The sequence below is a fragment of the Mediterraneibacter butyricigenes genome (assembly GCF_003574295.1).
Lineage (GTDB): Bacteria > Bacillota > Clostridia > Lachnospirales > Lachnospiraceae > Mediterraneibacter_A > Mediterraneibacter_A butyricigenes.
Window position 1 is genome coordinate 2,017,570 of record NZ_BHGK01000001.1, and the last position, 57,671, is coordinate 2,075,240.

Consider the following 57,671-nt stretch of genomic DNA (forward strand, 5'->3'; position numbering starts at 1 on the left):
CGTGTTATGAACGGCCAGAGCTGCAGCATGGACCCGGCCGCAAAAGAAATCATTGTCCGGCAGGGAAGGCTCTACACGGAGAAAATACTGTCTGCAATTATGGAAGCCGGGTTCGATCTGAAGGCAATTCCGTCCGTGATCATGGGCGGCGGAGCCAGCATTCTGAAACGGCACGTGACACCGCAGGACGGGCTGTGTCGGCAGGTTTACCTGACAGACGTACACGCCAACGCTTCCGGCTATGAGCGGATTGTGGGGCAGATGTGCGCGAAGTAAAGAGACCCGTTTTCTCGTTCCGCCTGAACCTTGATAACCCGGACCACAAAAAGGCATGGGAGATCCTGCAAAGTGTTCCGGATGGGCAGAAGAGCAGCTATCTGGTTCAAGTGATCTTAAAAGATCAGGAAAACAACCAGCTGGAGAAAAGTATCCGGCAGGCAATCCGGGAAGAACTGGCAGGTGTTTCCATTTCAGGCTCCGGGGAAAGTGTTTCAAAGAAGGAAGAAATCCCGTCCCAGATGCTGGATTTTCTCTCCGGGCTTGAGGATGCATTCTGAAAAAGTCAAGTCTTTCCTGGTGATAAAATAGCCAAATTTCAAGCAGTCAAATTAGTATAAATCACGGATTTTTGAAAGGGGTGATGCCTATTGAATGTTATTAGATCTGCATCCTTTGGGTGCTTTTGAAGGTTTCATATTCGTTGGGTATTGTGAATAGCTTTCTGTCACGTTTTAGGGTATGTTGTATGTAGAAAAAAGAAAGGAGAACGAACACAATGGAGATGAAAAACATATGCGGAAAAATCCCGGTAGAGCTGCATGAAAAGCTAAAACTGGAAGTCGAAGAGTTAGGAATCAGCATACCAAAATACCTTGAAATGGTAATCGAAGAACACATGACAAGAAAAGGAGAAAAGACGAACATGGCAGATTTAAGAACAGTAGCAGTACAGGTAACCGAGGATTTATTTTCCAGACTGAAAGCAGTCCTCGCCAGGAATGGCATGAAACAGAAAGACTTCTTAATCTGGCTTATCGAAGATGCAATCGAAAAAGAAGAAGCCAAATGGAAAGCAGAGTCAGAGGAAGCCGAAGAAACAGAAATGGAAGATCCTGAGACTGCGAAATCAGAACCGGATGAAGAGTCAGCAGAATCTGAAGCAGAAGAGCCTGAGACAGAAGCACTGGAAGCTGAAACAGACGGAGAAATGACAGAACCGGACGAAGCTGAAGCAGATGAAGAGCCGACAGAGCCAGAAAACGAAGAGCCAGCGGAAGCAGAGCCAACAGAACTGGAAACCGAAGAAGCAGAAGAATCTGAGCCAGAGGAAGCGGAATCAGAAGAATAGACATCACAAAACAGAAACCAAGAGACGGAAACGGTGCAGAGAAATCTGCACTGTTTTTTTCGCAGCGAAGGGAGGCTGATAGCCGGAACAATTCGATTTTTTGACCTGTTCAGTGGAATCGGAGGATTCCGAGAAGGGCTGCACAGGGCAGGGGGCTTCACCTGTGTCGGACACTGTGAAGCAGATGCATATGCAGATCACAACTACCGGGTGCTGTTTGATACGGAAGGAGAGTGGTTCTGCAATGACGCAAGAAATATTGAAACAGAACGAATGCCGGACTTTGATCTTTTATGTGCGGGATTTCCTTGCCAGGCATTCTCAATTGCTGGACGAAGGGAAGGATTTGCCGATGCAAGAGGAACCCTTTTCTTTGAAGTTGCCAGACTGGTTGCAGACAAACGACCTGCGTATTTTCTCCTTGAAAACGTACCCGGTCTGCTTTCGCATGACAAAGGGCGGACGTTTCACACCATCCTCAGTACGCTATCTGAACTGGGGTATCATGTCGAATGGAAAGTGCTTAACAGCAAGGATTTCGGAGTCCCCCAGTCAAGGAAGCGGGTGTATATTGTCGGATATCTTGATGGAAGATGTGCCGGAAAAATATTACCTTTCCCAAAAGCAAATGGAACAGCTCTTATACAAGTCCATGCTGGCAAACAGGGAGAAAGAGTCTACGCAGAAGAAGGACTGAGCTGCACGCTGACCAGCGGGGCTGGTGGTATGGGCGGCAAGACCGGATTATACGAAGTCGGTATCCCAATCAAGGAAAACACCCGAAAAGGATACAAGATGGCCTACGAGGGGGACAGCATCGATCTCGGATATCCGGGAATCAACAGCCGCAGGGGAAGAGTCGGGCATGAGATCGCCCATACCCTGACGACCGGAAACCAGCAGGGAACACTGCATTTTGTAGATATCTCCCCTCCGCCGCTGGTGACAGACGTTGCAAGATGTCTGAATACCAGACAGGATTCCAGCATCCATAACCACAGGGGCGAAAGTTCCGGGGTGCTGGTGGAAGAACCGCCAAGGGCAGTGCTGACACCGGCCAGGGAAAAAGTCCGCCAGAATGGAAGAAGGATGAAAGAACCGGAAGAGCCAATGTTCACCATTACGGCAACTGACCGTCATGGAGTGATTTACCACGGCAGAATCCGCAGGCTGACGCCAAGGGAGTGTCTGCGGCTGCAGGGATACCGGGATGGTCAGATTTCCAAGATGGAAAAAGAAACATCGGATAACCAGCTTTACAAGCAGGCCGGTAATGGTGTCACTGTCAATGTCATTGAAGCAATAGGCAGAAATTTGAAAGCAGTAGATGAAGAGATCCAAAGCGGCTCACCTGTTCCAGAAGCGAAGGGTGGGTGAAGCAGATCGACCTAAAAGACCAGTATTTTGGTACAGAGATTGAGATGACAGGTATCAGCCGCTATGATGCGGCTGTTGCGATTGGAAGAATGTTCGGAACAGAGCCATATCATATCCGTTCTTACGATTCCTGGTGTGTAAAAGATTCAGATGGAAAAACGTGGAAATTTTCAAGGGACAGCAGTATCGACTGTGAAAGGCTGGCAAATGGTACTGTAATAGATGCCGATGGAGATTATTCGACAGAAATGGTATCCCCGAAATTGGAATATTCGGAAATGGGGAAACTCCAGGAAGTGGTGCGGTGTGTCAAAAACGCAGGTGCTTTTGTCAATTCATCCTGTGGCATGCATGTCCATGTGGACGCATCCAATCATACACCAAGGAGTCTGAAAAATGCACTGACGATCATGTACTGCAAAGAGGATATTCTGTTCAAAGCCTTAAATGTACAGACGAGAAGGGAAGATGAGTATTGTCAGAAAGTCCGTCCTATGGTAGTGGAGAAGATCCGCCGGATGCCAAACAGCACCATCACGATGGAAAAATTCAAAAGGGCATGGTATGAGGGAAATGACGGAAGCTCCGAGCATTACAACTGGACAAGGTATTATGCCTTAAATCTACATGCTGTTTTTTCCAAGGGAACACTGGAATGGCGTTGTTTTGAAAGCACCCTCCATGCAGGAAAAGTCCGGTCAAACATTACGCTGGCACTTGCCATATCCGCACAGGCGGTCAACCAGTCCTGTACCCATGCCAAAAAGACGGAGATCGGGGATAACCCGGCATTTACATTCCGTACCTTTTTGCTCCGCCTCGGACTAATCGGGGACGAATACAAAAATGTGCGGAAGCATCTGCTTGCTAACCTGGACGGCGATAAAGCATGGCGGTATGACAAAAGCACCTATGCCTGTCTGCAGAAGCCAGGACGGACAGCGGACGCAAGATAACAGAATAACGAGAACAGACAGGCCGGGTGGGAACATCCGGCTGTTCTTATGAGAAATGAAGAAAAATAAGAAAGAGGTAGAAAACATGAAGAGCAAATATCGATTCAGGCGGATCCTTTCAGGGGTGATGGCGGCAGTCACCATCTTATCCACGGTCATTTCACCGTTGACCGTTTATGCTTCGGAAGAGCCGAAAACGGCAGAACCGCCAGCTTATGAATCCGTAAAAGATCTGCTGGATGAAGAGGAAGTGGTAAAAGCCAACAATCTGGAGCTGGAAGTCGGACAGGAGTTTGATGTTTCCAGTGACCGCACGAATCTGGAAATCAAGGACGAAAGCAAAGTCAAAGTGACATTCCAGAAAGCAGAGAGTGACGCCGGGGAGAGTTTCAGCACCAGCCATGCAGACACTTACCATGCCGTTTATTATGTGGAGCCAGTCAACCAGAACCACCCGGTTTATCAGATTGGGAGAAACCTGATCGTAAAAGAGCCTGTGGCAGCGTCTCAGAGTGAACCACAGACAGAACAGGCAGTTACAGAAGAGGATACAGGTTCTGATGATGAGGAAGCTGCCTCGCAGGAAGAAACTGAGACAGAGCCTGTAGAGACAGAAATTGTTGAGCCGGAGACAGCTGAATCTGAAACAGAAGAACCGGAAGAAACAGAACCCGAATTTCAGGACGGACTTTCCGAATCCGAGTTTGATGCTCCATTAGAGGAATCCGAAACGGAAAATACAACCGATGAAGAATCCGGGCTGACACTCAGCGATGTTCTGGAGCAGGCAGGGGAACAGGATATTGACCTGATGGCAATGGAAGATGGGGAAACCGTTTCATTCACTGCAGTCAATACCAGTACAAGAGCAACACAGGACGTAGATGTGACAAGAGGGGCTGCATACTATTATGCAGACTACGGTCTGGGTTCCTACGTAACTTATAAATATACCGTAAAATTTGGAAACGTGTCTGCAACTGCCTACTGTGTGCAGCCGTCCAAGGCAGGACCTGGGGATGGTGTCTATAAGATCACCAAACTGGGTGACAGCAAAGCACTGGCAAAAGTATGCTACTACGGCACAAAAGCATCCGGCGAAAATGGATTTTTCTCAGAGAAACATCCTGATTTTTCCGCTGGAAAACAGTTTATCATTGTCCATCTGGCTGCGTCTTATGCCAATAACAGTAGTGACGCTTTTTCCGGTACGAATGCAAACGGACAGGCTCTGGCAATGGAACTCTACAATTATTGCATGAGCCAGCCGGAGATACCGGAAGTGGACATGAGTTTCTCCAATGCAAATGTTACCGCATATATCAGCGGCAACAGCCAGAGAACAGAAGAGATCACCTTCAAGGCATCCGAACTGCAGACCATCACCATGAAGCTGCCGTCCGGTGTCAAACTGCATAATGTGACAACGGGAAAAACAAGCAGTGCAGGTGCATCCGTGGAGATCTGCGGCGGTACCAAATTCTACTTATCTGCACCGCTGACACAGGCAGTGGATGTCAAAGGGGAATGGTCTGTCACCATGAAGGGAAGCATCATCAAAGATTATTCCGCTTATAAGATCACAACCGGAAGCGAGACACAGGACCTTGCCCTGGTATTTGGCGAGGGTGTGACCGATGAGAAATATGTAGATTTTAAAGTATCATGGGTAAAACAGGCAACTCTGGAGATCGTAAAGAAAGACCGTAAGAGCAACAAAGCCATCGCAGGTGCAGTTTATGGCGTTTACAGTGACAAGGATGGAAAGAACCTGATCACAAAGATGCCGGCCACAGATGCCAACGGAGCTTCCAGCGTTACGATCACCAAAACACAGGATACCGTATACCTGAAAGAAATCTCCGTACCAAACGGATATCTGCTGGATACCAAAGCCTACGATGTGAAACTGGTCATCGGGGATACCGTAAAACAGACCGTTACCGATGCAGAGCAGATGGCAAGCCTGACCGTTTACAAATTAGGCGAAGTCCTGACCGGAGCAAAGGTGACCGATGATGGTGTTTCCTTTGTTTATACAGAGCAGAAACAAAAAGGCGCGGTTTACAACGTTTATGCTGCAGAGGACATTGTATCCGCAGACGGAACAATCATCTACAAAAAAGATGCACTGGTGAAAGCCGGACTCACCACCGGGGATGACGGAAGTGCCACACTGGATAAGCTATATCTGGGGAAATATGTGGTAAAAGAAATGCAGGCACCACAAAATCTGGTATGCACTGGTGAAAGCCAGGAGATCACCCTTTCCTATGCCGGAAGTAATGTGGAAAAGGTCATGGGAAGCGTGACATTCAAAAATGACCGCCAGAAAGCAAGCGTGAGTGTATACAAACAGGATAAAGAAACCAGGAAATATCTTCCGGGCGGCACTTATGGTCTGTATGCCGGAAATGACATCAAAGCAGCGGACGGAACCATTGTGGTCAAGAAAGATACTCTCATTGAGAAAGCAGTGACCGGAACAGACGGAAAAGCCGTATATCAGGCAGACCTGCCAATCGCCAACAGCTACTACATGAAAGAGCTGGGTGCACCAGCTGGATATGTGAGAAACGGCGAGGATGTGTACTCCTTTACCTTCCAGTACACAACAGACAAAGAGGCAACGGTTTCTTTCAACCATACGTTCCAGAATGAGCGGATCAATGCGAAGATCAAACTGGTAAAAGAGGATTCCGAAACCGGAAAGACCGCACAGGGAGATGCAACACTTGAGGGTGCTGTTTACGGATTGTATGCCCGTGAAGATATCGTACATCCAGATGGACAGACAGGTGTTCTTTACCCGGCAGGAACACAGATTGCAACCCTGACTACGGATACAGAGGGAAATGCAGAAGTCGCAGACCTCTATCTCGGAAAGTATTACGTTAAAGAACTGACTCCGCCTGTCGGATATCTGGCAGACACGGAAGAACATGATCTGGAGTGTAATGACGAGGGAGATCTGGTTCAGACGGTAGAACGTACCGCAACTTCTCTGGAAGATGTGATCAAACAGCCGTTCCAGGTCATTAAAGCAGCCAACAATGGTAAGACCGATGCCGATCTGTTAAAAGGTGTGGGATTCAGTGCATATCTGGAGAGCAGCCTGAAGAAAAATAAGGACGGTTCCTATGACTTTGCATCTGCTACTCCGGTCGTGCTGACCGCAGACGGACAGACAGAAATGTTCACGGATGAGCGTGGATATGCATGCTCCATTCCGCTTGCATACGGAACCTACATTGTAAGGGAGACCACCACACCGCACAACTTCAAACTAGTCGATGACTTTAAGGTTGTGATCTCGGAAAACAATCCGGATCAGCCGCAGGTATGGCGTGTGCTTCTGGACGAAGAGTTTGAAGCAAAATTAAAGATCGTCAAAAAAGATGACGAGACAAAGAAATCTGTCCTGGTTCCGAATACCGAGTTTAAAGTATACAATCTGGATAACAAGAAATATGTGGAACAGGTGACCACTTACCCATCTACTACGGTACATAAATCTTATTTTACGGATGAGAATGGATACCTGATCCTGCCACAGAATCTGGCTTGTGGAAATTACCGCATCGAAGAAGTGACTGCACCGGATGGATACACCCACAGTGCCAATACCGTGGAAATCAAGGTAGACAGCGATACCGCATACCAGGAAGATCCGGTCAGCGGTGACCTGATCATCGAGGTGGAATTCGAGAACCACCCGGCAAAAGGCAGACTGACCATCCACAAGGAAGGCGAAGTAGTCAAAGGTTTTGATAAAGATTTTACTTATGAGGAAGCCAGCCTTGCAGGAGCCGTGTTTGAAGTTTACGCCTCCGAGGATATCTATACCGCAGACCATCAGACAGATGAGAACGGCAACCGTTATCTGGAATATGCCAAGGACACACTGGTGGCAACGGTAACGACCGATGAAACCGGAAGTGCCGTAATCGAGAATCTTCCGCTCGGAAAATACCGTGTAGAAGAGAAAAAAGCACCGGAAGGATACACCTGGAATGCCAAAGGAGAAGAGGTAACCTTTACCTATGCCGGACAGGATACCCCGGTTGTAGACGAAGAAGTGACATTTACCAATGAACGCCAGAAGGTAAGCATCACCGTGGAAAAACAGGATGCAGAAACCGGAAGCGTGGTAGCTGGAGCCGTCTTTGGTCTTTATAATAAGAATGAGATCAAATCCGATGACAATGTAATCGTGAAAGCGGACACCTTATTACAGGAGATTACAAGCGATGAAAAGGGACAGGCACACTTCACCCTGGACCTGCCGCTTGGAACTTATTATGTAAAAGAAATTTCTGCACCGGACGGTTTTGTATCCTCTGATGAGGTACTGGAATTTGATGCCACCTATCAGGGACAAGACATCCAGACCATTAAACTGAAATCGATTAAGAAGAACCAGCCGACGACCATCGAGGTGACAAAATCCGATCTGACCACAGGCGTGGAGTTGAACGGAGCATCCCTTTCTGTTCTGGATGAGGATGGAAACGTGATCGACAGCTGGACTTCCGTAAAGGATGAGCCTCATGTGATCAAATATCTGACTGTTGGAAAAACCTATATCCTCCGTGAATCCCTTGCACCGCATGGTTATTTAAAGACTACGGATGTGAAATTCACCATCGAGGATACCGCAGAAATACAGAAAGTGGAAATGCAGGACCATGTACCGAAAGCACTGCTGATCGTAAACAAGAAGGGCGAATTCCTTGATAAGATCACCCTGCTGGATAACGTCAAAGGTGTTGTGGAACATTTCTTTGAGTACATTACAGGAAGCCTGACAGACGTTACCTTCGAAATCCGTGCTGCCGAAGATATCAAAGCAGCTGATGGCGTAAGCCCGGACTATTATTCCAAGGACGAACTGGTAGCAACTGTAACTACCGATGCAAACGGTGTTGCAGAAGTATCTGACCTTCCGGTTGGAAAATATTATGTCAAAGAGGTAGGCACAGCATATGGTTATATCCTGGATGAAGAACCACGATATGTAGATCTTTCCTACCGCGATCAGGATACCCCGGTTGTCGTATACGATGAGGACTGGCAGAACAACCGCCAGAAGGTGAAAGTGAACGTCCTGAAGAAAGAAAAGGATACCGACCGTGTATTAAAAGGCGGCATCTTTGGATTGTACACTAGGAACGACATCCTGTCCGCATCTGGAAAGGTGCTGATGGAAGCAGATACCCTGATCGAGTTAAAAACAACAGATGTAGATGGAAAGATTTCCTTTATTGCAGACCTGCCGATTGACGGAACCTATTATGTGAAGGAGCTGTATGCACCGGATGGATTTGTCACTACCGGAGAAGAACAGGAATTTGTTTTTGAGTACCAGGGAGACAAAGAAGCAGAAGTGTCCTATGAGTTCGTATTTGAAGATGAGCCGACAACCGTGGAACTTTCCAAAACCGATCTGACCACAGGCGAGGAACTGCCGGGAGCCAGATTACAGCTGACGGATGAAAACGGGGCTGTTGTTGAGGAATGGACATCCACCAAGGAGCCGCACATCATCAAAGAATTGGTTGTAGGAAAATCGTACACCCTGACAGAAACCAAGCCGGCCGATGGATATGCCACTGCGGAAAGCATCACATTCACCGTGGAGAATACTGTAGAGATCCAGAAACAGGTAATGGAAGATGATGTGACCAAAGTGGAGATCAGCAAAACGGATATTACCGGAGATAATGAGATCGAAGGAGCCAAACTGACCATCACAGATGAAAATGGCAATATCGTAGAAACCTGGACTTCCGGTAAAGAGCCGCATTATATCGAAAAACTTCCAATCGGTAAATACACCCTGAAAGAAGAGCAGGCTCCAAACGGTTATGTCGTTTCGGAAGAGATCACCTTCGAGGTGGCAGACACCGCAGAGATCCAGAAGGTAGCCATGAAAGATGATACCGCAAAGGGACGTCTGATCATTGAGAAAACGGACAAGGATACCGGAGCTGCACTGAAAGGTGCGGAATTTGAATTGAGGGATGCCGATGGCAAAGTGGTAGAAACCCTGACCACTGATGAAAACGGTCATGCAACCAGCGGACTGCTTGCAATCGGAACTTATAAGGATGGCAAATTTGATAAGGCAGCCACTTATTATCTGGTTGAGACCAAAGCACCGGAAGGATATCAGCTGGATGAGACCAAGCATGAAGTGACATTTACTTATGTAGATGACAAAACCCCAGTGATTGAAGTCATCCAGAAAGTGACGAACGAGAAGTTGCCGGAGGACACCCCGTCTGTAAGTAACCCGAAAACAGGCGATGACACCAACCTCTGGATTCCGGCCCTGTGCCTGATCCTTTCCACCGGCGGTCTGATCGGCATGGGTGTGGCATCCAGAAGAAAGAAGAAAAAAGGGGGCAGATAGGCTGAAACAATTATATTTTGCGTATGGAAGCAACATGGATCTGGACCAGATGGCATATCGGTGCCCAAAGGCGGAGGTGGTAGAAACCGTCCGCCTGGAGGGGTATCGGCTGACCTTTGCAGCCGCAGGAAGCGGTCTTGCCACCATCTTCCCGGAAGAGGGAAGCCATGTGGACGGCGTCCTCTGGTCACTGACCGGGGACTGCGAAAAGAGCCTGGATCTTTATGAAGGCTATCCTGATTTTTACGACAAACAGGAAATCACCGTCAAGAATAAAGGCGGAAGAGAGATCAAAGCCATTGTCTATATCATGACAAAAGATTACATGCAGAACTTTAATCCGCCCGGACGGTCGTACCTGACCGGAATCTTAAAGGGCTGCAGGCAGAATCAGATCCCAACAGAACCAATCCTGAAAGCAGCAAGGAAACCGCCTGTGCCGGGACAGACACAGAAGAGTCAGCCAAAGAAGAGAAAAGCCGGACAGGAACGATGAAAATCGTGAAAAAACTTTTTCAAGCGGTATGTCTTGCTGCTCTTTTCTTAAGTGCCGGATTTCTGATTTACCACATGGTATATCTTCCAATGGAAAACAAAAAGCTGGTGGCAGAGCTGAAAGGGAATTTCCCGGAGCCGGAAGCTCCGGGAGCCTCAGGCTCTGAAAAGAAAGACCAACCAGCTGGAAGAAAATGCCCGGTGGCTACGGTAGACCTTGTTACTCTTCGGAAACAATACCTGGATGTGCAGGGATGGCTGACGATACCAGATACCGGAATCGATTACCCGGTGCTTCAGTCCGAACAGGAGAATGGGGAGTTTTACCTGAAACGGAATTACAAAAAGGAATATGACATCAACGGAAGCCTGTTTTTACAGGCAGACTGCAAAGTGTCTGAAAGTCGGAACCTTATCATTTACGGTCACAACATGAACAGTGGGGCAATGTTCGGAAATCTGGATTTCTATGCAGATGAAACATATTATCAGGAGCATCCCTTTGCTTATCTTCAGACAGAGGATAGCATTCAGGAATATCGAATTGTCACGGTGCTGAAAGCAGACAGGAATTTGTTCCCGTTCCAGCAGAAACTTCCAGATGTGGCGGCAGTGCAGGAGTACTTAAAAGCAGCTAAGCAGAGGGAAGTGTTCGAAACCGGAGATGATTACCTGAAGTGTATATACGATAAGGTTTTGACGCTCGTCACGTGTTCATATGAATGGAGAGGTGCCAGGAACATCGTCCTGGCGGTGCCGGTTTCCGGGGCAGTGTGGAGTCAGAAGTGTTCGTAAGTACCCGAAAAGTGCAGAAAATGAGACAAATAATGACCGCACGGGCAGGGATGTGTTCAAAACAGGGGGATTATGTAAGGGTGTGCATTGGTAGTATTTAGGTTGAAAAAAGTGTCTGAAAGTACCAGAAAAGTGCAGAATGTGAGACAACTTATAACCCAGATCCGGCAGAAAGTGTTCCAGAAAGGAGCGTTTCCTGCCGTTATTATTTACTTGGAAAGGATGGTAACGATTATGAAACGATTTTATACAGCAGAATCCGTAACAGAAGGACATCCGGATAAGCTCTGCGACCTGATCGCAGACAGCATTCTGGATGCGTGTCTGAAAGAGGACGAAAATTCCAGGGTGGCCTGCGAGGTGCTGGCGACCAAAGGGAACATCATTGTGGCAGGAGAGATTACCAGCCGATTTGAGCCACAGGTGTTTGAAATCATCAAAAAGGTGCTGGAGAGTGCAGGCTATGAAGCAGAGGAAATCCACATGGATGCCCTCATCCACAAACAGAGTCCGGATATCGCCGGGGCAGTGGAGAGATCCAGAGAACGCAGAGCAGGGACTGTTTCTGTTCAGAGCGGACTTGCCAGCGGTGCCGGGGATCAGGGCATCATGATTGGCTACGCCTGTGATGAGACGCCGCAGCTCATGCCAATGCCAGTGGTTTTGGCGAACCGCATTGTGAGGGAACTGTCTGCAAGCCGCAGAAGTGGATATATCACGGGAATCCTGTCAGACGGAAAGGCACAGGTGACCGTGGAATACGAAGATGACAGACCTGTCCGTCTGGATACGGTCGTTGTGTCCTGTCAGCATGAAAAGGAAAAATCTCTTCGGAAGCTGGAGCATGAGATCCGGGAGAAAGTGTTACGCCCGGCACTCCGTATGCTGCCACCGGATGAGGATACCAAGATCCTGATTAACCCATCGGGCAGATTTGTGTGCGGAGGTCTGGATGCAGACACCGGACTGACCGGAAGGAAACTAATGGTGGATACCTACGGCAGCCTGGTACCGCATGGCGGCGGTGCATTCTCCGGGAAGGATTGTTCCAAAGTTGACCGTTCCGGGGCGTACATGGCCCGTTACATCGCCAAAAACATGGTAGCTGCCGGACTTGCCAGCCGATGCCAGGTGTCCCTTGCCTATGCCATCGGGGTTGCCCAGCCAGTCATGGTGCAGGTGGATACCTTTGGAACGGGAAAGATCTGTGCGGATGACTGCCTCGCCGCAGCGATCCCTCTGGTGTTCGGGCTTACCCCAAGCCAGATCTGTGACACCCTGCACCTGAAGCGGCCAATCTACCGACAGAGTGCGGTGTTCGGGCATTTTGGAAGAAAGGAATTCCCGTGGGAGAAAACGGATAAGGCAGAGCAGCTCCGGGATACCGTGATGTAATGCCGTGGATTCCGGAAGAAGAGATCAAACGGGCAAGGGAAATCACCGCCATTGAGTACCTGAAGAAATACCAGCCGAACCGCCTGAAAAAATCTTCAGCCAGAAATGAATGGGAGCTGACAGACCACGATAGCTTTAAAATCAACGAGCTCACCAGCCAGTGGCACTGGAAATCCAGAGATATCGGGGGAACCAGTGCCTTAAATTTCCTGATCCATGTAGATGGGTGTTCCTTTCTGGAGGCAGTGCAAATGCTGAAAGATGAGTATCCCACCTACATCCCTCCGCCTGTGGAGACAAAGCCCAAAAAGCTGTTTGTCCTGCCGCCAGCCAGCCCGGACTGCCGCAGGGTGTTCCGATATCTGAAAGAGCGCGGAATCAGTGGAGAGGTCTTACAGCAGTGTGTTCATCTGGGAATCCTCTATGAGAGCCTGCCCTATCACAATGCTGTGTTCGTAGGCCGGGACGAAAATCAGGTGGCAAGATATGCTTTCCTGCGTGGGATTTACGATGCCAGCGGAAAGGCTTTTAAGATGGAACAGGCTGGAAGCGAAAAGGCATACGCTTTTTGTGTTCCGGCACAAACAGGATGCAGACGGGTTGCCGTTTATGAAGCCTGTGTGGATGTGCTGGCTCACATGACACTGGAACAGGGAAGCCGGGATAAGTACCGTCTGGAGCTTGGCGGGATCAGCGCACCAAAAGAAGGGCAGAGCCAGCGGAGCATGAAAAAGCCGCAGGCATTGGAACATTTTCTGTCCCAGCACCCGGAGATCACCGAGATCGAAGTGTGTACCGACAATGACTTTGCCGGACGGTGGGCGTGTGAACATATCCGAAAAGCCTACGAGGGAAGCTATCGGATCATCGAGAACCTGCCGGAAATCGAAGGGGCAGACTGGGCAGACATGGCAAAAATGGCTGCCCGTACACCGGAGAAACGGCAGAATAGGGAAGCGAGGTGATGCTTTGAAAGATAAAATAGAAGTGGAAATGCTGTCACCTCTGATGGCAGAGTTTATTCCGGACTATTCAGATATTGTGGATCTGGATGATGCGGAGCCATTGGAAGGACCTGACCTGGTGCAGTATCAGACATCCATCGCAGAAAAGGTTGACGAGATCAATCGGCTCGGTATGCCTGACAACCAGCCATGCAACCTGATCGATTATTTTGACCAAAACAAGGACATTAAGGAAAAAGTGGAACGCATTACAATGGCGGTAAAGGAACAGGAGGGCGTTTTATATGGCTGTGCAAACCTGACACTCCGGGAGAATCTGACACCAGAGGAATACCGTGTGGTGGGGCAGTATCTGAGAGGGCAGTACAGCGATGGCTGGGGAGAAAGTATGGAACAGCGGGAGATCAAGGTAGACGGTGGTGAATTATACTTACATTTCTATGTTGGTGCCGGCTCGGATTTCCAGATACTGGTGAAAGCACCGGAAAACGGTGTGCAGGAAAAGCAGCCGGAACAAAAGCCGTCCCGTCCAGAACTTAAGCTCTTAGGGCATGACGGAAATATTTTCTCAATCCTTGGGGATGCCGCAAGACTGCTTAGACGTGCCGGGATGTCCGAACAGGCCAACGAAATGGCGGATCGTGTCCACAAGAGCAGCAATTACTATGAAGCGCTGGGAATCATCAGCGAATACGTGGAAACCGAGCTGTCGGACCACCGTGAACAGCCCAGAACGCCAAGAAAAGAAACACTGAAAAAAGAGGATACCTGCCGATGAGCAGTTCCATAAAGAAAAGCACTTCCAGAGAAATCTGGAAAATAAGCGACCGAAAGGATGATGCCTATGGGAAATACCCTGAAACTTGAAGATCTTTTAAAACCGGACTGTGTGCCGGATGAGTCTGCCGGAGGGGAGAACTGGCGTATCCTGCATGGAGATACCTTAAAACTGGTCAAAGGATTCCAGCCGGGGATCTTTGATGCAGTTATAACCGATCCGCCCTATGCGTCCGGGGGAACCAAGCAGAACGAACGCAACCGAACTACCAACCAGAAGTACAGCAGCATGAAAGCAGAAAATGCCCTGCCGGATTTTGATGGGGATAATAAAGACCAGCGTTCCTGGACCCACTGGATGGCAGAATGGCTGTACGATGTGCGGAAAGCCTGCAAGAGAGGGGCTCCGATCTGCCTCTTTATTGACTGGAGACAGTATCCGTCCATCACCGATGCCCTCCAGTGGGCAGGGTGGATCTGGAGAGGGACTGCCGTCTGGGACAAGGGGAACTCCCGTCCGCAGAAAGGCAGATTCCGCCAGCAGGCAGAATATATTGTATGGGGAAGCAACGGACCGATGCCGATCAACCGCCCGGTGTCCTGCCTTCCGGGTGTGTTCCGTTATGGGAATCCCCAGAACCGCATCCATGTGACAGAAAAGCCGCTCCAGCTGATGAAGGATGTCATCCAGATCTGTGAGCCGGGCGGCCTGATCTTAGACCCGTTTGCCGGAGCTGGTACTACCATCCTTGCGGCGGCAGAGTCGGGGTTTCAGGCAGTCGGCATTGAAGTGACCGATGCGTATTATAAGCTGGGAAGCGACCGTGTCCGCATTGCACTGGAAGCTGGGGAAGAAGCGGAAAACAAAGAACCACAGTAGCCGGATGTCTGGCAGACATCTGAAAAAGAGAAGAAAAGAATCCAGATGTCCACAAGACATCCACAGAGCGGAATGCTTTGTGGGTGTTTCTTTTTGGAAAAACGCCGGGCAGAGGAAACCTGTCCGGCCAGGAAAGGAGATGGTCGTATTGGAACAGGCACTTGCTTATGTCTGCTGTTCTGCAGAAGAAGGAAAGACCAAAGTACAGCGGTACTGCCGGAAGATCTACGAACTGGGATATGTGCCGATCTGCTCGCAGTACAGCTTTTCCCCATTCCTTGATGACGGGGATGCAGAGGATATGCAGGCCATGCGGAGAATGTCCCACCAGATCTTAAGGCGGTGCAGGATGGTGGTTGTCTGCGGAAAAGAGACCACCGGGACGATGAACACGGAGATCAGCATGGCTGACAGACTCCATATCATCTGTACCACACTGGATGGGTTGAGCAAAATCAAGGAAAATGAATGATTCAGAAAAACGACTGGTTCAGAGGGGACGAAACCGGATGCGACTGGTTTTGCAAGCATAGCGTTTGGATATCCAAACGCACTTTGGGGAGAACCCCAATCCCCCATACCGAGCCGTAAACAGACGAAAGGAGAACGAAAAAATGTTGGGATTTATACTTGGCACAATGACCGGAGGAGTAATGGGCGTTTTTGCAATGTGTCTTTTCATAGCTGGAAAACGTGAGGATGAGGCACTGGAGCGGTGCCGGATGAAACCAAAGGAGATCATTGACCACGGCGTGTGCATCTGTTTTGTAAACAGCCAGGGAGAGGAACTGTTCCGTCTGGCAGACGGGGAAAGCCTTGTGCAGAATGCCCCAAATGGAGAGCGGAACGTATCCACCTGCCACTATCTGGATGCCGATTCTGCTATGATTGATGGGAAAAAATGGAACCTCCTGGAATTCGCAAAAGAGATGGAAAAGAGAGGGATCATGTTCGCCCCGATGGAGCTGTGCCAGGTATCGGAAAGGGGGTGAGGCCCATATGAAGAAAAAGATCATTGCTGCAGCGGTAGCCATCGGCGTCCTGGCAGGTTTCCTGATCTGGAAAAATCGTGAAATGTAATGACGCAACCAATAACCCGTTGGAAAGCAGGTGAAGAGATGAGAAAAAGGAACCATGTGATACCAGTCCGCCTCAATGCAAAAGAGCTGCGTTTTCTGGAAGAGCAGGTAGAAAAAAGCGGCCTGTCCCGTGAGGAATACATCCGTTCCATTGTCATGGGTGGCGAAGTCCGGGCAAGACCCTGTGAGCATCATACGGAGCTTTTGCGGAAAATATCCGGTCTGTGCAACAACGCCAATCAGCTTGCCCATGTAGCCAACGGCTGTGGGATGGCCGGGGAAGAGAGTATCCGGGAAATGCTCCGCATGACGAAAGAGACATGGAGGCTGGTCAAAGAGGAATGGTAGCCGATGGCATACACCAGTATCATCCCGGTCAGCCGTCTGGACAATTCCATCACGTACATCCGAAACAAGGATAAGACCACCAAGAAAGGGCAGAGTGCCGGCTCTCTGGAAGAAGCCATCGATTACGCCATGAATCGGGACAAGACGGAGCGTTCCGTTTTTGAGGATGCCATCGGCTGCGTCTGTGAGACTGCCTATCAAGATATGGTAGCTACGAAGAAACGATACCACAAGATGGACGGAGTACAGGGGTACCATCTGGTGCAGAGCTTTGTCAAAGGGGAAGTCACCCCGGAGCTTGCTCACCAGATCGGCATGGAAATGGCAGAAAGGCTCCTTCAGGGAAAATACGAAGCAGTCATCACCACCCATCTGAATACGGAGCATTACCACAACCACATCGTGTTTAATTCCGTGAGCATGGAAGATGGGAAAAAGTACCACAGCAACAGCAGGAGTTACTATGAGGATGTAAGGAAAGCTTCGGATGCCTTATGCCTGAAATACGGCTTATCTGTCATCGAACCGAAAAACGGCAAAGGGAAATCCTATGCACAGTGGATGGCAGAACAGGACGGAAAGCCGACCTGGAGAACCTCGATCCGTCTGGACATCCGGGATGCTGTGGCAGAGAGCTTCACATGGAAACAGTTTCTGGAACAGATGAAGCAGAGGGGATACCAGTGGAAGCTGAACCGGAAGTACATTGCATTAAAAGCACCGGGGATGGAACGGTATATCCGTCTGCGGAGCCTTGGGAAGCATTACTCGGAAGAGAGCATCCGGCAGTGGATCTTGCAGCCCAAGAGCAGGATACCTGCTGGAAAAGAAGGAGATTTCAGATCCCCGAAAAAGAAGTTAAAAGGGATACAGGCCCTGTACTATTCCTATCTGTACCAGATGGGTGCCCTAAAGCAGAAGCCGAAAAGGATTTCCCCGGTGCTCCGGGCAGACATCCGAAAACTGGATGCCAGGATCGAGCAGATGGAATTTCTACAGAAGCATCAGATCACTACCCGTGAAGAGCTACTCGCCTACCGCACATCGTTGGAAGAGAGGGTACAGGCACTCACGAAAGAGCGGAAGCGGCTCTACCGGAGCGAACCGGACAGTGTCAGGATCGGTCAGATCACCGAAGAACTGAAGCCACTTCGAAAGGATATCCGCATTTGTATCCGGATCGAACAGCAGTCCCAGGAGATGGAAGAAAAGATGCGTCTGGCAGAGCAGATCCAGAGACAGGAAGAAGAACAGACGGAGAAAAACAGAAAACCGAGAACAGAAAGCAGGTGAACAACATGAATTATGGAGGCGATGCGGCGGACCAGATCGTCCGGTATTCCCTGGACGGCGTGGACCACGGGCTCAGGCTTTCGGGTACGCTGGCAAAGCATCTGGCGGTATTTGTTGCCGCCGTATTAAAAGACCAGAAGAAAACGAGGGGCAAGACCAGAATGGTGCGGATGTTAAAGGAGAACAAGCCATTGAAGTTCTTCACTGTGCCATCTGACCGCCTGCGTGAATTCTGCAGTGAGGGCAGGAAACGAGGACTGCTCTATGTGATCATCCGGGATAAAAAGAACCCGGAGATGAGCGAGGTCATGGTCTTTGCCGATGATGCAGCCAAAGTCAACCGTGTCATGGATAAGATGAACCTTGATTTTGTAAGGAGCGAAGTCGGGGAAGCTGTCCATGAGGTAACCGCCGGAATGGAAGCACCGGAAACCGAAGCAGTACAGGAAACTGTGCAGATGCCAGAGGGCGAGGTGCAGTTTGAAATCAGCGATCTGGACGAAGCATTCCAGGTCGGTGACATGGACTTTTCTGAAGAGGAAAAGAACCAGAATCATCCCGAAAAGGAGTTTTCCGAACCGGAAAATTTTATCCCGGTGCAGGAAGAGGGGGAAGAGAATCTGTCCGGCTCTTCCTTGCACAGCAGAAATATTTCTACCGGGCAGGAAAAAGGGACTGATGCAGGGCAGAGGGAACAGGAGCGTCCCAGTGTCCGCCGGGAGCTGGAGAACATCAAACGGGAGAAAGCAGAGGAATCCCAGAAGCGGAGCCGGGAAAAGAACCGTGGACCAAGGAAAACGCAGAAGAAAGCAAGAAATAAACGAAAGGTGAAAGCGAGGTAGGAGATGGACCTGACAAAATTTTTAGGGCAGGACTCGCAGGAGCAGTCCGCCCAGCGGTTATCGAAAGAAGAATATGCCGCACAGAAAAAGCAGGAGAGGGAAGAAATCTGGGGTATGATCGATGGAAAGGCACAGGAGGTCTTCCAGAATGGGGACTCCTTAAAAGGATTCCTTGATTTTATGGGACGGTGCAAGCCGCAGAGGACAGACAACCTGTTCCTGCTTTATGCACAGAATCCGGAGATCCGGCAGGTCAAGACCTTTGAAAAATGGAAGGAAGAAGGCAAGGTAGTCAAGACCGGAAGCAAGGGATACAACTTCATTGTCGGACAGGAATATGAAAAGGACGGTGTCATCCAGCAGGGGTACTCCATCCAGAAAGCCTATGACATCAGCCAGATCCGTACCAAGCAGCCGGAAGAGGCAGAGCCAAAGCCGATGGACCAGCTGATGGAAGCACTGCTGACCGACAGCGAGGTACGGATTCAGATCGCAGACAATCTGCCGGATAAGGTACAGGCACAGTACATCCCGAACAAGCGGACGATCTATGTCCGAAATGGCATGAGCGAAAATGCAACGTTCCATTCCATCAGCCGGGAGCTGGCCTGTGCATCCCTTGACCATCACGATGGAAGCTACAGCCGGGCAGGGGTATCGGCACAGGCCTATTGTGCGGCGTATGTGACAGCACAGAAATACGGCGTGGATGTCTCCGGTTTTTCCTTTGACAAGGTATGCCAGATGCAGGCATTCGGACAGAAAGATCCGAAAGAACTCCGCTCCTTTATCCAGGATGTAAAGAGTGCAGCCTATTCCATTGGCAAGCAGGTAGACCGCAGCCTTGGCAAAAGCGAGCAGGAATTTATGACCGATGAATTTGCCATCCCGGAGGAAAAAACGGAGAAACCTGCCAAGAGTAAAAAGTCTCCGGAACGCTGATAAAAAGGGGCTTTTCCGGCTCTTTTGCAGTAGCTTTCCGGGAGGAAGTGTGGTATGTTGTGGTTGAGAAAAAGAGGAAAAAAGGAGGCTCGCCTATGACAAGAATGCGATATGTAAAGATGGACCGGATCATGAACCACATGCTGATCCATGCACTCCGGGAAGTGTTCCGGCAGGAAAAAGAACAGGGGCTTCCGGTGGATACCACACGGGATCTGGTTCTGAAGCTGGCAGAGCAGGAAGAGGGAAAGCTCTACCTGACAGAAGCCGAACACAGCAAATCCGTGGAAGCCTTAAACCAGCTCCGGGACACATACCTGAAAAACGGACGCTATTCCGATGGGATCGACAGCGTCCTGTTAAAGATCATGAAATCCAGATACCGCCCATACCGTGGAAGGGGAAGATGAAGAAAGGATGTGGTACAAATATACAGAAATATGACACAAGAAAGAATAGAAGCCATGCGGAGAAGATATCCGCCGGGAACCGAGGTCACGCTTAACAGCATGGAGGGGGAGAGCCACATGCCACCCGGCTTAAAAGGTAAGGTGGATATGGTAGACGATGCAGGGCAGATCCACGTAAACTGGGAGAATGGAAGCAGTCTTGCCCTCGTTCCGGGAGTGGACAGCTTCAACATTACGGACCTGCCAAGAGCAGAGAGGCCCAAACAGCAGCAATCCCGGTAACAAACAGCCGGAAGTCAGACTGGGTGATTTGGCTTGCCGGACTGCCTGTCATCTGGTGGGTAGCAATCCTGCTTGCGGATGCCATCCAGCCGGGCAGGAATCTTTTCGAGCTGATGGAGGTTCTCACAGAAAAGCTGAACCATCCCTTCCAGTTTCATTATACGGAATATACCATCAAGTCGATGCTGGTCTGCACGTTACTTTACGCAGCCGGGATCGGCATTTTTTATTCCAGTCAGAAGAACTACCGCAGAGGGGAAGAACATGGCTCTGCCAGATGGGGCGATGCCCGGCAGATCTGTAAGAAATATAGCCAGAAGCCGTACTCCCAGAACATCCTGCTGACACAGAACTTCCGCATTAGCCTTGACACCCACAAGCACCGCAGATGTCTCAACATTCTCGTAGTGGGAGGCTCCGGTGCAGGAAAATCCAGAGGCTTTGCCCTGCCAAACATCATGCAGTGCTGCTGTTCGATGGTCATCACCGATCCGAAAGCCGAGCTGCTCCGAAAGACAGGCGGTCTGCTGGAAAAGAAAGGATATGAGGTGCGTGTCTTTGACCTCATCAATCCCGACACATCTTTTTGCTACAATCCATTCGAGTATGTCCACGATGACAAAGACGTGCTCCGTCTTATTTCCAATCTGATACAAAACACCACACCCAAAGGTTCCCAGTCCTCTGATCCCTTCTGGGAGAAGAGCGAAACCGCACTACTTCAGGCACTGATGCTGTATCTGCTCCACGAAGCTCCGCCGGAAGAACAGAACTTCGCCATGATCATGGAGATGTTAGGCTCGGCACAGGTAAAAGAAGAGGACGAGGACTACGAGTCCCCTCTGGACATTTTGTTTGACCGTCTGGAGATGCGGGACCCGGACAGCATTGCCGTCAAGCAGTATCACATTTACAAGCAGGCGGCAGGAAAGACCGCCAAGTCCATCCTGATCAGTGTAGGTGTCCGGCTGGCAGCCTTCAATCTGCCGCAGATCGCCAAGCTGACCAATACTGATGAACTGGATCTTTCCAGCATGGGAGAAAGAAAAGTTGCCCTTTTCTGCTGTATCCCGGATGCAGACACCTCTTTGAATTATCTGGTAGGCATGATCTACAGCCAGCTTTTCCAGACGCTTTATTACATGGCAGACCGTGTGCATGGCGGTGCCCTCCCGGTTCCGGTCAACTGCATCATGGATGAGTTTCCAAACGCATCCCTGCCAAATGAGTTTGAGAAGATCCTGGCAACCTGCCGTTCCCGTTCCATTTACTGCAGCATCATCATCCAGAACATGAGCCAACTAAAGGCTCTGTTCAAGGACTCCTGGGAAAGTCTGGTGGGCAACTGCGATGAGTTTTTGTACCTGGGCGGCAATGAAAAAGAGACACACAAATATGTATCAGAATTACTGGGGAAAGAAACCATAGACACCAACACCTACGGGCAGACCAAAGGAAAATCCGGCAGCTACTCCACCAACTTCCAGCAGAGCGGAAGGGAGCTGTTACAGCCGGATGAAGTCCGTATGCTGGATAACCAGAATGCACTTCTGTTTATCCGCGGGGAGCGGCCCATACTGGATGCCAAGTATGACCTGATGAAGCATCCCAACATCCGGTATACCGAGGACGGAGGTGCCGGCCCGTTCAATTATGCGAAAGCACCGCTGGCGCATGACGATTTTACATTTGACGAAACAAGATATGACGATTACGAACTGCTTCTGGATGAGGACATCATCGGGGAGCTTTTTTGATGGGAGGAATGCCAATGAATTTACTGAAAAATAAGAAACACACAGAAATCAGGAAAGAGACCGCACCGCTGAAGATGAAGAGAGGGCAGAAGAAACTGTTTGCTCTGTATGCAGTCATGGTACTGTCGATCTGCATTGGGGCGACCTGCGTTTATGCCGCAGGCGATCCGCTGACCGTAGTCAATAACCTGTCCACGTTTATCTTTTCCCTGATCCGCGCCATTGGCCTGATCCTGCTGGGATTTGGTATCGTGCAGGTCGGTCTGTCCTTAAAGAGCCACGATCCAAGCCAGAGGGCAAACGGATTTCTGACACTGGCAGGCGGTATCATTATTACCTTTGCAAAAGAGATCCTGGACCTGATCATGGGATAGGAGAAGAGTCCAGAAGGGGAGCCATGCGAAATGCCGGCTCCCTGCTCACTTTTGAGGATGGGAGGTGAAACTGTTTGAGTGATAACTGGATCGTACAGAATCTAAATTCTGCCTTGCAGACCTGGAGCGACAAGCTGGCTGAGATCTGGACACTGCTGACGCAAAGCCCGGAGAATTTCAAGGGCGGGGCGATCTGGAGCGTGATGACGAACATCAACGGTGGACTGAAAGCCATCGGGTACGGCCTGCTGGTTCTGTTCTTTGCGGCGGGGCTTGTGAAAACCTGTGGGAGCTTCACGGATATGAAAAAGCCGGAACATGTAGTGAAAGCCTTTATCCGTTTTGCACTGGCACAGGGAGCCGTCATGTCCGGCATGGAGCTTTTGACCGCGATCTTTTCCATTGTGCAGGGCATCGTGACAAACATCATGTCCCACTCTGGGATGGCAGGGGGAACCGTAACGGAACTGCCCTCGGAGATCGTGGACAAGATCGAAGCGGTCGGGATGCTGGAATCCATCCCTTTGTGGATCGTAACCCTGTTAGGCAGTCTGCTAATTACCGTGCTTTCCTTTGTAATGATCCTGACCGTATATGGAAGAATGTTCAAGCTGTACATGTACACGGCCATCGCACCGATTCCGCTGGCAACCTTTGCCGGGGAGCCAACCCAGTCTGTAGGAAAGAACTTTATCCGTTCCTACGCCGGGGTATGTCTGGAAGGAGCCATCATCGCACTGGCCTGCATCATCTTTTCGGTGTTTGCATCAAGTCCGCCGGCCATCGGGGACACCAGCCTGTCCGCCGTGACCATTGTCTGGAATTACGTCGGGGAACTGGTATTTAACCTGCTGGTACTGGTCGGGGCAGTCAAGGCATCCGACCGTATCGTAAAAGAAATCATGGGATTATAGGAGGCGAAAAAAATGGAAGAACCAAAGACACTGAGCTACGACTGGCAGTATGGCCGGGAGGAATTATTTCTCAGGGTAGACAGTTACATGAGCGATGACAATCTCTATATCGGGCTTTACCATATGGAAGATGGATACCCGGAAAGCTTTGCAGACCTTACGGTAAACCTGCCTTTTGCTTCGCTGGGCGGTATCAATGAAGCCTATATCGACCACAATTTCAGCAAAGAAAAGCTTCGTTTTATAAAGCAGCATAAGCTGGGAACGATACAGCCGGATACCGCATCCTCCGGTTACTGCATCTTCCAGAGGGTTGCATTCGACCTGAAAAAACTGGCAGAGCTTGATCCGGAAGGAACAAAAAGATTTATGGAAAGAAATGGCATCCGGCAAAGGGATGTACCAAAACAGAAACAAAAGAAAAAACAGAGATTACAAAGAGAAAGGTAGAAAACAACATGGAAGTGAAAATGAATAAAGAAATCCGAGACTATCAGGAGTCAATGTTCTGGGGCTTAAGCTTCCGGCAGTGCTTATTTTCGGTACTGGCGATCCTGGCAGCCCTTGGAATCTATTTTGTCACCCGGAAATATGCCGGGGAACAGGTAACCGGATGGCTGTGCATCCTTGGGGCGGCTCCCTTTGCAGCCTGCGGCTTTTTTCGTTACCACGGCATGACGGCAGAACAGTTTGCATGGGTAGTCATTAAATCCGAACTGCTGTACCCGAAGCGGCTGGTATTTAAGTCGGAGAACCTGTACTTTTCCTGCATGGAAGAGAGCCTGCGGCTGGGTGAGAAAATGATGGGAAACGGAGCGGAACTTCTGGAAAAGAAGCGGACGAAACAGAAGAAACCAAAGAAGCGAAGAGGAAGGGGTGATGCCTTTGATTAAAACCCTGAGTCAGACACTGAAACAGGACAAGGAAAAATTTAAAGTACCGAAGTCTGTCCAGCAGGCCATCCCGATTCGCAAGATCTGGCCAGATGGTATTTTTCAGGTGGAGAGCAAGTATTCCAGGACATTCCGGTTTACGGATATCAACTATTCCATTGCCAGTAAAGCGGACAAGACGGAAATGTTCCTGGACTACTCTGAACTTTTAAATGCACTGGATTCTGGCTGTACGGCGAAGATCACCCTGAACAATCGTAAGATCAACAAGGAAGAGTTTGAGCAGTCCCTGCTGATCCCGATGAAAGGGGACGGTCTGGACGAGTACCGGAAAGAGTACAATGACATGCTCCTTTCCAAGATCTCCGGTACCAACAACAGTATCTACCAGGAACGCTATCTGACCATCAGCGTCCACAAGAAAAACATCGATGAAGCCAGAACCTATTTCGCACGTGTGGGAACGGACATCATCACCCATCTGGCCAAGCTGTCCTCTATTGGGGAAGAGCTGGATGCAGAGCAGAGGCTACAGATCTTCCGGGACTTTTTCAAGGCAGACGTTCCACAGAGTTTTCCATTTGACATGAAAGCCTTTGCGAAAAAAGGACACAGCTTCAAAGACTGGATCTGCCCGGACACGATGGAATTCCATAACGACCATTTCAAGCTGGGCGAGCAGTACGGCAGAGTCCTTTTTATGGAAGATTACGCCAGCTATGTAAAGGATGAGATGATCTCCGAACTGTGCAGCCTTGGCAGGAACCTGATGCTGTCCATTGATATCATCCCCGTACCGACAGACGAAGCGGTGCGTGAGATCCAGAACCGACTGCTGGGCGTGGAGACAAACGTCACCAACTGGCAGAGACGCCAGAATGCCAACAATAACTTTTCAGCCGTAGTTCCCTATGACATGGAGCTGCAGAGAAAAGAGACCAAGGAAATGCTGGACGATCTGACTACCAGGGACCAGAGGATGATGTTCGGTATCCTGACAATGGTACATATGGCAGAAAGCAAGAAACAACTGGATTCTGATACGGAAACCCTGTATTCCATTGCAAGAAAACACCTCTGCCAGATGGCAACCCTGAAATGGCAACAGGTCGATGGACTGAATACCGTCCTGCCGTATGGCCTGCGGAAAATCGATGCCGTGCGAACCCTTACCACAGAGTCCACTGCCGTATTGATTCCATTCCATACGCAGGAGATCATGCAGCCGGGCGGCATCTATTATGGGCAGAATGCAGTCAGCAAAAATATGCTGGTGGCAGACCGAAGGAAACTGTTAAATGGCAACTCTTTCCGACTGGGTGTCAGCGGTTCGGGAAAGAGCTTCTCAGCAAAAGAAGAGATCGTAGACCTTGCCCTTTCCACGGAAGATGACATCCTCATCCTTGATCCAGAGTCGGAGTTTGCTTCTTTGGTGGAAGCCTTAAACGGAGAGGTTATCCGGATCTCGGCAACCTCGGATACCCATCTGAATGCACTGGACATGGATTCCGCCTATGGCAATGACCGCAACCCGCTCATTGAGAAGTCAGAATTTATCCTGTCCTTGTTTGAGCAGCTTGTCGGAGCCGGAAACCTTTCGGCAAAGGAGAAATCCATCCTCGACCGCTGCACCGCAGATGTGTACCGGGATTATATGAGGGGCGGTTACAAAGGGCAGGTGCCGACTTTGAAAGACCTGTACCGACAGCTCATGCTCCAGCCGGAGGAAGAAGCCAGAGGACTGGCCTTGTCTTCGGAATTGTTTATCAACGGAAGTCTGAACACCTTTGCCCAGGAAACCAATGTCAACACGAAGAGCCGTATCATCGACTATGATATTCGGGAGCTGGGCGAACAGCTGATGCCCCTTGGCATGCTGGTCACACTGGATTCTATTTTCAACCGTGTGATCCAGAACTGGAAGAAGGGAAAAACGACATGGATCTTTGCGGATGAGTTTTATCTGCTGTTCCGCTACGAATACAGTGCGGACTTTTTCTACCGCCTGTACAAGCGTATCCGTAAGTATTCCGGATTTGTCACCGGGCTTACCCAGAACGTAGAGGAACTTCTGAAATCCGATACCGCCCGCCTGATGCTGGCGAACAGTGAGTTCCTGATCCTTTTGAATCAGGCCACCACCGACCGGGACGAGCTGGCGGCACTTCTGAATATTTCAGACAACCAGTTATCCTACATCACCAATGTGGGTGCCGGCCATGGTCTGATCCGCTGTTCCGGAAATCTGGTGCCATTTGAAAATTCGTTTCCAAGAAATACAAAACTGTACCGCCTGATGACGACCAAGCCGGGCGAAGCGTAAGAGCGGGACAAGCCGGGACTGGAGGTGAGAGATGAAGGATATCAAAACCAAAGAAGTTACAACAAAACCAAAGACCAAAAATCCTGCCTCCAGAATCCCCAAGGAGCTGATGCGGACGGCCATACTGGAGAGCAAGGAAAAATCCCAGACCATCGCAAATGCCAGGGACAATGACATGGGAGAACAGTCCCCATCCGAATATGCCAGTGGGAAAGTCACATCCGCAGAGGAATGGGCTGCAAGAAAGACAGGCAGAACTGTAACCAGAGCCGGAAAGACAGCCGCACAGACTTCCTACGAGAAGATCAAACAGAGAGCCGCTAGCAAAAAAGAAGCGGAGAAAGAAACCGCCAGAGGAACAGGGGACACACAGACCGCCAATCCTGCCAGCCGGGAAGCTCAGGAAGCACAGATCCGGGAAGTACAGATCCAGGAAGCCCAGCGGCAAAAGGTGGTTTCAGATGCCGTCAAAACGAAAGAGCAGAAGATCCGGGCTGCCAGGGAGACACCAAGAATCCAGAACAGACAGGAAATAGCAGAAATGAAGCAGCTCTCCATCCGAGAACAGAGCCGGAAGAAGGAAGCAAAAGATACAGTAAGGCAGACCGCCATCCGACAGAAACAGCCGGAAACCATTCGGATTAAAGAAAAACCAAGGAAACAGCCGGAGCCGAAAACCATACAGAAGCGTATCATCAAGACGGCTCCCCAGTCTGCGAAGATCAGCGTCCAGCCAGAGCAGAAGCTCCGTGCGGCCAGCTCCAACGCCCTGACAGCCCGGATGCAGAAGCAGATGGAACGAAGGGCAGCGAAACAGGCGGCGAAGAAAGCAGCCTTGCAGACTTCTGATGGAATCCGTCGGATACAGAAAACGGCAAGGGCAGGGGAGAATACATTCAAGGCAGCTAGGGCCGCCGTGGAAGTGGCAGCGAAAACCGTGCAGTCCATGATGGCTGCACTGGGAGCGGCCGGAGCGGTCATGGTTCTGCTTCTGGTTATCATGGTCGGGATCATTGGCGGTGCGGCATTCTCTGGAAACTCAGAGAGCAACGAAGCGCTCAGCCAGGAAGTACTTTCCTATACGGCAACCATCCAGAAATACGCCAACCAGTATGGAATCCCCGAATACGTTTCCGTGATACAGGCAATCATGATGCAGGAATCTGGCGGCCGGGGGACCGATCCCATGCAGAGCAGTGAGTGCCCATACAACACCAGGTACTCCAACAGTCCCAATGCCATCCAGGACGCAGATTACTCCATACAGGTAGGAATCCAGTATTATGCAGACTGCCTGAAGGAAGCCGGATGCACCAGTCCACAGGATATGGATAAGCTGAAACTGTCCCTGCAAGGATATAACTACGGCAACGGATACATAACGTGGGCGATACGGAAGTATGGCGGTTACAGTGCCGAAAATGCCCTGCAGTTTTCCAACGAGCAGGCGGCTTCGCATGGATGGAGTGCCTATGGCGACCCAGAGTACGTCCCACATGTCCTGCGGTATTATTCCAGCGGCGGATTGTTTGCCGGCCTGTTTGGAGGCAACGGCCAGATCGTATCGGTGGCACTTACCCAGCTTGGAAATGAGGGAGGCCAGAAGTTCTGGTCGTGGTATGGCTTTGACAGCCATGTGGCATGGTGTGCCTGCTTTGCCAGCTGGTGTGGGGATCAGGCAGGACTCATCGAGAGCGGCAAGATGCCAAAATTCTCCCTGTGCGATGATGGAATCGCATGGTTCCAGAGCAAGGGAAAGTGGAAAAGCCGGGGATATTCCCCAGCACCCGGAACCCTGATCTTTTTTGACTGGAACGGGGACGGAACCTCAGACCATGTGGGAATCGTGGAGAAAACCGAAGGCAGTACCGTATACACCGTGGAAGGAAACTCCAGTAATGCCGTGAACCAGAGAAGCTATGATATCAATAACGGAACGATCATGGGATATGGTATACTTTGAAAATTAAAATAGAATATAAGTTATAACCTATGAAAAGAAATTTGATATGTGTAAGTTGATAATGAAAGTCGATGCAAGTATGGATTCTTATGCAAAGATTATTTAAAGAACCATAAAAATACGCTGTATCAGTTTATGCTTGCTGTAAAATATTTTGTATTTTGGAAAAAAGTAAAAAAATAGTATACAGTTGACAACTCATCAACGTAAAGAGTTCATTGTCTAAATGAGTAGGGAACTTCTTTTCTGACTTTAAAAGAATTTTAAATTTTTTGTTACCACCTGGAATTATTTACGATATATAGTATGAATAGATAATAACGGAAATGTAAAAGGGACAGTAGATGTAAAAAATCAGCTTTGTCCCTTTTGTAACCTAAATTTGATATGTATAAGTTAACTTTCTTATTTGATTAAATTTATATGAAATGAAAAGAACCAGTGAGAGAATCGTTAAATTTCACTCACTGGCTCAATTCGTTTCAAATTTTTCGGACAACTCTGTCAGTTCTTTCACCGTTTCCTGGGTGTGATGCAGCAGGGTGTCACGCATTTCTGGCGGACAGCTGGAATAAAGCATTTTCATCTGATTGACACCCTCATCCTCCAGAGAAACATCTGGATTTATAAGTGTATCTAAAGAGATGTGCAGGACCTTTGCCAATGCTCTCAAAATCAAATAGGAAGGATTCATTTTCCCTTTTTCGATATTGGCGATTTGCTTTACAGAAACATGGCTCAGATCAGAAAGTTCCTGTTGTGTCAGTTCTTTATTCTTTCGGGCTTCCCGCATTTTTTGCCCTAAAGCAGTTAAATCATCAATCGGCATAATCGTTCACCTCAATAATATCGTATCGTTCCGGTTTATGTGATGGAATGACCTTATTATGCCGGTTAATGGGCTTGATTATACCGATTATAAAACTGAGAATACAAATTCCATTAAAGAGTAATGAAGGATGCAAACTTACCTGTATCCGTGACAGCATCCGGCGTGGTCTGAAGCAGCTGGCAAAGTATTTTTAGGGTAGAATAACAGAGGGCGCAAGGTCTCAAAGTGCTTCTGCATAAGACCTTGCGCCCTACCTATTGTAGTAGCCTTAGAGGTGTATTTTGTAAAGCTATCTTTGAGTGAAGAAACATGATCTTTATCAAGAAAATTTGTTTCTTTCGGATATGTTTATATAGTTCCACTTGATAGCCAAAATAATTCATAACTATTACCTTGAAGCGGGCAAGCACATCGGATAGAATAAATATAAAGAAAAGCAGCGGCGATCTGGCACAAACGTCACATCGCCGCCCTTTAGCATTTAGCATAGAAACCTTACATCAACTGTAAGTGGTTTATCTTCCTGCCATGCAGTAAAATATAATCAACAACTAATCAAAAAGCGAAAAGGCAAAAGGTGATAATATGAATTGCAAAGAAAAACTTTTGGAAGTCCGAGATATACACAAGGTATATACGAAAGAGGGTGTTCCTACAAAAGCTCTTAATGGCATTACCTTTGATGTTCTTGATGGCGAATTTTTGGGGATCATGGGCGCAAGCGGATCAGGAAAAACGACCCTGCTAAATTGCATTGCTACGGTTATTAAACCGACCTCCGGGCAAGTCCTGCTTTCCGGCGCAAATGTGAGTTCCTTTGATAGCGAAAAACTGGCTGAGTATCGGGGCAATAAAATAGGCTATCTGTTTCAGGATTTTGCTTTGCTTGACAACTTGACTGGCAGAGAAAATATCCTGCTGCCGCTTTCTATCCATAATGTAGATATATCTGCTGCGGAGAAGAAGTTGAATGACATTGCAGGACTTTTTGGAATCACGGATGTGCTCTCCAAATTTCCGGCGCAGATGTCAGGTGGTCAAAAACAGCGCGTCGCTGCCGCCCGCAGTTTGATTTCCGACCCCGATATTATTTTGGCAGATGAGCCAACTGGGGCATTGGATACAAAGGCAGCGCGGTTGCTTATGGAAAAACTGTGCGAGATCAATCACGGTCGCGGACGCACAATTTTGATGGTAACACACGACCCGAACGCTGCAAGTTTTTGTTCCAGAATCCTATTCATACAGGACGGTGTGATTTTCCATGAGCTGCGCCGGAAAATTCCGACTGAAACACGGGAGGAATTTTATGCGCGTATCTTACAGGTAATGGCACAGATGGGAGGAGGGAGTGCAAATGTTCTTTAACCTTGCGTGGCGAAACTCCAAACGAAACCGTAGTGAGAACCTGATTTATTTTCTTACTATGGTTACAGCTGTAGCCACATTTTATATCGTCCTCTCCCTTGGAAGCCAGGACGTGATGCGCTTCTTGGAGGAAATCGAAAGTGACGCTGTTAATCGACTTCTGACAATGCTAATGCCGACGGTTTATCTTTTTTCGCTGCTGTTTGTATTTTTCCTTGTCATTTTTGCGAACAAATATCAGCTTGAATGTAGGAGCCGGGAATTAGGGCTTTACCTGATGTTTGGAATGACAAAGCGACACTTGTTTATTCAAATCATGGCAGAGGGGCTAATCACATCACTGCTGGCTCTTTTGGGCGGACTGATTTGCGGCGGCTTTTTATCAGAGGTAATCAGCCTTGCTACGGCACGGCTTGTAGGTCGCGGCATAATTGCACATCAGTCAAGTTTTTCTGTGAGCGCTGTTCTCTTGACAACGCTTGGATTTCTAATGATTCAAGTTGTCGCGTTGTTCATCCTTTGTGGAAGACTATTCAACAAAGAAATCCACCAACTCCTTTATGGAGAAATGGCGAAGAAACAGCAAGTTGGAAAAATGAGTGGGAACTTATTTTCCCTCATTCTCGGAGCGGTAGTTTTGACGCTTGCATATTGGGTAATCCTAAAGTATTTCATGGTTGCTGGCGGTATGATGATAATTGTTGCCGTGATATTAGGTATTGTGGGAACAATGCTTTTTATCCGTGGGCTTGCAGGCTTGCTGAGCGCAGCGGCGGCTTCTGTGAAACGCAACACAACACACGGTCTATATATTTTCACTCTGCGGCAGTTACACGAAAATATAGTCCACAAGTATATTTCAATCGGTGTTGCATCTATTTTGATTATGCTCACTATCATGCTCATTGCGGACGGATCAACCCGCATTATGTCGTATGGGAACCAAATGACGCGGGGATCTTCTGTTTACGATTTTACCGTCACGGGCAATGAAGCGACTGTTGAAAAATACCTTTCGGGTAAGCAAATGCAGCCCTATGTGGCTGATTTGAGCCGCATGGAAACAGGAACAATGAAACGCCCAGCTTCCGTGAAAGCGAACTCTTTTATAGATTGGTCCGGGCTGCGTGAACAGGTTGTTTTGAATCTGCCGCCAGAAGTAGAGGATCCCGTCACACAAGGAGCTACAAGCTATGAGTTCAGTCCCAATCAACCAGCCGCGCTTAACCTTTTAGGGTGTATTGATACTACGGGAGCTTCGCCATTTTTAATTCCCGTATCTTCATATAACGAATTGCTGGAAGCAGCTGGAGAAAAAACTATCGTTCTTGGAATCGACGAAGCTGTATTCTATCTTAACCCGGATTTTCAGGGGAGTACAAAAGAAGAAACCACCACCATGTTGAACCAGATTGCGGAGGACGCACGGGCTAATGGTAAAGTCTTGATTTCTATTGACGGACTGCCAATTACGCTTATCCCGTTTGTGCCGATGAAAGGCTTGACTGCGGATGAAAACGTAAAAATCATAACCGCATTGATTGTTTCCGATGAAGTATATTCTGAATATGTAAATCCAGACACCGTTACCGTTTATCACAATTTCTGTATTCCGAGCGAAACTGTGGAAGCTGATGGCCTGATGGTGTCGATTATGGAAGCCCGTGACCTGTTAAAGCCCTCTGGCCTGTACTGCGAAAGCTATTTGGACAATTTCGGACGGCAACTATTTTATGTCATTTCCGGCAGCTACACGACCTTATACATGGGTTTTATGCTTCTAATTATCGCTTGCGCCCTACTTGCCCTGCAATTCCTAACCCAAATGCGAGAAACAAAGGCAAGGTATGCGACACTTTCTATTCTGGGCGCACGACGCGAACAAATGAAGCGTTCCATAAACCAACAGGTGCTATGGTATTTTCTGCTCCCGCTGTTTCCTGCGTGTATCAGCGGTACAGTCGGAATTTGCGCAATGCAGCATTACCTATACTCTAATATGGCAAAACTGCAACAGTCTTATCCTATGCTGCTCGTTATGGCGCTTGTCGTTGTTTGTATGCTTGCATTGTACGGTGTGGCTATTGCGCGGACAGCAAACCGTGAAATCAGCAAATTAAATTGGAAGCCAAATGCTTAATGGGCTTATTCGGGAAGGAGGTGTTCATATTGGCGCAAATTATTGTGGTTGAAGATGATGTATATATGCGGGAAGAATTGATTGATGTGTTGGAAAAAGCGGGATATGACGCTGTTCCTTTGCTTGACTTTGAAAATGCCGTATCACAGATAATGTCTCTTTCCCCGGACTTGATTTTGCTCGACATCAATCTTCCTTTTCACTCCGGCTTTGAAATCTGCAAAGAGGTAAAGGCCAAACAGCTTGGGACTGTGCTGATATTAACTGCAAGAGATAAATTACAGGACGAGCTTCACGCTTTGGGATTAGGGGCGGACGATTACCTAACAAAGCCATGCAACACGGAACGGCTTCTTGCCCGCATTAAAAACCTCTTGCGCCGCAAAGAAGAACAGATGCAGCAGGGATTGCTTAACGGGGGCGGCTTCCTGCTTGATCCAAACACTTTTACGCTCTATGCAGGAAAGAAATCTTATGTTCTTCCGCAGAATGAGGGGAAAATACTTCTCACCCTTTTGAAAAGCAGCCCGAACCTTGTATCAAAGAGCGACCTGTTTCATGTGCTTTGGGGAACAGCGGAGTTTATAGACGAAAATGCGCTGCAAGTCAATTTTACACGACTGCGGAAAACGCTGCGTGAAGTTGGACTTGATGATCGCATTGAAACGGTGCGCGGGCAAGGCTACCGTTTGAAAGAGCAGGTGGAAGTATGAAGAAATTTAATACTCTCTTGACCTATGTATCGTCCAATCGTATTTGGTTGATTACTCTTGGCTGCTTGGATTTGTTCTTTGCGTTTCTGGCATGGGTGGCTTATCCGGGGGATTTTTTGAGCCTTGTGGGGCTAATGATATTTGTATCACTTGCCGCGTTTGTCATCCCCTTTGTCATCTCAATTCATAAACGCAGTAAAATTGATGCCGCTTTTCGGCGCTTTCTGTTAGAGCCGGACGACACAAACGAATACCTGTTGTGTGAAAGTGCCCCCGCGTCAATGCGCCCATATATCCATGAATTAGCCCATCATCTGAGAATGCAAGAGGGGTATGTGAACGAACAGCAGTTAAAGGTTGCCAACTACGAAAGTTATATTGAAAATTGGGTGCATGAAATCAAGAAACCTCTGTCCCTTATGACGCTTCTTTTAGATAATCGAAAGGTTGAGATGTCACCGTTGGTGCATACTCGTATGCTATATGTACGCGACCATGTGCGGCAGAACGTAGAACAGATTTTGTACTTTTCACGTCTTGGGGCGGCTCACAAAGATTGCTATTTTGAACCAATTCTGATCTTAGAGACTTGTCGGGAAGCGGTTGAGGACAATTTATCCTTGCTTGAAGAAGCCCAATTTTCTGTCACATATTCCGGGAACGACTGTAACGTAATTTCTAACAAAAAAGGCTTTATGTTCATTTTGGGACAGATTATTAGCAACAGTGTAAAGTATGCTGTGAAGGACACCGCCCCCGCTATTCAATTTTCAGTAACGGATAATCCAGAAAGCGGGCAGATTACTCTATCCGTCAGCGATAACGGAACAGGTATACCCGCGTCTGATCTGCCGTTTGTTTTTGATAAGGGCTTCACTGGGGACGCAGGAAGCTTTTTAAGCCGCTCCACAGGTATGGGATTATATTTAGTGCAGAAAATGGCAAAAGATTTAGCGATAGATTTACAAATCACATCACAGTTGTCATGCGGAACAACCATTATTCTGATGTTCCCCAAGGTGCAATATCCAGTCAGGAGGTTTGATGATGCAACAGCAGATTCGTACGCAAACACCAAAGAAAAATAAGCCTGCGGCTTCTCTGATTATAAGTTGGCTGATTATCTTGGGCGTATATTTACTTTTGCGCCTTGTCTTTGTTATCTTCGGATTTCATTTGGCACCAGTTGTTTTAGGTGGATGTTTAGCTGTTCTACCTTACATTGCGGGAGCGTTTTATCTTTTTAAGACACCAGCGGCACATCGGGTGGGAGGTTGTGTGTTAGGAATTTTACTGCCGTCCATTGTAGAAAAACTCGTTCTTTATTTTTTTGGTGCGTCCCTTTACGGAATACCTCTGGCAGATGTCAGCGGAGTAATGAGCAGAATTGCAGCGAATGAGCCGTTCACACACATTTTTTCTAATCCGGCAGCACGCTATATTCTTAATCTATCATTTTTTGGATGGCAGTACATTGTCGGCAGTATTGTCGTATGTGCAATTCTGATTTTAGGCATGATGGGTATTCAAAAAGAAAATCATGTTCTCGAACGTAAGGAAAACTGAGGGGATTTGTAAATGAGCAGAAAAATAGTGATGATACTCGTGTGCATCCTTGTATTGGGTCTATCTGGGTGTGGAGATACACTCACTCTTAATCAATACAATACGAGTGAAATTTGGTATATAGCATATACAGACATTGATACAGTTTGTGAGAGCAATGAATTAACCGCAGATGGCTCCAGCATTTTACATTCTGAGGAAGATTATCTTCTGCTTTCATATGTAGTTGACAGCAATATTGAAATTACAAAAGAGCTAAAGGATGGGGGGTGGGACCATTTGATCCTGACAAACCCTCAATGGATAGATCGCTTTGGTGATCCCAGCAAGTTAAAACCTGTGGAATATGGCAGTTTGGCAAATAGCATGCAGGAATTTTTAGATGTTCAAATGCCTATATTGACTGCTGATGGAAATGTATTGCCTGATGGAGTGGGACTATATCAATATGATGGAGAGACATTATTGGCATTTCCGGTGCATGTGGCGTTGGGCGCAGCAGAGCCGATAGAAGCAAAAAATCCATTGATTATCCTTGTGGATAAACCGGCACAAAGTCTTAAAGCGAGTAGCTGTATGTTGCCGCTGACTTCAAGCGGAAATGTCCTGTTTGCAGAAGGAGAGAAACTTCAAGAGTCATTTGACGAGAGCAAACTAATTGACTATGGATCGATTGAAGAGTTTCAGATGAATCATTAAAGTGAATCTGAAATGTGGAAAACAGTAGCTTAGTATAACAGAAATAGCTGCCGCACGACGGCAAAAGAAAAAAAGCCGTCGTACAGCAGCTAGAATCCGTGCTTATACTTCAAAAGAAACTCGGTATGGTGCGTTCCGTGGATGTTGCCCGGTACATGGAAGTTTCAAAACCCAGCGTATGTTACGCAGTAGGAACTTTACGAGAGGGCGGTTTTTTGACAACAGACGAAAACCATTATATACACCTGACCGACCTTGGCCGGGATGTGGCCGAAAAAATTTACGAACGCCATTGCTTTTTTACTTATCAACTTATAGCCGTTGGAGTTAATCCACAAACTGCAGAAGTGGATGCTTGTCGCATGGAACATGCAGTCAGTGATGAAAGTTTTCAAAAACTGAAAGAGCATGCGATGAGAGGGATTGCTGCACAAAAAATTGACAATACATTTGATAATTTTCCTGTGAAGAAATAGAAAATGTTGTTTTGCTAAAATAGATTAAATATGAAAGACACAAAATACAAGATATTAGCATATTTTGACAATCAATCATATCGAAAACTATTCAATGAGGTAAACTCAGATTATGCAGAAAATCTACAAATTTTACTGCATAATTTGAGTTTATTTTCTTATGATGTGCTTATAATAGGAGTGATCCTTTATAAAGAGAACATAAGTAATATTATATCTGCTATTAGAAAAATAACGCAGATACCAATTATTATTTTGACGGATGCTTCCTCTTTATTGTGTATGTCATGGAAAAAAGAATTAATATACGCTGGTGCAGATTGTGTAATGGATATAAATAGCACTATAGAAGAAGTAGATCTGCAGATTTTTTCATTGGCACGACGAAATAATAAACAAAAAATAACTCAAAAGCAATCCGAAACGATGATTGATAAGGGAAAACTTGTAATGGATCATAAGAAACATAAAGTATTTTGGAATAATGTAGCGTTACATTTAACACGACAAGAATATAATTTTTTATACTTATTAGCGGTGACACCGATGAGAGTATACACATTTGAACAGATTTACCAGCTCGTATGGAAAGATTATTCTGTTGGTGATATTAAAAATATCATCTGGTGTCTGGTAAAGCGATTGAGAAAAAAGTTGAATGTCGTTGAAGACGGTGCCGGGAATTGCATTGTCAGTGTCAGGGATATAGGTTACAAATTTGAATTGAATAATGAAAACGAACAGCAGTAAGGCGAATAATCCGTAAAAAGATTGTTCGTCTTATTTTATTTGTGCTGGAAAGAAGGTGATAAAAATTGACCGTCAATTGACAGGTTTCTGACCGTTAACTGACAGGTGCATCCGATACACTGTGCCTTTGTAAAGATATGATTACAAAGGAGATCCGTGTTTGCAGGGAAACAGCAGAGATGCCGGACATTCCTGTGGACAGGAAGAACGAGCCAGATCACCGCCACACTCCGATTTGATTTCACAAAAATTCAGATCGGAGGAAAAGATAAGTGGCTTATAACAAAGCAAAAGAAGAATATAGATGGAACCAGTGGAAAGCAGAGGAAGAGAAGATCCTGCGTGAGCAGGGTGTGGATGAAGAGACGATCCAGAAGCTCCGGGAGTATGACTGGAACGATTTTAACGCAGAGCGGAGATTCCGGGAACATCAGACCTCACTTCTGGACTGTATGGAACTGCTTCTGGAAGAAAAAGAATCAGGAGAGTCTCAGCCAGAGAGTGTGGAAGCCCTGCTCGATACCGTGGAGAATGAGGAATTGCTCCAGATCCTGTTATCGACTGACAAGAAAACTCTTCAGATGGTTGTTCTGAAGATGATGGGATATGCACCAAAGGAGATCAGCCATCACATGGAACTGCCGGAGCAGACTGTTTATACAAGACTGCGGAGGTTACGGGAGAAAATCAAAAAGTCCATGAAATTTGAATAAAACAAAAGGCTCTCATCGGCTGATTATCAGAACGAATAGACAGGAGGATTGATACGATGGATGAGAAAGAAGTGTCCGAAATGCAGGAAGAAATGATGACGGTACTGGTAGTCGAGCCGATGAAAGCACCCTATGTCAAAAGCATCCCCAATGAGCTGGAAGATCTGCAGCAGGCAGTAGGCGGTGACATTGAGATGACTTATCCGTTTGAGGATGAGGTTGGAATTCTTTTAAACGGCAATGGAAAATTTGAGGGGTTGCCGTTAAATCGGGCATTGTACGATGACCGAGGACAGGTCTATGATGCCATTGCCGGAACATTCCTTGTGGTAGGACTGACAGAAGATGATTTTACTTCGCTGACACCGGAGCAGATTGAAAAGTTTAAAGAAAAATATCAGTCACCGGAAGTTTTCACCCTGTTTAACGGGGAACTTCATGTGATGAAGATGCCACCGCAGGAACAAAAAGAGCAGAAGGAAAGTCGGAAGAAGGATGCACAGGAGAAGAATCCGGCAAAAGGAAAAAAGAAAAACAGATCCGGGGAAGCACGATAAAAAATTTTTCTGTGAAGTGAATAAAAAAATACACTGCCATCGGCTAGTAAGCAGAGGGACATCCCTCGGCTGTTCTTTGGCAAGTGAATATCGGCACTACAGGTACGTTCCCAACCGTAGAAGCGTGACAGTATGAGCGCCATGATTAAGTATAGGGTAAAGATTCTTAGACTTGGAGCGAGAAAGCATAGCTGTGAATAAGGCGGTGGCAGCCTTTCGCCAGGATCACGGACGGGGGATAATGATACACGTTACCAGCCAGAGAGCGGAAGATGGACTCCGGGTTGTAATCAGAAAGACCCCCAGGACATCTGTGAGCGGCGGCAGGCCAGCCGCCCGCCTGTAGTGTCCCCTTTCCCAGAAGAAATACAGGGATAGTTCCGGGGGTGCGAGGTCAAATGCGGAACAGCAAGATAAAAAAGAAATCAATGAAGAAGTGTGTCGTTGATATCAGATACCATGCGGCTGTGGGAGACTACAGCCGTATTCTTGTGGTATTAACGTCACATCAAGGGGAGAGAACAGATGGAAGAAACAAAAAGAAGTGGAATGAGCAAGGATCAATTCTGGAATCTGATTGAAAAAGCAAAGGAAGTGTGCGGCACCGATCTGGATGCTTCGGCAGTGTGGATCAAGCAGCAGCTCTTCTATATGACACCGGAGGATGTCCTCCAATTCCACAATCTTGTTTACAGTTACCGGGATGCAGCTTATAAGTATGGCTTGTGGACAGCGGCAGGTGTTATGATGGAAACCGGGTGCAGTGATGATAGTTTTTCTGATTTTCGGATGTGGCTGATTGCCCAGGGAAAAGAAGTCTATCTGAATGCTTTAAAAGATCCGGATTCCCTTTCCGGCGTGACTCCTTATGGATACTGTAGTTTTGAATCATTGGGATATATCTCATCGCAGGTTTACAGTGCCATGAAAGGGAAAAATATCTACCAGGACAGTACGGCAAGAATGCAGATGGAATGCTATGAGCAGGTGGTAAGGGATATTGTGTACCATCCCATGATCGAGTATCCGCTGGAATTGCCGGAAGCAATGGTGGTATATCCGAAACTCTGTGAATGCCATTTGTCCGAGCAGGTAAAGAAAGCACCACAGAAAGTAAAGACATGGAATGTTTCCCGGACGGATATCCGAAGGATGATGGCAAGAGGGAATGCTGCCATAAAGAAAATACAGGAGCAGGGACAGAATATACCGGAAGCAGTCCGATCCATCCATAAGGGTATGGTAAGATAAGCTTTCCGGCAAGGAGAAGTAATGTGTTATAAAAATGAATATCAGAAAAGGGCACATGGCGAGGTGGAAAGGATTTTCCGGGAACTTTTCCCGGAAGCCGGGCTTCATGTAAGGGAAGAACAGATCCGTCTCTGCCATGAAATGCTGGATGCCCTTATGAAAAATGAGATTACGCTCTGTGATGCAGGAGTGGGTATTGGAAAGACCTATGCCTATCTGACGGCCTGTATCCTGATGCGGAAATATAGTGTACTGCATTCCGGTTATTCGGGATGTGACAGACGGTCTGTGGTGGTATCTACTTCCAGCATTGCCTTACAGAAAGCTATCATAGAGGAATATGTTCCTTTCTTATCGGATGTACTGTTAAAAGCAGATCTGCTTCAGGAAGAATTAAAGGCAGTTGTCCGCAAGGGAAAGGAACATTTTGTATGTGATTACAGGCTGGCCCAAAGACTGGAGGCAGTCCGGGACAAGAATAAAAATCAGGTACAGATGGAGGCATTGAAGTCCCTCCGGCATAACTTTGATTTAGATTCCGTACATAACCTGAGCGGTTTTGACCGCAGGCTGGTGTGCGTACCGAAATTCTGCCCCAAGGAGTGTCCGGGGAAAGCCGGGTGCCGTTATCAGAAGCATCTGGACACTTCCAGGAAAGAGGACATTTTTTTACAGATCTGCAATCACAATTATCTTCTGGCAGATGCCATGCACCGAGCAAATGGGTACCGGCCGCTTCTGGCAGATTACAGGGCACTGGTCGTGGATGAGGCCCACAAGCTCCCGGAAGCTGCCAGCCAGATGTATGGGAGAAGTATTGGAAGAGAGGACGTGCAGGAAATCTCGTATTTCTTAAACAGGGAGCATAAAAGTTCGGAAGGTAAGAGACTACAGGATTGGTTTAATACACTTTCAATGGAAATCCGTAAGGATCAGGCCGGGATGGGAGATGACATAGCTGGAAAAGAAAATTTCTATTTTCCGGCAAAGTGCCGATCTTCTCTGGAGCAGGTAAGGGGGAATCTCAGTCTTATGCTTAAAAGACTTGCTGGAAATGTCCCTTACTGGATCTTCCGGCGGCTGGAAGAGATGGAAGAGCTGTTCGGCTGGTTTCTGAAGAAGGATACCAGATACGTTTTATTTCTTCAGCCAGACGGCAGGGGAGATCCTGTGTTTATGGCTGTTAGCAGAGAGATTCCAAGGTTTCTCCATGATTCCTTATGGGACAGGGGATTTCCCTCGATTCTCACCAGTGGAACTTTAAAAGCCGGAAATGGGTTTGTAAGGACCAGACAGATGACCGGGCTGGAAAAGAAAAGCAGAGTCCGGGAGTGTGTAGCAGAATCCCCATTTTGTTACAGAGAGAACTGTCTGCTTTATATTCCTGAGAATTTAAAAGCGACGCTCAAGGGAAGCCGGGAAGAGGCCGAGCAACTTGCAGGCCAGATCCGTGATCTGGTGTGTTCTACTTTTGGGCATACACTGGTACTGTTTACATCTTATACCCTGATGGGAAATGTGCAGCAGCTCCTGCGGGATCAGATCCCGTTCCCGATGGTGCAGGTATGGAGAAACTCACAGGAAGAAATCGCACGGTTTAAGAAGATGGAAAATGCCGTTCTGTTTGCAGCCGGCTCCTGTTGGGAAGGTGTGGATTTTCCGGGGGATATGGTATCGTCCCTGATCATTGTAAAATTGCCGTTTGCTGTACCGGACCCCATCCATGAAGCACAAAGGGAACAATACCGATCACTGGAATCCTACATTCAAAATGTTGTTGTCCCGGATATGCAGAAGAAGCTGCGGCAGGGATTCGGCCGGGCAATCCGCACGGAGCAGGACACCTGCGTTGTGTCCATTTTGGATCCCCGGACAGCAAAGAAAGGCAGGTATCGGAGTGATGTTCTGGAAGCACTGCCAAAGTGCCAGATGGCAGAACGGATCGAAGAAGTAGAAAATTTTATCCGAAGCCGGAAAGTGGAGCGGTACTATAGCTGAGAACATCCGTGGCGTTATTGGTTCTGCCCAGATCCGGGTAGCAGACAGGACAAAAAGTTTAGTGGTATTTCAGGGGCGGTTTGGAGCGAATTGGTAGTATTGGTGATAGCTTTATCGGCATGAGTTGGGTATACTGTGTATAGCGTTAGAGGAAAGGAAGTGAGCAGAAATGAGAAGATATGAGCTGGAAACAGAAAGAGAAGGCTCTGCAGTTTATTTCTTCATCAGAGATATAGAAACTTTGGACATTGTCCTGCTTCCTACCAAATATCTGATGCACAAGATACGGAGCAAATGTTCGCCGAATACGATACGGCGCTCCGCACTTTCCATCCTGTATTATCTGGAATACATCCATGAAAAAGAACAGGAATTGATAGATATATATCAAATGCCTTATGTCGAACAGACAGAACACTTTGTAAAGTTTTTATACTGGCTGAAAGCTGGGAAACATACGCAAGATGAAAATCACAGATCTCCGAACAATGGAACCTGCAACGCATACTTAAAAGATGTGTTCAGGTTCTATCTTTTTATAGAAGAAGAGTACCAGCAGTTCGGGGAACTGAAAGCACTGTCCTATAATTATTTTATGGCAGTCGATGCGGTAGGTGTAAAGAAAAGCATACGGTCAAGGAGCTTCAAAGGCTATTTAAAAGAGGAAGAGCATAAGGCAAGGGCAGCAAAGAAAGATGAAATTGTAGAAATCCTGAAAGCGTGTACCAATATAAGAGATCGGCTTCTCATGCTGCTTCTGGCAGAGACAGGCTACCGGATCGGTGAGATTTTGGGAATTGATTATAGTAAGGACATTGATTATCGGAACCACATAATCCGGGTATATTTCCGTGAGGACAATGAAAATGGAGCGAGAGCCAAGAATGCAGAATACCGAAGTGCGAAGATCAGCAAAGATACCTTCGATTTTTTAAATCTGTATATTGCAGAGTACCGAAAACTCCTTCAGCACCAAACAAGCCTGTTTGTGAATATTTCCGGGGATAACATCGGAAAACCAATGAACGTGGAAGCAGTATATTCCATGCTGAAAAGAATGGAAAAGAAAACCGGGATTAAGATCACGCCTCATATGCTCCGGCATTACTTTGGAAATGAGCGGAGAAAAGCAGGATGGTCGCTGGAACTGATACAGCTGGCTTATGGACACCGCCACATCCAGACAACCATCAACTATCTGGACATTGTGGATGATGAACTGCTTGATGCCAGCCAGGAATTCTATGAGAAACATTCCTCACTGTATGGGATTGAGGAATTGCTATAGGAGGTGGTTTTATGCCTGCGTTTTTACAATCTTTTATAGAAGCAGAAGAGGAACGGAGCAGGCGGATTGAGCAGCTACGAAAGGAAGTCCGTGAGTATGCAGAAGAGGAAGCAGGAAGTTCTATTACAGAACAGATTCTGTTGTTTCTGGCAGATGAGATGGTAGAACGTCTCTCGGAAATAGATTATGAACTGCGAAAGAAATTTGAATCATACATAACACCGTTGATAAAGCAAAAATACCTTTACCGATACACCGGAACATTCGACCGGATACGACAGTCGTACATCCGGGTGCGAATGAAAACTCCGGCAGGACAGAGGGAATGTGAATGGAAATATAAAAATGAAATCCTGTTTGTCCCATACCATTCGGAGCAGACAATAGTAAAGAGCGTAGAGACGGTACGGTGTCGGAGCAATATGGTTTGGAATTTTAAAGCGGCAGCCAGTGAAAAAATGAAACGCCAGATTTTTACGGTACTGGAATATATTCTGGAACATTATGAGGTTTCACAGCTGAGGGAATATAAACTGACCGGGCTACAGTTTTTTTATGAATTTTGTATCCGGGAGCAGATCACAGATATCCATCTGATGGAGCTGAAACAGGAAACATTATTTCAGAGCTACCTGGAGCAGAAAGTCGAAAAGGAACAACGGCGAAAACGGCTGAGGACAATTGTGGAGACTGCCCGTAAAGTGATTTTTGTACAGGCAGATGAAATCCGATGGGATGCGGCTGTCTGGTACTTAGATCGGTTTCATATTGCAAAAGAACGACGGAATCAAAGTGACAGTATAGAAAGAATATCGTTTCAGGAAGTTTTGTATCCCAAGAACCGATGGCTGCTTCAGGAATACATGAAGTATGAAATAGGAATCGGGGAACTGGCACTCAGCACCGTTTATGAAAGATTCCGAACAATCAGAAACTTTTTGCAGGAGATCGATGAACATCAGATAGATGTGACAGAGTGCGATGCCGGTCTGATAGACACTTATTTAAAAAATCTGCAGAACGGATCAATGGGAGCAAAGACATTTAATACAAATGTTACCGCAATTCAGTTTTTTATGAAGTTTCTGGAAGTAAAAGGATATATAAAAAAAGTTCCGTTTTATGCATCCTATTACTGGGAAAAAGAGATTCCAGTGCATCACAACAGAAGCGTGGAAGAGGACGTGTATATGGAAATCATACAGAATCTTTCACAGTTTCCAGAACATCTGAGAATGATGTTTTTACATCTCTGGTGTGTGGGCTTGCGGGTTAGCGAAGTCTGTACCTTGAAAGGGGATGCTTATGATATCCAGAATGGTGACTGCTGGATAAAGGTCTACCAGGTAAAAATGAAAAATTATAAAAGAGTTCCGATCCCGATAACATTATATCGATTGATGCAGGTGTATTTGAAAAAACACCAGAGGGGAAAAGAAGCATACATTTTTCAGAATCGGAAAGGTGGAGCATTTTCCAAAAGCACCTTCATGGGGCAGATGAAAAAATACTGCTCCCAGATAGGCATACAGAATGGAGAATATATTTTTAAGTCTCATGATTACCGACATACCGTAGCAACCAATTTTTATGAGCATGGCGTATCAATCCAAAGCATCCGGGACTATCTGGGACACACATTTGAGGAAATGACCATGCAATATATAGACTATATGCCAAGAAAGATTGCAAAACAAAATGACACATATTTTGAGAAAGAGGGAAATAGCCTGCTTGCCTGTATGCAGAAAGGAGAGCAAAATGAATGAGAGACTGGAATACCAGCAACTGGAATGCTATAAGCTGGCCAATGATATGCAAAAGGAAAAGCTGAACCGGGAACCGTATTTTGACCTTGGAAAACTACCGGGAAAACAGCTTCAGACAGAATTTGCCGAGTACATATATTACCGGGGAACACAGGTATCCATTTTGACCATAAAGGCAGAAAGACAACATTTTAACAGCTTATGCGAATTTTTTAAGAAGCCGTCCCATCAGAAAAACAGCCTGCTAGACAAGGAAAAAGACATCTGGATTAAACAGTTAAAATTGTGGATGATGCAAAATGGCAGGGCATTGACGAAACATAAAGTGACGAGTATTCAGACAGAATCTGTGGAGAAAGCTGCCCTGATCCGGTATTTTGAAAATCTTCTGGAATTTACTTTAGACCGCTCCGAAACCAATGAGCTGGCAAAGGATATCTGGTATCTGGAAAGGCTTCCGCTTATCCTGCGGACAAATCCGATTGTCAACCATAAGACACTAAATTTCAGAGGAATCCGGCAACCAGATATTCGGGAAGAAGTAAAAAAAGCAATTTACCATCATCTGAAAACCGAAGCCCTTGGCAGTATAAAACGTGAACTGTCCGCAATGAATAAATTTTCAAAGTATTTGGATGAAAAGCATTCCAAGATCAGCACCTGCGAAGAGATTGACCGGGAGATCATAGAACAATTTTTAATCAACATCAAGGTAGAATCAAACGGAGGGAATGGCATCCGGGATGACCTGCTAAAGCTTCGAAATGTGCTGGAAACAATCGGAAAAATTTATGATTTTCCACATCTTACAAAACTGTTTTTAAAATCTGATTTTCCGCCAGAACGGAAAGCAGAATTCAAATCTTATTCGGACAGTGAGCTGAAAAGACTGAATGCCCAGATTGTAAAAATGGAAGAGCAGATAGCAAGGGCAATGATCATCCACCAGATGCTTGGAACCAGAATTTCCGACACGCTGACCTTGCGGAAAGACTGCCTTTATAAACATGACCGTCAGGATATGATTATCATATACCAGCCGAAAACAAGAAGATATGAAAAACCGATCAGCCGGGAGCTGGCACAGCTGATTGGAAAGGCAGTCAGTTATGCAAATGAGCATTATCCTGAAAGCATTTATATTTTTGCAGCCGAGAACAAACCGGAGAAACCAATCAGCTACCGAACCTTGCAGGATAAAGTGCTTCGGATGATCTATGAAAAAGATATCCGGGATGACAATGGGAACTTATTCGGATTTGGAACACATATGTTCCGGCACTGCTATGGGGTAAAGCTGACAGAACTCCATGTGGATGACTGGACCATAGCAAAGCTCCTCGGACATAAAGGAGTGAGAAGTGTCCAGTATTACCGGAAAATGAGTAATCAGAGGCTTGCAGATGAAACACGGGAAGTAAGAAATCTTATGTCACAGATTATCCTGGCGAATCTGGACGGATGGGGAGAAGAATATGAACAAATACGACAAGATGTTGGAATTGAATAAAAGAAAAAGCGAAGAGAAAGTGGAACGTGCAACCCTGGCAATCCGGACAATGGTATTGGAAAAAGAAAAAGTATCCGTGCCAGCACTGATGCAAAAGACAGGGCTGTCCAGAGGATTCTTTTATAAGAATCCGATTGTACGAAGTGAGATTGATGCAGCAATGGAACAGCAGGCTGGCATGGTAGATCCAAGGAGAAACATCATCAGCCAGGCAATGGAAACAGAAATGGATCTGCTCCAACAACAGATACAGAATCTGAAGAGCGAGAATGAGAATCTGAAAAAAGAGAATCAAAAGCTGAAAAAGGCACTGTCCAAAAGGGAATTAAATCTTATCAAACAGCTTTAAACTATACCACAATGCAAAGCGGATCTGCCAGGATGCGGCAGATCTGTTTTGCATTGTGGTATAGAAACAGATTATGCTTAAAAGGCATTAAGCAACCTACAATAATGGGTATTGGACATAGGAAGCAATATGGGTGTATGATAAAAACCGATAAGAAATAAAGTGAATCTGAAATGTAAACTGTCACAGGAAAAATGCGAACTTTATGTAAAAAGTTGCAAAATCTATTGACCTACAGCTTGCTTCAGGTTGTACCATAAAATAAAAACGCAAGGAGGAGATTTTCATGGATATCGAACAGATGAAAAAAGACTTAGGCGGTGGCAACGTATTTCCAATCGGTGAGGAAAATGTAGCATTTGCAAAGTATTTTACAGGTGAATGTTATCTGAATATGCTTACAACAGAGCGAGTACCTGTTGGTCTGGTTACTTTCGCTCCAAAAACAATCAATGCATACCACGTTCATCACAAGGGTGGCCAGATCCTTATGGTTACTGGTGGAAGAGGATGGTATCAGGAAGAAGGAAAACCGGCTCGTGAACTGAAAGCTGGAGATGTGGTAAACATTCCACCGGAAGTAAAACACTGGCATGGAGCAGCGAAAGACAGCTGGTTCCAGCATCTGGCAGTTGAGGTTCCGGCAGAAGGAGCTTCCAATGAGTGGCTGGAGTTCTTACCAGAAGAAGAGTACAACAAATTACCATAAATAAAAAGACGGAGGTTTGATGTCATGGCAAAGATTACACAGACAGCAGGAAGAAATGCTCTGGGAATATTTGCACCGGAGTTTGCACATTTCAACGATGATGTTCTGTTCGGAGAGAACTGGAACAATGAAGATATTGATTTGAAGACAAGAAGCATTATCACAGTCGTAGCACTGATGGCACAGGGAATTACAGATTCTTCTTTAAAATTCCATTTACAGAATGCAAAGGATCATGGGGTAACACAAAAAGAAATCGCAGCGATTATTACTCACGTAGCATTCTATGCAGGATGGCCAAAGGGCTGGGCAGTATTCAACCTTGCAAAAGAGGTTTGGAACGAGGAAGAAACAGAAAAATAACCTGGCAGAAACTGCTCGTCAGGACAGATTCGCACAAAGCACAGATGTGTATGCCGTTAAAGCCAGCAACTACAAGGGATTGCGGAGAGGTAGTCCAGTTTAATGCAGGAATAACTGGCATGTTCATCACGGAGATAAGGGCGGTGGTCAGATTTTGCGTGTACCTCAGGTCGTGGTTACTATCAGGAATGGGGCAAGGAGGCACAGGAACTTCATCCGGGTGAGAATACTTCAAATGAGTGGTTGGAGTCTGTTTCGAATGAGGACTATAACAAACTGAAATAACACGGAGGTGAGCTTTATGAAAAAATGGATTGCGATTATCCTTATGCTGGTAATGAGTCTGTCTCGCTTGTTGGAATTGCAGATGTATTTGTAGTAGGATTTGTTGGAGAGGCAGCAGTGTCTGGATTGGATCACCCGTGGGATGATTTTTATTCTGCGTCAAAGAGGCGGAAGGTGGAAAACATGCAGGGTGATTTGAGAATAGATTTCCATGATGGAACGGTGAGTTCAATTTTTATGCAAATTGTGCTAAAAGATGTACTATATATCTCCCTGCTATGATATACTTGACTTATTATGCGAAGGGAGACAGGAGGCGTGCCAAAAGGAAGCAATCAGAAGTTCAAACTTTATCGGCTGGCTCAGATTATGCTAGAGAAAACAGATGAGGATCATTATATTTCTATGCCGGAAATCAAGGATGCACTGGCAGAATATGATGTGACAGCGGATCGGAAGAGTATCTATAATGATTTGCGGGATTTAAGTGTCCTTGGTGTCGAGGTAGAGGGTGAACCAGTTGGAAATCGCTATCATTACCATGTGATTAATCGAACATTTGAATTACCGGAATTGAAACTTCTGGTGGATGCCATCCAGTCTTCCAAATTTATTACAGAAAAGAAATCGAATGCTTTGATTAAGAAACTGGAAACACTGGTCAGCAGGTATGATGCACAGAAATTACAGAGACAAGTCTATGTATCCGGACGAATTAAGACGATGAATGAAAGTATCTACTATACGGTGGATGCGATTCATCATGCAATCTCTGAGAATAAGAAAATCAAATTTCAGTATTTTCAGTGGAATGTCAAAAAAGAAATGGAGCTTCGGCATAACGGAGCCTGGTATCATATCAGCCCTTGGGGATTATCCTGGGATGATGAAAATTATTATCTGGTAGGATATGACTCAGATGCCGGTATGATCAAACATTATCGTGTAGACAAGATGTTGCATATCAAGATGTCCGATGAAGTCAGGGAAGGAAAAGAACATTTTAAAAAGCTTAATATGGCAGAGTATGCGAAAAAGAGTTTCGGAATGTTTGGCGGAAAAGAGCAAACGGTAAAGTTACGGGTGCATAACAAGCTGGCAGGAGTGATCATAGATCGGTTTGGAAAAAATGTGATAATGATTCCGACAGACGAAGAACATTTTAACGTGAACGTGGATGTACATGTTAGCAGGCAGTTCCTTGGTTGGGTATTTTCGCTGGGAGAAGATATAAAGATTGTTGGACCGGATGAAGTTGTGGAACAGATGAGAAGAGAGATAGAACGATTGGGAAAAGTATATTGTAAAGAAAATAAAGCGGAGGAATAAGAGATTGAAATAGGAAGAGTTGAAGGCAAAATGCGAAGAAGCAGGTGTGATCTTCTGCCGGGATCAGCTGGAGTATCCGGGGGATGGATTCCAGTATCTCTGTAATATCCTGGATACAGGATTCTTAAGTACGGTGGAAGGAATGAAATGGCAGAATGACTTTATCAATGGAGATGCAACTGTTGCCGGTACACCGGAAATGATGGAGTCTCTTCAGTTACTGGAGCGCCGGCGGAATCTTGGGATGCTCAATGGGGATGGTACTCCGGATGAGGATCGTGAGTCGTTATGTGGGGTTGAACAAAGATCTTGGAGAAAATGAGAAAAAACTGAAAGATGAAGAAAAAACTAAAATCAGTGCGATTACAGCCGGCAGCAGGCAGTTATGTGAAGAAAAACAGTATGCAGATAACACAAAGTCGAGATCTGTTCCTGTATAAAACACTGGGACGCACGGAAAAGCCAAAGTCAGAAGACCGTTCCGGTGGTTCATCTACACACAGTTCATCTTCCGGAAAAACACATGGTGGTGGCGGTGGAAAGTTCTGAATCTGTAACGATTGGAATTACAACACCAATCTGTTATGATGAATCCTAAAGAGAGACGAGGTGTTGAGTATGCAGATTTCAAGCAGGTTTACAATGGCGATTCACATGTTCGCATGTATTGATACATTTTCAGATCAGAAGATGACGAGCAGCTTCATGGCAGGCAGTATCGGAACCAATCCGGTGATCATACGGAAAATATTGCAGCAGCTAAAAGCGGCCGGGCTGATCGAAGTGGCAAGGGGAACCGGCGGTGTGACGATCACAAAACCCCTGGATCAGATTACATTCCTCGATATATACAAAGCGGTAGAATGTACGCCGGATGAGGAATTGTTCCACTTTCATGAAAATCCGAACCCGAACTGTCCGGTGGGTAAGAATATTCATCATGTTTTGGACAAGAGATTGTTGGAAGTTCAACAGGCGATGGAGGAAAAACTTTCTCAGATGACACTTGCGGACGTGAAAAAAGATGTTGCCTTGTGGATGGAACAGGAATAAGAACTCGGGGGAGTGGATCAAAGTGAAGAAAAAAGTTTCGGAGCTATTGGAACAGATTGAAACATATCATCCGTGGAATGAACAGGAAGAGAAGGATAAAGTCCTGATTCTGGACTGGATCAAAAATAACGTGGATGCATTTTCAAGGGACAACAAAGTGGCACACATGACGGCATCTGCCTGGGTGGTGAACCGGGAGCGGGACAAGGTCCTGATGTTATATCATAATATCTATCACTCCTGGTCCTAGCTTGGAGGACATGCAGATGGAGAGACGGATTTATTGTCGGTAGCACTCCGGGAAGTGAAAGAGGAGGCCGGAATCTCAAAGGTCCGTCCGGTATCGGAGGGAATCTTTTCTCTGGAATCTCTTACGGTGGATGGTCATGAGAAAAACGGAGTGTATGTATCCAGCCATTTACGTCTGAATGTTACCTATCTGATGGAGGCAGATCCGGAAGAAAAAGTGTCGATTAAAGAAGATGAAAACAGCGGTGTGGCATGGTTTGCTCCGGAAGAAGCATTGGAGCGTTCTACAGAACCCTGGTTTGTAGATCGGGTGTATAAAAAACTTATAGAGAAAATGAACCATTCAGGCGAATAATCAGCCGTTTGTGTCAGATGGATTGTAACTTGTGTTACGCTTCCTGTAAGATAAGAAAAGTACTTTATTAAAATTCACCGGAAAAGGAAGAGATAAAGGAGGAACAGGAAAATGCAAAAAGGGAAATCTATGAAGATACTGATGATCGGGATTTTGTCCCTGGTACTGTGTGCAGCCTGGAGTCCGAAGACCGTACGGGCAGAAGGAACGGCACCGACCGCACCGTATGGGGTCTGGACAGACAGTGCAGCAACAGAATTTGCCGGAGGAACGGGAACGAAGGCAGATCCCTATCAGATCGCAACAGCAGAACAGCTGGCAAAACTGGCAGCAGATGTAAACAGTGGAGTGTATGGAAAGACGCACAGTGGGGAATATTTTGTGCTGATGGCAGATCTGGATCTGTCAGCACACAGGTGGATCCCTGTTGGAAATGGAACAAATGCATCCTCATTTCATACGTTTGACGGATTTTTTAACGGAGCGAATCATACCATCAGCGGATTATATGTGGATGAGAGCAATGAACAGTATTCTGCAGGTCTGTTTGGACATGTTACATTGACCAATGCAGTGGAAGAAGTAACATTACAGAATCTGAAAGTGGTAAATGCTTATGTGAAAACAGAAGCCGTAGATCCGGATGGAGTTGGAATTCTTGCAGGACATCTTTCTAATGTAAAGGTCAGAAACTGTGAGGTCAGTGGAACCGTTGAGGGAAGTGAAAATGTGGGAGGAATGATCGGAATTGCCAGCTACGCGAATGTGAAAGAATGTATGGCAGATGTTCAGGTGACAGGAAAAGGAAGAACCGGTGGAATGACCGGAAATGATTATCAGGGATATTATGCAAAATGCCAGGCAAAAGGGAAAGTGAATGGAGGCTGGTGTACTGGTGGATTTGTTGGAGTGCTGTTTGTCAGTTCAGAGGTGGAATATTGTAAATCAGAAGCAGAAGTTCGGGCATATGACTGGAATTGCGGCGGGTTTGCCGGATACCTTGAAGAAGATGTGCAGATTAAAAATTGTGTGGCTACAGGAGATGTGATCAGTACGGTAACAAATGTGCTTCCAAAAGTTAGCGGGTTTGCAGGAACCGTTCTGACAAGCAGCATCACAGACAGTCATGCAACAGGAAAAGTGACTGGTGGTATAACGGATTGTCCGGCAGGAGGATTTGTAGGATCGAATGAGAGGGCAACGGTCAGTGGATGTTCTTTTGACGCGGAGATCAACACGGGACTTTCGGGAGTTGGAATTGAGCAGGCTCCTGGACAGATTGAGATTCAGGCAGGAAGTACAAAGGAAGTCCTGGCAAACATCTGCGAGGATTATGAAGGCGGTCATGCAGTGGGAGAAGTCCTGGTGGTTGAGCCAACCTGTACGGAAGATGGAAAGAAATATCAAAGCTGTACCAGATGTGGGACAGAACTGAACGTGGAGTTGATCCCGGCTTCGGGTCATCAGTGGAATAGCGAATACACTGTGGACAAAGAAGCAACCTGCACGGAAGATGGCAGTGAATCTATACATTGCAGCAAATGTGATGCTACAAAAGACAGCCGCAAAATACCTGCAAAGGGACATTCTTATGGAGAGTGGGTTGTGGTGAAAGAGCCAACGGCCACAGCAAAAGGTTTGAAAGAAAAAGTATGCGAGGTCTGCCGGGATAAGATAACAGAAGAACTTCCGATGCTGGAGTCAGAAAAGAAGACAGAAGATTCGAAAAAACAGGATACTTCTTCAAAGAATCAAGAAAAAGCGCAGGGAAAAACATCCGGAAAGAAGACGGCAAAAACAGTAGTGAAAACAGGGGATGACAGCTCAATGGCCGGATGGAGTCTTCTGATACTGGCAAGTGCTGGCGTGTTTCTTGTGATGCAGTTTAAAAGGAAAAGAAGATAAAAGGGAAAAAGAATAGATTTTGTTCTGTCTGATGAAAGGGATCAATAAGCTTCTGACGCTGAACAAAAAAGAAGAGGAGCCGAAAGAGGTAACAACAAAATGTCCTCATTGTACATCGGTGTTGGAAAAGTAAATAAAAAAGAACTTTAAAGAAAGCAGTTTGAAGACACCAGTCGAAAGGTTGGTGTCTTTTCTGATGTATCTGTGTTATGAGTCTTCTCATTGGGAGAGGAGACTGGTCGGATGATGAAGCAGTATGGGAGGAAAACATTATGAGAGAGCTGGGTATAGAACTTGGGGCACATGATTTTGAGGAACTGAAAAATTACGGAAGGCTGACGATTGACTTTGATCCGCCGAAGCATTGTGGAGAGGTGGAAAGAATCATCATAGAAAATGCGTCAGACAGAAATTACAGACATGAAATTACGATACGAAATCACGAGGGATTCTCATGGACAGTAGAAGATTAACGAAGACCTGGATCGTGGCAGTACTGGCCTGTGTGTGTTGTATGCTGTGGGGAAGTGCGATTCCGGTGATCAAGACAGGATACCGACTGCTGGAAGTAGAGGCTTCCGATACAGCAAGTCAGATCGTGTTTGCCGGAATCCGTTTTACGCTGGCGGGAGTGCTGGTGCTTTTGTTTGCATCTGTTCGGGAGAAAAAGATACTGCTTTCGGATCAAATGGTTTTAAAAGATGCCTGTGTGGTCTGTCTGGCACAGACAGTGGGCCAATACTTTTTCTTTTATATCGGTGTGGCCAATACTTCCGGTGTGAAGAGCGGGATTCTCAACGGATTGGGAAATTTTATTGCAATTTTACTGGCATGTTTGATTTTCAGGAAGGAGAGGTTGACCGGAAGAAAACTGTTGGGCTGTATTCTTGGATTTGCCGGTGTGGTTGTGATCAATCTGATGGGTAATTCTCTGGATGCAGGATTTTCACTGTCAGGGGAAGGCTGTGTGTTGATCTCGCAGTTTGCTTATGGAATGTCCACAGTACTGATCCATATTTTTTCAAAGAAAGTCTCGCCGGTTGTGTTGAGTGGAACCCAGTTTTTTATCGGAGGGATTATTCTGTTTCTGATCGGAATCGGCATGGGAGGACATCTGCAGCATTTGTCTGTACCTGCGATCGCAGTAATCCTGTATCTGGCGGTTTTGTCTGCAGTGGCCTACACGCTGTGGTCAGTGCTTCTGACCTACAATGAAGTGTCAAAAGTTGCGATTTTTGGATTTGTGAATCCGCTGTTCAGCGTGATCTTATCCGCACTTATATTAGGAGAGGTGCAACAGGCATTTCAGCTGGGAAGCCTGATTGCGTTGGGGTTGGTATGTGTGGGGATTTATGTGGTAAATGCTCCGGAAAAATAAGAAATGCTTGCGGCAAAAGATGTCGCAAGCATTTTTTACGGGATGTGCGCCCGGCGGCGCACGTTTCTAACGGGTTAAAGTCCCGAATCCGCCCGGTAGTGGGAAGGATATAGCCGAAGGCAAGGGTGTCCATCGCGAGGTGGAATCTGAAGGAAGCCGGATGTGGGAACAGACTAACCACGGGCAAATCTCTGGTCTGACGAACAGAAATCTCATATAAGGTCATGCATGAGGGTAAGACTGCATCCCAAGTTGAAACCCAATAACTACACGGAATCATGCGTGATAAATGAGGCAGATGGATGGAGAGGAAGAAACGTGTGGTACCCGGGGAGGTCTGTGAGGTATGCTCCGAACGGAAAAGAAGTTTTAGGATATATATTGCAAGCAGTCCATTGAATACGACTGCGAATAAAAGACGGATAGGAGGTCAGAAAGTGCCTAAAATCAGGGATTTTGATAGAGTTACAGCCCTCTATGAAAGGCTGTCCAAGGATGATGAGCAGCAAGGCGAATCGAACTCAATACTGAATCAAAAGAGATTTCTCAAAGATTTTGCCCGCAAAAGCGGTATGACGAACATCAAGCATTTTACCGATGACGGTTACACAGGGCGTAACTTCAACCGTCCCGGATTTCAGGCAATGCTTGCAGAAGCCGAAGCCGGGAAAATCGGTACAATTATCGTCAAGGATATGAGCCGTTTCGGCAGAAACTATCTTGAGGTCGGCTTTTATACCGAGATTCTGTTCCCCAAGAAACAGATACGCTTTGTTGCAATCAATAACAGCGTGGACAGCGACAAGCCGCAAGATAACGACTTCACCCCATTCCTCAACATAATGAACGAGTGGTATGCCAAGGACACCAGCAACAAGATAAAGTCCATCTTCCTGTCCCGTATGAGCGATGGTAAACGCTGCTCCGGCAGCATTCCCTACGGCTACAATTGACTGCCTGAAGATAAGCAGACCTTGGTGGTGGATCCTGTTGCTTCTCAGGTGGTAAAACACATCTTTGAGCTTGCGGTAGAGGGCTTAACGCCTCCGGCAATCGCAAGAAGTATAAGCAGCCCACAGAGCTGACAAAAGAGATGGCGTGTGAACTGATCGATAAAATCGTCGTTCACGAAGCCGTGGGCAAAAAGCCGAACCGACAGCAGCAGGTGGACATTTATTATAACTTCATCGGGCAGTTCAATTTGCCGTTGACGGAAGAAGAAATCGAAGCGGCAAAGGTTGAAGCCGAGAAACAGGCGGCGAAAAAGGCGAAGCGGAAAACCGAAAGGCAAAGGGAACGCAATGCGGCTTTCAGAGCGAAAGCAAAAGCGGAACGCTGGGCTGCGAATGAGGGACATAAATTCGCCAAGCGTGTCTGCGAACACTGCGGCAAGGAGTATTACCCCAACGGCAACAAGCAGAAATTCTGCTCCCCGGAATGCAAAAAGGAACACCAACGGGCAGAACTGGAGCAGAAACGCTTTGCCGAAAAAGGGAATCACACCTTCCGTCAAAAGACTTGCAAGATATGCGGAAAACCCTTTTGGCTGTCCAACGGACAAGAGGTGCTGTGTTCCGAGGAATGCAAGGCAATCAACCGCAGACAGAAACAGCTTGCCTATTATCATCGTAAGCAATCCGAGCAGAACGCCGGAGAAGCAATATAAACTCAAGGAGGACGACACAATGGAGAAATTCATCAGAGACGAAAGGACAGGCTTGCGCTATGAGCTTATCGGGGACTACTATTTGATTGCCGGAGAGGATGAGCCGGAGGGCAGACCCATCGGCATATGGGGACAGCGACATTTGCGGTATCTGAAACAGCACCGCAAGGTACTCTATTCCGAACTGCTGATAAGTGGCAAGCTGAACGATTACCTTGCCGACCTAAACGAGCGGGCAGAGGAACTGTTTTCTCGGCTGGTAAAACAACTTGTCGAAAAGGAGGGCGTAACGGAAGCACTCAAAGCAGAAAACCTAATGCTGTGGGTGCAGAAAATGAATAGCATTCGCAACACCGCTATGGAGATTGTTTCAAACGATTTGATTTACGCATAACAAGCTATCGGAAAGGCTGCTGTCAAGCGACGGCGGCTTTTCTTTTTCGGGAAGTACTCAAGAAGTCATAAAGTTCCGTGAGTAATGGAAGAAGGCAATGCTTTGAGAAAAAGATGAGAACAATATTCTGAAAACTACTTGAGATTTTGGAAAAAATCTGCTAAAATACTTTTGTATATCTATGGGGTAGGGGAATTCATATCCTTTTGCCTTAGAAATTATGGAAGGAGGACTTGACTATGGCGAACGGAAATGCGACTACTATTGTAGGCTCGGCTCGGCAGGAGCATAGCGCCGTTTTTTCAGCGTGTCAAGTCTTATTTCATACAATTTATAACGAACCAGTTGCCGGAGACAGGGCGCATTATGCCTTGGCTTCGGCTTTTTGCGTTTGCCGGAAGGATGGTGGTTTGATATTGAAGTCCTAACCACGACCGGCAAATCTATCTTTTCCGGTTAAACCTTCTATCTTCTCCGGCGTGTCCGCTGTCGGAGGAAGAAAATAGCGGATAGAATTATTTTGGAGGAATAAAAATGAAGAAGAAACTTCTAAGCCTTCTGCTTGCGTTTTGCCTTATGATGGCACTTGTTCCGATGACAGCGTTTGCTGAAGGAACTTCAGTAGATAATTGGGACGGTACGGCAGATATAAGCTGGTACACCGACCATGAGACGGACACTGAATACCATTTCACCACTGCCGAACAGTTGGCCGGTTTAGCGCAGTTAGTCAATGACAAAACTGCATCTGTATCATTTGAAGGGAAAACGATTTACTTAGATAATGACCTCGACTTATCTGGCTCCCAGTGGACTCCCATTGGAAATGGTGACAACTTTGTCAGACATTTTGCTGGTACCTTTGATGGGCAACATCATAAAATCATGAATCTGTACCATCACTCTACAGGGGACGAACTTATTCGAAATGGACTTTTCGGAGTTGTTTCTGACGGTGGTACATTAAAGAATTTACTTGTTATAGACGCTGATATTGCCTCAAATGATGGTTCGTTACTTGCCGGCATTTTGGCAGATTGGGTCAATGGCGGCACCGTTGAAAACTGCTACACAAGCGGAAAAATAGAAAACAATGTTGGCAGCAAGTTCGTTGGTGGGCTGATTGGTCAATGCACTTGGAGTACACAGGTAAAAGGCTGTGGCTCAGACGCCACGGTTATCA

At 46.7% G+C, this 57,671-nt stretch carries 56 protein-coding genes and 3 pseudogenes (2 of these 59 only partly in view); 58 read left to right on the plus strand and 1 reads right to left on the minus strand.

The window, feature by feature from the left end; translation table 11 throughout:
* From KGMB01110_RS09930 to KGMB01110_RS10060, 27 genes are all read left to right on the plus strand, one after another.
* A protein-coding gene (locus KGMB01110_RS09930; protein ID WP_170141745.1) for a ParM/StbA family protein crosses the window boundary here: on the plus strand, positions 1-276 show its end. It extends 633 nt beyond the left edge of the window; 276 of the gene's 909 nt are visible here — the last part of the coding sequence; its start codon lies off the left edge, out of view; its stop codon occupies positions 274-276.
* Entirely contained in the window at positions 264-557 is a 294-nt protein-coding gene (locus KGMB01110_RS09935) for a hypothetical protein (RefSeq protein ID WP_006428275.1), read from the plus strand. Before KGMB01110_RS09930 ends, KGMB01110_RS09935 begins: the two co-directional genes overlap by 13 nt.
* Positions 558-775: 218 nt before the next feature.
* Positions 776-1,348 (plus strand): hypothetical protein, encoded by a 573-nt coding sequence (locus tag KGMB01110_RS09940; protein ID WP_119298163.1) that lies wholly within the window; start codon positions 776-778, stop codon positions 1,346-1,348.
* A gap of 75 nt (positions 1,349-1,423) precedes the next feature.
* On the plus strand, positions 1,424-2,725 hold the full coding sequence (gene dcm, locus KGMB01110_RS09945; protein WP_179963262.1) for a DNA (cytosine-5-)-methyltransferase: 1,302 nt from the start codon (positions 1,424-1,426) through the stop codon (positions 2,723-2,725).
* 5 nt (positions 2,726-2,730) lie between these two features.
* The gene (locus KGMB01110_RS09950; protein ID WP_119299169.1) at positions 2,731-3,681 is read left to right on the plus strand and encodes an amidoligase family protein; all 951 of its coding nucleotides are present in this window, start codon (positions 2,731-2,733) and stop codon (positions 3,679-3,681) included.
* A gap of 85 nt (positions 3,682-3,766) precedes the next feature.
* Positions 3,767-10,096, plus strand: coding sequence for a SpaA isopeptide-forming pilin-related protein (locus tag KGMB01110_RS09955; RefSeq protein WP_119299171.1), 6,330 nt, complete (start codon positions 3,767-3,769; stop codon positions 10,094-10,096).
* Between the two features lie 34 nt (positions 10,097-10,130).
* On the plus strand, positions 10,131-10,592 hold the full coding sequence (locus KGMB01110_RS09960) for a gamma-glutamylcyclotransferase family protein (RefSeq protein ID WP_006428280.1): 462 nt from the start codon (positions 10,131-10,133) through the stop codon (positions 10,590-10,592).
* Positions 10,589-11,386: a class B sortase gene (locus KGMB01110_RS09965; RefSeq protein WP_119298165.1), complete on the plus strand. Its 798-nt coding sequence runs from the start codon at positions 10,589-10,591 to the stop codon at positions 11,384-11,386. The genes KGMB01110_RS09960 and KGMB01110_RS09965 overlap by 4 nt, the downstream gene beginning before the upstream one ends.
* Before the next feature lie 234 nt (positions 11,387-11,620).
* A complete protein-coding gene (gene metK, locus KGMB01110_RS09970) occupies positions 11,621-12,781 on the plus strand; it encodes a methionine adenosyltransferase (RefSeq protein ID WP_119299173.1) in 1,161 nt (386 codons plus the stop codon).
* Entirely contained in the window at positions 12,781-13,746 is a 966-nt protein-coding gene (locus tag KGMB01110_RS09975; protein WP_119298166.1) for a DUF3991 domain-containing protein, read from the plus strand. The genes metK and KGMB01110_RS09975 overlap by 1 nt, the downstream gene beginning before the upstream one ends.
* Positions 13,747-13,750: 4 nt before the next feature.
* Positions 13,751-14,524, plus strand: a complete 774-nt coding sequence (locus KGMB01110_RS09980) for a hypothetical protein (RefSeq protein ID WP_243112777.1) — start codon at positions 13,751-13,753, stop codon at positions 14,522-14,524.
* 66 nt (positions 14,525-14,590) lie between these two features.
* The gene (locus tag KGMB01110_RS09985) at positions 14,591-15,403 is read left to right on the plus strand and encodes a DNA-methyltransferase (RefSeq protein WP_015513369.1); all 813 of its coding nucleotides are present in this window, start codon (positions 14,591-14,593) and stop codon (positions 15,401-15,403) included.
* 148 nt (positions 15,404-15,551) lie between these two features.
* Positions 15,552-15,875: a DUF7768 domain-containing protein gene (locus tag KGMB01110_RS09990; RefSeq protein WP_408631094.1), complete on the plus strand. Its 324-nt coding sequence runs from the start codon at positions 15,552-15,554 to the stop codon at positions 15,873-15,875.
* Between the two features lie 142 nt (positions 15,876-16,017).
* A complete protein-coding gene (locus KGMB01110_RS09995) occupies positions 16,018-16,395 on the plus strand; it encodes a DUF3789 domain-containing protein (protein ID WP_025577043.1) in 378 nt (125 codons plus the stop codon).
* A 126-nt stretch (positions 16,396-16,521) separates the two neighbouring features.
* Positions 16,522-16,830, plus strand: coding sequence for a plasmid mobilization protein (locus KGMB01110_RS10000; RefSeq protein WP_019162193.1), 309 nt, complete (start codon positions 16,522-16,524; stop codon positions 16,828-16,830).
* Between the two features lie 3 nt (positions 16,831-16,833).
* A complete protein-coding gene (locus KGMB01110_RS10005; protein WP_119298167.1) occupies positions 16,834-18,123 on the plus strand; it encodes a relaxase/mobilization nuclease domain-containing protein in 1,290 nt (429 codons plus the stop codon).
* 5 nt (positions 18,124-18,128) lie between these two features.
* Positions 18,129-18,965: a PcfB family protein gene (locus KGMB01110_RS10010; RefSeq protein ID WP_117638845.1), complete on the plus strand. Its 837-nt coding sequence runs from the start codon at positions 18,129-18,131 to the stop codon at positions 18,963-18,965.
* Between the two features lie 3 nt (positions 18,966-18,968).
* Positions 18,969-19,907 (plus strand): ArdC-like ssDNA-binding domain-containing protein, encoded by a 939-nt coding sequence (locus KGMB01110_RS10015; RefSeq protein ID WP_119298168.1) that lies wholly within the window; start codon positions 18,969-18,971, stop codon positions 19,905-19,907.
* Positions 19,908-20,002: 95 nt separating this feature from the next.
* Positions 20,003-20,317 carry a hypothetical protein gene (locus KGMB01110_RS10020; protein ID WP_015513376.1) on the plus strand — a complete coding sequence of 105 codons (315 nt, stop codon included), beginning with the start codon at positions 20,003-20,005 and terminating at the stop codon, positions 20,315-20,317.
* 9 nt (positions 20,318-20,326) lie between these two features.
* Entirely contained in the window at positions 20,327-20,599 is a 273-nt protein-coding gene (locus KGMB01110_RS10025; protein WP_330508123.1) for a DUF4314 domain-containing protein, read from the plus strand.
* A gap of 23 nt (positions 20,600-20,622) precedes the next feature.
* Positions 20,623-22,356, plus strand: coding sequence for a VirD4-like conjugal transfer protein, CD1115 family (locus KGMB01110_RS10030; protein WP_119298170.1), 1,734 nt, complete (start codon positions 20,623-20,625; stop codon positions 22,354-22,356).
* Positions 22,356-22,730 carry a hypothetical protein gene (locus KGMB01110_RS10035; RefSeq protein ID WP_008400039.1) on the plus strand — a complete coding sequence of 125 codons (375 nt, stop codon included), beginning with the start codon at positions 22,356-22,358 and terminating at the stop codon, positions 22,728-22,730. Before KGMB01110_RS10030 ends, KGMB01110_RS10035 begins: the two co-directional genes overlap by 1 nt.
* A gap of 74 nt (positions 22,731-22,804) precedes the next feature.
* Positions 22,805-23,644: a hypothetical protein gene (locus tag KGMB01110_RS10040; RefSeq protein ID WP_008400038.1), complete on the plus strand. Its 840-nt coding sequence runs from the start codon at positions 22,805-22,807 to the stop codon at positions 23,642-23,644.
* 12 nt (positions 23,645-23,656) lie between these two features.
* A complete protein-coding gene (locus KGMB01110_RS10045) occupies positions 23,657-24,094 on the plus strand; it encodes a DUF4313 domain-containing protein (protein WP_119298171.1) in 438 nt (145 codons plus the stop codon).
* A gap of 8 nt (positions 24,095-24,102) precedes the next feature.
* Complete coding sequence (locus KGMB01110_RS10050) at positions 24,103-24,537, plus strand: PrgI family protein (RefSeq protein WP_015535752.1); 435 nt, start codon at positions 24,103-24,105, stop codon at positions 24,535-24,537.
* Entirely contained in the window at positions 24,530-26,860 is a 2,331-nt protein-coding gene (locus KGMB01110_RS10055; protein WP_330508282.1) for a VirB4-like conjugal transfer ATPase, CD1110 family, read from the plus strand. The genes KGMB01110_RS10050 and KGMB01110_RS10055 overlap by 8 nt, the downstream gene beginning before the upstream one ends.
* A 31-nt stretch (positions 26,861-26,891) precedes the next feature.
* Entirely contained in the window at positions 26,892-28,823 is a 1,932-nt protein-coding gene (locus KGMB01110_RS10060) for a lysozyme family protein (protein WP_119298173.1), read from the plus strand.
* A 472-nt stretch (positions 28,824-29,295) separates the two neighbouring features.
* Here KGMB01110_RS10060 and KGMB01110_RS10065 read toward each other — a convergent pair whose 3' ends face one another.
* Positions 29,296-29,652 carry a helix-turn-helix domain-containing protein gene (locus tag KGMB01110_RS10065; protein ID WP_005337966.1) on the minus strand — a complete coding sequence of 119 codons (357 nt, stop codon included), beginning with the start codon at positions 29,650-29,652 and terminating at the stop codon, positions 29,296-29,298.
* A gap of 588 nt (positions 29,653-30,240) precedes the next feature.
* Between KGMB01110_RS10065 and KGMB01110_RS10075 the strand changes: the two genes are divergently transcribed.
* The 31 genes and pseudogenes from KGMB01110_RS10075 to KGMB01110_RS15435 form a co-directional block, all read left to right on the plus strand.
* Positions 30,241-31,023, plus strand: a complete 783-nt coding sequence (locus KGMB01110_RS10075; RefSeq protein WP_008400030.1) for an ABC transporter ATP-binding protein — start codon at positions 30,241-30,243, stop codon at positions 31,021-31,023.
* A complete protein-coding gene (locus tag KGMB01110_RS10080; RefSeq protein ID WP_119298174.1) occupies positions 31,013-33,163 on the plus strand; it encodes an ABC transporter permease in 2,151 nt (716 codons plus the stop codon). The genes KGMB01110_RS10075 and KGMB01110_RS10080 overlap by 11 nt, the downstream gene beginning before the upstream one ends.
* Before the next feature lie 29 nt (positions 33,164-33,192).
* Positions 33,193-33,876 (plus strand): response regulator transcription factor, encoded by a 684-nt coding sequence (locus tag KGMB01110_RS10085; protein WP_025577041.1) that lies wholly within the window; start codon positions 33,193-33,195, stop codon positions 33,874-33,876.
* Entirely contained in the window at positions 33,873-34,964 is a 1,092-nt protein-coding gene (locus tag KGMB01110_RS10090) for a sensor histidine kinase (RefSeq protein WP_008400027.1), read from the plus strand. Before KGMB01110_RS10085 ends, KGMB01110_RS10090 begins: the two co-directional genes overlap by 4 nt.
* Complete coding sequence (locus tag KGMB01110_RS10095) at positions 34,921-35,442, plus strand: hypothetical protein (RefSeq protein WP_243112778.1); 522 nt, start codon at positions 34,921-34,923, stop codon at positions 35,440-35,442. Before KGMB01110_RS10090 ends, KGMB01110_RS10095 begins: the two co-directional genes overlap by 44 nt.
* Positions 35,443-35,454: 12 nt before the next feature.
* Positions 35,455-36,141 carry a DUF6619 domain-containing protein gene (locus tag KGMB01110_RS10100; RefSeq protein WP_119298175.1) on the plus strand — a complete coding sequence of 229 codons (687 nt, stop codon included), beginning with the start codon at positions 35,455-35,457 and terminating at the stop codon, positions 36,139-36,141.
* 47 nt (positions 36,142-36,188) lie between these two features.
* Entirely contained in the window at positions 36,189-36,617 is a 429-nt protein-coding gene (locus KGMB01110_RS10105; protein ID WP_044944563.1) for a metal-dependent transcriptional regulator, read from the plus strand.
* Positions 36,618-36,647: 30 nt separating this feature from the next.
* Positions 36,648-37,367 carry a winged helix-turn-helix transcriptional regulator gene (locus KGMB01110_RS10110; protein ID WP_008400022.1) on the plus strand — a complete coding sequence of 240 codons (720 nt, stop codon included), beginning with the start codon at positions 36,648-36,650 and terminating at the stop codon, positions 37,365-37,367.
* Between the two features lie 272 nt (positions 37,368-37,639).
* Complete coding sequence (locus tag KGMB01110_RS10115) at positions 37,640-38,080, plus strand: ECF-type sigma factor (protein ID WP_055057436.1); 441 nt, start codon at positions 37,640-37,642, stop codon at positions 38,078-38,080.
* A gap of 56 nt (positions 38,081-38,136) precedes the next feature.
* Complete coding sequence (locus tag KGMB01110_RS10120) at positions 38,137-38,637, plus strand: DUF3846 domain-containing protein (protein WP_119298176.1); 501 nt, start codon at positions 38,137-38,139, stop codon at positions 38,635-38,637.
* 525 nt (positions 38,638-39,162) lie between these two features.
* The gene (locus KGMB01110_RS10125; protein ID WP_118035266.1) at positions 39,163-39,888 is read left to right on the plus strand and encodes a DUF4240 domain-containing protein; all 726 of its coding nucleotides are present in this window, start codon (positions 39,163-39,165) and stop codon (positions 39,886-39,888) included.
* 21 nt (positions 39,889-39,909) lie between these two features.
* Entirely contained in the window at positions 39,910-41,886 is a 1,977-nt protein-coding gene (locus tag KGMB01110_RS10130) for an ATP-dependent DNA helicase (protein ID WP_119298177.1), read from the plus strand.
* Between the two features lie 169 nt (positions 41,887-42,055).
* The gene (locus KGMB01110_RS10135) at positions 42,056-43,174 is read left to right on the plus strand and encodes a tyrosine-type recombinase/integrase (protein WP_119298178.1); all 1,119 of its coding nucleotides are present in this window, start codon (positions 42,056-42,058) and stop codon (positions 43,172-43,174) included.
* 11 nt (positions 43,175-43,185) lie between these two features.
* Positions 43,186-44,943: a tyrosine-type recombinase/integrase gene (locus tag KGMB01110_RS10140; protein ID WP_119298179.1), complete on the plus strand. Its 1,758-nt coding sequence runs from the start codon at positions 43,186-43,188 to the stop codon at positions 44,941-44,943.
* A complete protein-coding gene (locus KGMB01110_RS10145; protein WP_119298180.1) occupies positions 44,936-46,453 on the plus strand; it encodes a tyrosine-type recombinase/integrase in 1,518 nt (505 codons plus the stop codon). The genes KGMB01110_RS10140 and KGMB01110_RS10145 overlap by 8 nt, the downstream gene beginning before the upstream one ends.
* Positions 46,419-46,802 carry a DUF6262 family protein gene (locus KGMB01110_RS10150; protein ID WP_025577036.1) on the plus strand — a complete coding sequence of 128 codons (384 nt, stop codon included), beginning with the start codon at positions 46,419-46,421 and terminating at the stop codon, positions 46,800-46,802. Before KGMB01110_RS10145 ends, KGMB01110_RS10150 begins: the two co-directional genes overlap by 35 nt.
* Positions 46,803-47,088: 286 nt before the next feature.
* Complete coding sequence (locus tag KGMB01110_RS10155) at positions 47,089-47,511, plus strand: cupin domain-containing protein (RefSeq protein ID WP_015535738.1); 423 nt, start codon at positions 47,089-47,091, stop codon at positions 47,509-47,511.
* A gap of 24 nt (positions 47,512-47,535) precedes the next feature.
* Positions 47,536-48,159: pseudogene (locus KGMB01110_RS15980) on the plus strand (carboxymuconolactone decarboxylase family protein).
* A 24-nt stretch (positions 48,160-48,183) separates the two neighbouring features.
* Positions 48,184-48,441 (plus strand): hypothetical protein, encoded by a 258-nt coding sequence (locus tag KGMB01110_RS10170; protein ID WP_117888591.1) that lies wholly within the window; start codon positions 48,184-48,186, stop codon positions 48,439-48,441.
* A 36-nt stretch (positions 48,442-48,477) separates the two neighbouring features.
* Positions 48,478-49,488 (plus strand): helix-turn-helix transcriptional regulator, encoded by a 1,011-nt coding sequence (locus KGMB01110_RS10175; protein ID WP_119298182.1) that lies wholly within the window; start codon positions 48,478-48,480, stop codon positions 49,486-49,488.
* 19 nt (positions 49,489-49,507) lie between these two features.
* Positions 49,508-49,810, plus strand: coding sequence for a hypothetical protein (locus KGMB01110_RS10180; protein ID WP_119298183.1), 303 nt, complete (start codon positions 49,508-49,510; stop codon positions 49,808-49,810).
* 14 nt (positions 49,811-49,824) lie between these two features.
* Positions 49,825-50,037, plus strand: coding sequence for a hypothetical protein (locus KGMB01110_RS10185; RefSeq protein WP_119298184.1), 213 nt, complete (start codon positions 49,825-49,827; stop codon positions 50,035-50,037).
* A 69-nt stretch (positions 50,038-50,106) separates the two neighbouring features.
* Complete coding sequence (locus KGMB01110_RS10190; protein WP_117603525.1) at positions 50,107-50,541, plus strand: Rrf2 family transcriptional regulator; 435 nt, start codon at positions 50,107-50,109, stop codon at positions 50,539-50,541.
* A pseudogene (locus KGMB01110_RS15875) lies at positions 50,513-51,145 on the plus strand (NUDIX hydrolase). The gene KGMB01110_RS10190 and the pseudogene KGMB01110_RS15875 overlap by 29 nt, the downstream one beginning before the upstream one ends.
* A 111-nt stretch (positions 51,146-51,256) precedes the next feature.
* Positions 51,257-53,050, plus strand: coding sequence for a hypothetical protein (locus tag KGMB01110_RS10200; protein ID WP_117603527.1), 1,794 nt, complete (start codon positions 51,257-51,259; stop codon positions 53,048-53,050).
* Between the two features lie 272 nt (positions 53,051-53,322).
* Positions 53,323-53,523: a hypothetical protein gene (locus KGMB01110_RS10205; protein ID WP_117603528.1), complete on the plus strand. Its 201-nt coding sequence runs from the start codon at positions 53,323-53,325 to the stop codon at positions 53,521-53,523.
* Positions 53,505-54,428 carry a DMT family transporter gene (locus KGMB01110_RS10210; protein WP_119298185.1) on the plus strand — a complete coding sequence of 308 codons (924 nt, stop codon included), beginning with the start codon at positions 53,505-53,507 and terminating at the stop codon, positions 54,426-54,428. The genes KGMB01110_RS10205 and KGMB01110_RS10210 overlap by 19 nt, the downstream gene beginning before the upstream one ends.
* A gap of 437 nt (positions 54,429-54,865) precedes the next feature.
* Positions 54,866-55,486: pseudogene (locus tag KGMB01110_RS15425) on the plus strand (recombinase family protein); the annotation flags it as partial.
* 35 nt (positions 55,487-55,521) lie between these two features.
* Positions 55,522-56,094 carry a DUF4368 domain-containing protein gene (locus KGMB01110_RS15430; protein WP_243112782.1) on the plus strand — a complete coding sequence of 191 codons (573 nt, stop codon included), beginning with the start codon at positions 55,522-55,524 and terminating at the stop codon, positions 56,092-56,094.
* Positions 56,095-56,113: 19 nt separating this feature from the next.
* On the plus strand, positions 56,114-56,488 hold the full coding sequence (locus KGMB01110_RS10230; protein WP_117603532.1) for a TnpV protein: 375 nt from the start codon (positions 56,114-56,116) through the stop codon (positions 56,486-56,488).
* Between the two features lie 534 nt (positions 56,489-57,022).
* Positions 57,023-57,671, plus strand: the start of a protein-coding gene (locus KGMB01110_RS15435) for a hypothetical protein (protein WP_119298188.1). The gene runs 1,295 nt beyond the window's last position; 649 of the gene's 1,944 nt are visible here — the first part of the coding sequence; the start codon lies at positions 57,023-57,025; its stop codon lies beyond the right edge, outside the window.

Bases quoted from the DNA above. Each gene is read 5' to 3' on its own strand.
- KGMB01110_RS09940 (WP_119298163.1), top strand. From the start codon at position 776: ATGGAGATGAAAAACATATGCGGAAAAATCCCGGTAGAGCTGCATGAA.
- KGMB01110_RS09955 (WP_119299171.1), top strand. From the start codon at position 3,767: ATGAAGAGCAAATATCGATTCAGGCGGATCCTTTCAGGGGTGATGGCG.
- KGMB01110_RS09960 (WP_006428280.1), top strand. From the start codon at position 10,131: ATGGATCTGGACCAGATGGCATATCGGTGCCCAAAGGCGGAGGTGGTA.
- KGMB01110_RS09965 (WP_119298165.1), top strand. From the start codon at position 10,589: ATGAAAATCGTGAAAAAACTTTTTCAAGCGGTATGTCTTGCTGCTCTT.
- metK (WP_119299173.1), top strand. From the start codon at position 11,621: ATGAAACGATTTTATACAGCAGAATCCGTAACAGAAGGACATCCGGAT.
- KGMB01110_RS09975 (WP_119298166.1), top strand. From the start codon at position 12,781: ATGCCGTGGATTCCGGAAGAAGAGATCAAACGGGCAAGGGAAATCACC.
- KGMB01110_RS09985 (WP_015513369.1), top strand. From the start codon at position 14,591: ATGGGAAATACCCTGAAACTTGAAGATCTTTTAAAACCGGACTGTGTG.
- KGMB01110_RS09995 (WP_025577043.1), top strand. From the start codon at position 16,018: ATGTTGGGATTTATACTTGGCACAATGACCGGAGGAGTAATGGGCGTT.
- KGMB01110_RS10000 (WP_019162193.1), top strand. From the start codon at position 16,522: ATGAGAAAAAGGAACCATGTGATACCAGTCCGCCTCAATGCAAAAGAG.
- KGMB01110_RS10005 (WP_119298167.1), top strand. From the start codon at position 16,834: ATGGCATACACCAGTATCATCCCGGTCAGCCGTCTGGACAATTCCATC.
- KGMB01110_RS10010 (WP_117638845.1), top strand. From the start codon at position 18,129: ATGAATTATGGAGGCGATGCGGCGGACCAGATCGTCCGGTATTCCCTG.
- KGMB01110_RS10015 (WP_119298168.1), top strand. From the start codon at position 18,969: ATGGACCTGACAAAATTTTTAGGGCAGGACTCGCAGGAGCAGTCCGCC.
- KGMB01110_RS10020 (WP_015513376.1), top strand. From the start codon at position 20,003: ATGACAAGAATGCGATATGTAAAGATGGACCGGATCATGAACCACATG.
- KGMB01110_RS10035 (WP_008400039.1), top strand. From the start codon at position 22,356: ATGGGAGGAATGCCAATGAATTTACTGAAAAATAAGAAACACACAGAA.
- KGMB01110_RS10045 (WP_119298171.1), top strand. From the start codon at position 23,657: ATGGAAGAACCAAAGACACTGAGCTACGACTGGCAGTATGGCCGGGAG.
- KGMB01110_RS10050 (WP_015535752.1), top strand. From the start codon at position 24,103: ATGGAAGTGAAAATGAATAAAGAAATCCGAGACTATCAGGAGTCAATG.
- KGMB01110_RS10060 (WP_119298173.1), top strand. From the start codon at position 26,892: ATGAAGGATATCAAAACCAAAGAAGTTACAACAAAACCAAAGACCAAA.
- KGMB01110_RS10065 (WP_005337966.1), bottom strand. From the start codon at position 29,652: ATGCCGATTGATGATTTAACTGCTTTAGGGCAAAAAATGCGGGAAGCC.
- KGMB01110_RS10075 (WP_008400030.1), top strand. From the start codon at position 30,241: ATGAATTGCAAAGAAAAACTTTTGGAAGTCCGAGATATACACAAGGTA.
- KGMB01110_RS10080 (WP_119298174.1), top strand. From the start codon at position 31,013: ATGTTCTTTAACCTTGCGTGGCGAAACTCCAAACGAAACCGTAGTGAG.
- KGMB01110_RS10090 (WP_008400027.1), top strand. From the start codon at position 33,873: ATGAAGAAATTTAATACTCTCTTGACCTATGTATCGTCCAATCGTATT.
- KGMB01110_RS10095 (WP_243112778.1), top strand. From the start codon at position 34,921: ATGATGCAACAGCAGATTCGTACGCAAACACCAAAGAAAAATAAGCCT.
- KGMB01110_RS10100 (WP_119298175.1), top strand. From the start codon at position 35,455: ATGAGCAGAAAAATAGTGATGATACTCGTGTGCATCCTTGTATTGGGT.
- KGMB01110_RS10110 (WP_008400022.1), top strand. From the start codon at position 36,648: ATGAAAGACACAAAATACAAGATATTAGCATATTTTGACAATCAATCA.
- KGMB01110_RS10120 (WP_119298176.1), top strand. From the start codon at position 38,137: ATGGATGAGAAAGAAGTGTCCGAAATGCAGGAAGAAATGATGACGGTA.
- KGMB01110_RS10125 (WP_118035266.1), top strand. From the start codon at position 39,163: ATGGAAGAAACAAAAAGAAGTGGAATGAGCAAGGATCAATTCTGGAAT.
- KGMB01110_RS10130 (WP_119298177.1), top strand. From the start codon at position 39,910: ATGTGTTATAAAAATGAATATCAGAAAAGGGCACATGGCGAGGTGGAA.
- KGMB01110_RS10135 (WP_119298178.1), top strand. From the start codon at position 42,056: ATGAGAAGATATGAGCTGGAAACAGAAAGAGAAGGCTCTGCAGTTTAT.
- KGMB01110_RS10140 (WP_119298179.1), top strand. From the start codon at position 43,186: ATGCCTGCGTTTTTACAATCTTTTATAGAAGCAGAAGAGGAACGGAGC.
- KGMB01110_RS10145 (WP_119298180.1), top strand. From the start codon at position 44,936: ATGAATGAGAGACTGGAATACCAGCAACTGGAATGCTATAAGCTGGCC.
- KGMB01110_RS10150 (WP_025577036.1), top strand. From the start codon at position 46,419: ATGAACAAATACGACAAGATGTTGGAATTGAATAAAAGAAAAAGCGAA.
- KGMB01110_RS10155 (WP_015535738.1), top strand. From the start codon at position 47,089: ATGGATATCGAACAGATGAAAAAAGACTTAGGCGGTGGCAACGTATTT.
- KGMB01110_RS10170 (WP_117888591.1), top strand. From the start codon at position 48,184: ATGGATTGCGATTATCCTTATGCTGGTAATGAGTCTGTCTCGCTTGTT.
- KGMB01110_RS10185 (WP_119298184.1), top strand. From the start codon at position 49,825: ATGAAGAAAAAACTAAAATCAGTGCGATTACAGCCGGCAGCAGGCAGT.
- KGMB01110_RS10190 (WP_117603525.1), top strand. From the start codon at position 50,107: ATGCAGATTTCAAGCAGGTTTACAATGGCGATTCACATGTTCGCATGT.
- KGMB01110_RS10200 (WP_117603527.1), top strand. From the start codon at position 51,257: ATGCAAAAAGGGAAATCTATGAAGATACTGATGATCGGGATTTTGTCC.
- KGMB01110_RS10205 (WP_117603528.1), top strand. From the start codon at position 53,323: ATGAGAGAGCTGGGTATAGAACTTGGGGCACATGATTTTGAGGAACTG.
- KGMB01110_RS10210 (WP_119298185.1), top strand. From the start codon at position 53,505: ATGGACAGTAGAAGATTAACGAAGACCTGGATCGTGGCAGTACTGGCC.
- KGMB01110_RS15430 (WP_243112782.1), top strand. From the start codon at position 55,522: ATGGCGTGTGAACTGATCGATAAAATCGTCGTTCACGAAGCCGTGGGC.
- KGMB01110_RS10230 (WP_117603532.1), top strand. From the start codon at position 56,114: ATGGAGAAATTCATCAGAGACGAAAGGACAGGCTTGCGCTATGAGCTT.